A 57,671-nucleotide genomic window follows, 5' to 3' on the forward strand; every position below is an offset into this window, starting at 1 on the left:
GAGCCTAATTTGATAAAAGAAATGACAAAAGGCATCGAGAGACGAGCTCTCGATGCCTTTTGTCGACAACCTGAAACTAATTTAAATAGTTGTTTTGATATCATACTTATTTCGGAGGAAGTAGGTTTTAGTAAACCCGACAAACGTATATTTGAATTAGTATTAAATAAGCTTAATGTGCAACCTGAGGAAACATTATTCGTTGGAGATGACCTTACAAAGGATATTAACGGTTGTCAAAATGTAAACATAAAAGGTATATGGTTCAATCCACATATGACAAAAAATGATACAACAATTATTCCGTTTGCTGAGATTCATTCTTTTGATGGATTATTAGATTTTTTACCTAATCGGAGTAATTAGTAATACACAAAATTAGATTAAAAAAAACGCTCTACAAGGATATTTCGAAATTGAAAGGAGGATATGATGAACAAGCTAGGAGTTCTTTCTTTACTAATGGTTATTGCGAGTATTATTTCATTTTTAATTATACGAGGCCCTAACGCGAATTTGCTGATGGCTATTATCGTACTTGGGACACTTTCGCTATTCGGTATTATATTTGCAGTCCTATCAAAGAAGTGGTTGTCAGGAATATTGGGTGTTTTATTAAACGGAGGAGTCTTGATTTTTGTATATTTAATTGTGCTAGCTAGAGGAATCGCTGGTTAGATTTATCTAAAGATATATAAAATAATATGAGTGGGGGAATGAAGTGTATATTGTGCCAATGGGTTTTTTTATACTTTTTCTTATTTCAACGACCACAGGACTGCTTTTTATGTTTAAGCTAGAAAAGGAAAATAAATATAATGTTATCAGCGGAACGATTGCGTTGGGAACAGGAACCTTTTCTTTCATTGCCTGCATCTTCTTCTTATTTGAATCGTAATAAAGATATTTTCAAATAGACTTGAATATATTAAGTTAAATTAACTTTTAGGAGGAAATATTATTATAAAGTCTTTGAAATGGCAGTTTATCATATCTCTACTTGTTGCTATTGGCTTTGTTTATATAAATTTTTCTAGTATTGAGTTTATAGAAGATAAGAGGGATCCAGCCGTTCGGGTAATCTTTTTCTTAATCATGATTTTTTCGGTGTTTAATGCGGGATTATTGTCGGAAAAATACATTCAATCAAAAAAGAAATAACTTCATACCAAAAAACAGGCGCTTTCCTAGAAAAAAGGAAAGGCCTTTTCAAATTTCACCTAGTTATTTTAAGATTCTTTAATAAAACTATTTAATTGAAGTGGTGTGATTGTACCTTGGTGGAAATAAAGTTGCCATTTCCCATCAATAAATTTCCATATGGAACTACGAAGTGTATTTCTTTCCCTTGTAGTATCTACAAGAAAATATGTAGCTAAGACGACGTCGTGAGCAAGCGGATAGATTTCATAATTATGTAGCTTCATTTCTGTCAATACAACACCTGTTTCAAGACATTCTTTCTTATCATACATAAAACCAGAGCTGCCAATTTCAAAAAAATCATCAGCTAATATTTCATCGAGCCTTTCTCTACTCATCCTTACTTCCAAACCGGTATGACTTTCCTCTAATTGTTGTAAATGTTCTTTTAGATTCTCAACCATAATTATAACCACCTAACTTTATTTACTTACATCTTAACTAATTTCTATATTACTTAAATATAATCCTCTAAATCAGAGGGGAAATAATATACCACTTAGAGGAATCACTTTTATATGAACTATTATACTGTATAATAAATAAAGGGAATTTTGGTATTTAAAACCGTTGAAAGTAGGTGGACTATATGAGTAGTAAAAAGAATATGAGTAAAACCAAGATAGCTAGTCTTGTTTTTTCTTCATTAGCGCTAATTTTATTAATACTAAATTATTTTTTATTTGTTTCAAATAAGAATACAATTTCTGTCGCTGCATTAACAGATAGAGAAAATGCAATTCTGTCAAGTATTACAGATCGATCGTTTGTATACGATTTCAATACAGATAAGGAATACAAAGAAGTAACTGTATGGATAGAAAGATACGAATCAGGAAATTTAGCTGAGGATAAAATAGCTGAATTAACGACGGAGGTAGAGGGGGAGGGTTCAATTATATTCTCAACGTCCAAAACAAATTCTGGCTCAAAGCAAATGCCATTCAGTATTACAATTAGCAATAATGAAGGTGTTAGTTCAATTTATGCCTCTGATACAAACACAAAAAATTTAGATAACATGTCAAGTGTGTGGGGGAATTTCCGTGGGGATAATATATCTATAGCAGACGAAGTGGTATTAGGCAGTATTTGTTACTCAAATGATGGAAGAATGAATTCCCTTACCGCTGAATTTTATCAGGATGTTAATGGTCATATTAATGAAATAGAAAAATATGAGGTTGTTTATTTACTTAAAGCCAATTTTAATAAATGACATTTGATAATTTTATTCAAAACTCAACAATATGTTCAATTTTGTTCGTTGCTATCATTATTGATTCGACTTAAACTATAAATAGAAATCAACAATATGTTGAATTTTGAGGAGGACACAATGATGAGTAAAAAAGCAAAAGTGATGATGTCTATTGCTGCTGCAATTATTATAGCAATGATGAGTAAAGCGTTTATTTTTGATGAAGCGGTGAAAGGTTATTTAGTTATCTTCTTTTTCATTGGGGCTGGGTTAGCGGCATTACGTTTATTTATTAATGGGATGATTCGTAAAATGAAAGGAAAGCATATTGGTGTCAAAGTGGTATTCTTTGCTGCTCTTTTAAGTGTCGGTATACCATTCCAAAGCTGGTTCCGTACGGATGTCTTATTTGCGATGAGTAAAGCATTTATATTTCCGAGTATTACAGTGATGGTGGCAAGTGTGGTATTAATGACAATTGTATACGGTATCATTTATCAACGTGTGAATGTGTCATATTTACAGGAAGAACATGCAGGATAATATCTTAATCCCTGAAAATTAGTATGGATGGATACTAGTTTTCAGGTTTTTTTGATGCAACTTCGTGTTTAGAGTTTATTCCAGTAACAAAGTTGTCATCTCAATTAATAGATTTAAATGAAAGGGAACTGAATTTCCTTTTTTCATACAGCTCTTTGATCGCAGCTGTAATTTGTTGAATGCCAATATGGATTTTCTGCTCATTTACTTGTGAAATGCTTAGTCGAATTGCTTTCTGGCTGTTTTTGGTTAAGTACATTCTCGAAGCATTATCTATATAGATCTGTTTTTCATGGAGTAGGTCAATTAATTTATCGACATTCATATCGGAAGGCAAGAAGAGGGTTAAATAAAAACCACTTTTAGGCCTTGTATATTGAACATAGTCAGGTAAATTCTTTGAACAAGCTTCTAATAATATGTTCATTTTCTTTTTATACAATTTTTTTACGCTTTCTAAATGATATTGAAACATCCCATTTTTTAAATAGATTTCTAATGCACCTTGTGAAAGGGGCGATGTAATGAAATCAACGCTAAATTTTTTGTGGACAAACCCAGTAATCATCTTTTCAGGGAGAACAACTGTAGCAATTCGTAGTCCAGGTAAAAATACTTTCGAAAAGCTTTTTACATAAATGACTCTCCCGTTTGGTTCATATGCAAACAACGGATCAGCTTTTGAATCTGTATCTAATTCAGCTAAGTAATCATCCTCTACTATGTACACATCGTATTTTTCTGCGAGAGCTACAATTTTTTTCTTTTCCTCATTGGAATAGTGATGTCCTAATGGGTTGTGACATCTTGGAATGATGTAAAAGAATTTAATATCATTCGATTGAAACAAATTCTCAAGTTTTTGAAAATCAATCCCTTTCATTGTTAATTCAATACCCAACGTTGGAATCTGATTTAACTGTAACGCATCGATCATACCAAAGTAGGTAGGCTGCTCAATTAATATATTCTTTTTTCCGTTTGGAAACGGCAAGGTGGAAAGTATATGAAGTGCTTGTTGAGAACCGGAAGTAACGACAAGGCGTTCGGGTATTGTGAATACTTGTAGCTGCTGTAAATATTTCGTGAGCTCTTTTCGTAAAGATAAAAGGCCCTGTTGGTCGCTATAGGTAAATAATTGTTCCTTATAATGATCAATTGCCTGGTTGATGCAATGCTGAAAATCTTCATACGGCATGATTCTTTTATCTGGACCAGCGGATAAAAAATCAATAGCAATGGCATCGAGATTAGATGTTTGATAATCATCCACAACGTAATAGCCGCTTTTCGGTTTCGCATAGACAATATGCTGTTTTTCTAATTCAAGTAAAGCTTTAACCACGGTATTTTTACTGCAATGAAATAGTTCAGCGAGCAGCCGAATCGAAGGTAATTTATCGCCTGTTTTCAATTTCCCTTCTTCAATTTGCAGTTTCACCCATTCTAAAATGCCCATATACTTAGTCTTCACTCAATCCTCTCCTTCGCTATCTGTCCCATGACAGATGGGGATTTCTCTTGTTTTATAAAGAGCAGAATTTCATTACAATCTTTTTAATTAGCTTAGTTCTTTTAATTATGATTATGGGGGATTTCTTTATGACTGAGAAGGGGGATTTACATGACGAATAGTATAAAAAGAGGAATGATATTAGGTTTTATCGGAATCGTATGTTTCAGTCTTACATTACCTGCAACAAGTATTGCCGTACCTTATTTTGGTGAAGTGATTGTTGGATTGGGGAGAACGGTTATTGCAGCTATTATCGTAGGGGCTATATTTATGATGAAAAAGCAAGCATTACCAAACAAAGGACAATTTAAAAGTTTGTTGATAGTCACGATAGGAGCAGTACTTGCCTTCCCATTATTAACGACATTTGCTATGAAATCATTGCCGGTATCACACGGAGCAATTGAATTAGCTTTATTGCCGCTTGCGACAGCGGGTTTTGCTATGTGGCGTGGTGGTGAGCAACCTTCGAAACGATATTGGATTGCAAGCATTATTGGTGCAATAACTGTTATTATATATGCCATCTATGTAGGATTTGGGCAATTGCAAAAAGGAGATCTAGCATTAATTGCAGCTGTTATTGTACTTGGATTAAGTTATGCAGAGGGTGGGAAATTATCAAAAGAGCTTGGTAGTTGGCAAGTAATTGCTTGGGCAATATTAATAGGCGCTCCATTTTTTATTATTCCTGTGGGACTAAGCATATCGGGCAGTATGCTACAGGCACCTGTAGAAGCTTGGATAAGTCTCTTATATTTAGGGATTGTCAGTCAGTTTTTAGCTTATGTAGCCTGGTACGGCGGAATGGCTGTTGGAGGTATTGCGAGAGTAGGGCAAATCCAATATTTACAGCCTTTTTTAATGATTGGATTTTCTGTATTATTTTTAGGAGAATCGATTAGTTGGTTAACAATTAGTTTAGCAATAATCGTTGTGGGCAGTGTAATAGTAGGGAAAAATGCACCCGTGATGAAGAAGGAAGTTCATTTAGAATAGACATTCACTCAATCTTAAGTTATAAAATGCCTCGATATTGAATTATCGAGGCATTATTTATTTTGAATATAATTACGGGCTAAATATCTAAAAAAGTGGAGATGGTTTTGTACTACATATCAATTGGTTTTGTATGGAATAAACGAACTCCAAATAAAGGGCAGCTTGAAACAATAGTGCCAATACAGCAATGAATGGATGACTAGTTCAAATAACAAAGTTTCGTCGAATGGAGGTTCATACAGTGAATGTTAAAATAAGAGCTCTTGTAGAACGCGATATACCCTTCTTATGGGATATGTTGTATGAATCTGTGTTTGTACCAGAAGGAGAGAAGCCTTTTCCTCGAACAATACTAAACGAACCGTCTTTATCTAAATATGTAGAAGATTGGGGGAAACAGGGCGGTGATATTGGCTTGATTGCGGAAAATGAACAACAGGCGATTGGGGCCATTTGGTTGCGACTGTTTGATGAAACACAAAAAGGCTGTGGTGATACTGAAACACCCGAAATTGGAATTGCCATCCTGAAAGAATTTCGTAGTAAAGGAATTGGACACAGGCATTAATGCGTGCGCTTGAAGCGAAAGCAATAAATTTTGGGTATCATATGCAGATGGGAAGCCTCCAAAATAAAGGAACAAAATCCGCTTATTATAAAAATTAAGTGAAATATAATCAAAATAAAAGGAGAAATTACCCTTATTGATAAATAAAACGTAAAATTTTATGATTTTCTCGTAAATAAGCGGAAATACTACCCTTATATTCACTGAAATGAGCACAATTTTAAAAATAAGCGGAAATCCTCCGCTTATTTTTCTTTATCCATTAAAATACATTAATTCCTTTATGAATGTCAATTCTAAATCAACAAAATAAAAGAGGTGAAAGCAATGGAAAGAGAGGCTCATTATTTTTGGGCAGTGCGTATTCCAGACGATGTGAAACAAATTATTCACGATGAACTGATACGAATTAAACCAATCTTCCAATTTAAACGTTGGGTGAATTTTCATGATTATCATATAACCCTGGCTTTTCTTGGTTCCGTAAATCCGCAGCAACTTCAATCCGTTATTCATTCAGTTGGGGAAGCTATTAAAAATCAAAGAGCGTTCATGTTAGAAATTGAAGGACTGAATGTGTTTGGTCCTCAAAATGCTCCTCGAATATTTTGGGGAGCGGTGAACGAAGTGGAACGGTTATTTCAAATTCAGGCAATTGTTTATAAAACTTGTGTTGCTGAGGGCTTTACTCTTGAAACACGTCCTTATCATCCCCACATTACTTTGGCGCGGAAGTGGGGAAAAAATGAAGATTTTAAAATGGAGGATTTAGTCACGCATAATCCTTTTAAAGAAAAAGCATTATCTTTTCAGGTAAATGAAATTGTATTATATAAATCCAATTTAGAAAATACACCTAAATATGAAGCAATCGCGTCGTTTACATTGATGAAATGATTAACATAATCTGCATCGTATACTTTACTTTTATGTGCTTAAGCTAGTAAAAAAGGAGTGATTCGATGGCAAAGAGAAATAGAAATAAATTACTTGTACCCGAATCTAGACAACAGCTTGATCAATTAAAAGCGAAAGTATCCGGGACTAGCAAACCAGAAGATGCAGCATTAGAGGTAGCTAAAGAATTAGGTATTCCCCTTAAGGAAGGATACAACGGGAAACTTACTTCTGAAGAAGCCGGTAAAGTAGGCGGGAGAATTGGCGGAAGTATGGTCAAAGAGCTCGTGAAAATGGCACAAGAAAGTATGAAGGAAAAATAAGCATTTGTAAATAATCAAATTCTCCATAAACAATAATTTAACTATAGTCACTTCATTTTATGAAGTGGCTTTTGTTTTTTTTATTAGTTAAAAATATTCCAAAATATGCTAAAATAAAACAAATGTTCGTAGCAGGAGGATGATGAAAATAGTAAATCAAATAAATTGGGACTTGGATAGGATTTTTCATGGTGGCAGCAAATCACATCAATTTTTAAAACACCTGACAGAATTAGATGTTCTCATACAAAATTTAGAGAAATCTGTTGCATCCTTTAGAGCGACAATCACTACAGATGAATTGGCAAGCTTGAATCAATTAGTCGAAAATATTGAGGAGATTCGCGTTAACTTGACCGAGGCTAATTCTTTTATTACTTGTCTAATTTCACAAAACACTAATGATCAGGATGCCGTAGTTTTACGTGGAAAGGTAGCTCAATTAGAGTCTCATTTTGAAAAGGAATTATCCAAGGTGAAATTAATGTTAGCAAACACAAATCAGGAGGTTTGGGACCAATTAATTGAAACTAAAGAAATAGAGGCTTTCAGATTTGTTCTAAACGAATGGCGTAATCATACAAATAAGCATGTTTCTGAAGAAGAGCGGAATTTAATTACTGAACTAACCGCTGATGGCTATCATGCATGGGGGCATTTTTATAGGGCGCTAGTAGGTAGTATTAAATTGAATGTTCAAGTTGACGGAGAAGTTAAAAGTTTATCAGTAGGACAAGCGATAAATTTACGGTCCCATCCTAAGGAGGACGTGCGAAAGGAAGCTCATTATTCTTTGGAATCTATATGGGAAGAAAAAGAGGAGCTATTTGCCAAAATATTAAACCATATTGCTGGTTTTCGTATACAGGTATATAAAAAATCTGGAGTGAAAAGTGTATTAGAAGCCCCTTTAAAAGAGAACCGAATGAAGGAAGACACATTGAATACAATGTGGAAAGTAATCTGTAAACATAAAAAACCCTTTTCTAATTATTTGGATCGAAAAGCTGAACTGATGGGTGATAAAGGGATGAAAGCATATAACTTTTGGGCGCCCGTAAATACTAGTAATCAAAAGATACAATACGACGAAGCGGCTTTACTGATTACGGAACATTTTAGTGAGTTTGGCACAGAATTAGAAGGTTTTGTTAAGGAAGCTTTTCAGGATGGCTGGGTAGAAGCCGAAGACCGTGCGAATAAATCGGCTGTTCCATTTTGTGCTGCATTCCCGCTCACTGGTGAATCAAGAGTTTTTATGACTTTCGGGGGGACATTTTTAAATGTTTTAACGCTTGTTCATGAACTGGGCCATGCTTTTCATAATTATGCTATGAAGTCAGTAAATGGGGTGAACAAACGTTATCCTATGAGCGTTGCAGAAACGGCTTCAACCTTTGCGGAAATGATTATTTTTGATGCAGCAATGAAAAAAGCAAGCTCTAAAGAAGAAAAATTGATGATCTTAGACCAAAAGTTAAAACGTAGTGTAATGAACTTTATGAATATCCATTCTAGATTTTTGTTTGAGCAGAGATTTTATGAAGAGCGTAAAAAGGGGATAGTTTCCTCAAAGCGTATAAATCAGTTAATGGAAGATGCCATACATGAAGCATATGAGGGATCCCTCGAACAGCCTTCCACTTATTCGTGGGTATGGACTCCACATTATTACATTACGCAATCGCCTTTTTATAATTTCCCTTATACATTTGGGTATTTATTTGCTTTAGGAATTTTTGCAAAGGCAAAGGAGAAAGGGAAAGAGTTTGAAAAGGATTACTTGAACTTACTTCGTGATTCAGGATGTATGACTGTCGAAGATTTAGTTGCGAAACATTTAGGGGCAGATATTACTTCAGAGGAATTCTGGGAAAAAGGAATGGAATTATGTGTGAAAGATGCGGAAGAGTTTTTGGAATTAACTTCTATGGATGAATAGCTCGCACAAATGTATACATAAAAGGGGAAGATGAAATGAGAATTTTTGATGCACATTTTCATATAATTGATTACGATTTTCCAATTACCGAAAACCAAGGATATTTGCCACCAAGTTATGTGGTGAAAAATTATCAAGATGAAACTTGTGATTTAAATGTTATAGGAGGAGCAATTGTATCCGGATCATTCCAAGGGTTTGACCAAGCCTATTTATTAAAAGCACTTACACAAATGGGACCAACATTTTGCGGGGTAACACAATTACCTTTTACAGTAACAGATGAAGAAATCATACAGTTAAACAAAAACGGGGTAAAGGCATTACGATTTAATATTAAAAGAGGCGGTTCAGAAGATTTATCAAAGCTGGATTACTTTGCAAGAAGAATTCATGACTTAGTAGGGTGGCATAGCGAGCTTTATATTGATGCAAAACAGTTACCGGGAATTGCGCCAACGATTGAAAAATTACCAGCAATATCAATTGATCATCTCGGGCTATCTGAAGAAGGACTACCTCATTTATTAAAGTTAGTGGATAAAGGCGTACACGTAAAAGCGACAGGATTTGGCCGTGTAGAGCTGAATATTGAGCATGCATTAAAGTCGATATACGATGTTAATCCAGATGCGCTTATGTTTGGGACAGATTTACCCTCTACAAGAGCTAAACGGCATTTTGAGTATGGAGATATTGAATTGATTCAACAGTTATTTGATGAAAAAGCTACCGATAAAATTTTGTACGAAAATGCTTTTAAATGGTATTACAAATAAAAAAATAAAGGGGGGAATGCATGAGACCTGTGCTAAAAGAAAATTTGAATGTACAAGATTTTCTAGATTTTTATTGGTTAAAAGAGGAGTTGCAATCTTTTTGTAGAGAGAATGGCATGAGTACAACCGGTTCTAAAATGGAAATTACAGATAGGATTGCAACGTTTCTTCAAACAGGAAAAATTCAAAAACCATTGAAGAAAACAAAGGCGCCTTTAAAAGAAACAATGCCAACAGATTTAAGTTTAGATACGGTTATAATAGAAAATCACCGTTGTAGCCAGACTGTGAGAGCCTTCTTCAAATTAGAAATCCCTAAATTTCATTTCTCTACTTTTATTCAAAATTATTTTAGGGAAAACGCAGGAAAAACATATCGTGATGTTGTAAATGCATGGTATGAAGAAGAGGAACGAAAAAAAGACCCATCATATAAGAAACAAATAGGACAACAATTTGAATATAATCAATTTATTAGAGATTTTTTCGCAAACCCAATAAACAAAGGGAAAAGTCGAGAAGATGCCATTATAGCTTGGAATGAAATAAAAAAATTACCGGGGAGCAATAAATATAAATGAGTTGGTCTTCGAGGTTGGATATACCGTATTATAAACTGGAATTAGGAAATTTAATCCAATCAAAACAGGTCAATACAGAGCTTTTTACAGCGCATGCTTGTCTAAAATATACCTTTTGGAAAACAGTTGAATATTTAACGATGTGGCACAATTCTGTAATAGGAATTGTGTTTTTTCATGCAAAAGCTAGAGTCTCCTCCGCCTCTAGACCTATACAAAATCAAGCTAAGGTACCTACCCTAAATTTACCAATAAATGTATTGTGAAAATATACATGTTAGCTAGATCGTTAAGTTATCCGGAAAACTTAAACTTTTATGGGGGTTAATTCTTATGAAACAACTTGATGTTATATTCAAATTTAGTTTAATCCTTTTATGTTGTACGCTTTTTATCCCTACCAAGCAAGTCTTAGCAAACCAAGGGATTGATAAAGACATGGAAAAGCAGCTAGATTCTTATATTGAATCGTATTTAGAGGATTATCAAGTTCCCGGGGCATCAATGGCGATTATTCAAAACAATGAAGTTGTTTATAAGAAATCATGGGGGATATCAGGTGAATCAGAAGAAAAAATTACTGCAAAATCTCCTTTTACAATAGGTTCAATCAGCAAATCATTAACAGGTTTAGCTATTATGAAGCTAGTTGATGAGAAAATTGTTAATCTAAATGACCCAGTTCAAAAGTACATACCTTGGTTTACATTAGCCGATGAGCAAGCAGCAGCTCAAATCACGATCAAACATTTACTTACTCAAACAAGTGGATTTAGTATGTATAATGGGTTATTAATTTCAGACAAAGAGTCTTTAGGTAATGATTCAATAAAGAACAATGTGAAGAGTTTATCAGACGTTAATCTTACTTCTTTACCTGGAGAAAGACATCAGTATAGTAATGCCAATTTTATAATTTTGGGAGCACTTATTGAAGAGGTGACACATCAAACTTACGCAGAGTACATGGAACAAAATGTGTTTAACCCGTTAGGCATGAAGAACGCGGCGGCAGACTATAAGACAGCGTATGAAAAGGGATATTTAAGTGGGTATCAGTCCTGGTTCGGATTTCCTTGGAAAACTTCTGTAACATATGATAATGGAGGGGCACCTTACGGATATATAGCGGCAAGTGTAGAGGATCTAGTCCAATTTATCAAATTTCTAAGTGGGAAAAGTTTCGATGATTTTTTAAGTAATTATTCCATGAATCACTATTTAACGCCACATATACAAACAGGAGAAAATCGTTATTATGGATTAGGAATAAGAATAGCCAATCCAGAATCTAATGACAAAATGATATGGCATTCCGGATCAACGCCTGATTCTCATTCAGAAATGTTTTATATTCCGAAAACAGACTGGGGTGGGGTAATTCTCACAAATAAAAATAATCAGTTAGAAGAGGAAGGGTTATACTACCTAAAATTGGGCATTATTAATATCTTAAATGGTGATCTACCAGTTGACGTTCCTAACAATACGCCAATCATTCAATTTATTATTCTTGGATTGATTTGTATATTGTTTGTGATATGTATTTATTTACTGGTAAACATACGTAAATTAAGGAAAAAGGGTTTGTGGGCAATCCTTGGGTTTGTATGTTTACTATTATTAATAATTATTGTGCCATTACTTTTAAATTTTGTGCAGTCACCATGGCGCTCAATTTGGATGTTTGCGCCTGATGTAGCATTACTGACAGTCTTAACAGTTATATTATTAGCATTTAACGGATTGCTGGCGTTAAGAATATCATTCAAGAAATAAAAGGACAGCTAAGCTGGAATCTGTATGTTTTATAAGGATTGATTTAACTGATTGGATATTTATGTTAAAGTTGGATTATAAATATTTTATTTGCGAAGTGGCACATATCAGGAGGGTTAACTTGTTATATATAACATTATTTATAAGTTTGATTTTAATTGTAATCACAACTCAGCTTGTAGAAAAGCTTAAATTATCTAGCGTTTGGTCATTAGTTGGTCAAATTACTGCATCATTAGTCATTATATTGGTTGGCAGTCTTGAGGTTAGTTATATTACTCAAATTGAATTAGGATATTTATCGATCCCATTTTCTTTATTATTTCTTGTAAGTTTTACAAATGTGATGAATACAGAAAAAGAGCAAAAACCTTACATTTTGCTATTACCTTGTATTTCTTTAGTTTGTTTGTCTATATCGGCTTTAATAATGGGATATTCATTTGTTTCAATTGTAGGATTATGTGCGGCTTTAACCATTTTGTTGGTGCTACTTTCAACTAAAGGAAATATAGGAAGAACATTTAGTACTTCCATCGGTTTTGTTATAGCTGTACTATCACTATCCATGCTTAACCACACTTTTGTCATGATTTATATTCCGATTTTTACTTTAACATTACCATTAGCATTGTATCTTTTATTACAAAATAAAATAACGAGTGGACAATCCATTATCATTAGCTCTTTAGTAGCTCTTTTCTTTAGCTTAATCATGTTTATAATGCCTTTTAATACATTATGGTATTTAGTTGTTGGAGGAACGGTTATTTTAGCTCTCTCACAATTTTTCAATAAATATCGGTTTATTTAATAACATTTGGATAGGGAGTTTTTTTCGAATAAAATAGAGGGAAAAATTCCGCTTATCGACCAAAAAAAACTGAAATTTAAGGTTTTTAATGTATATAACGGAAAATTCTCCCCTTATTTTGCCGGAAATACGCAAAAATCTGCAAATAAAAGGAAATCCTCCGCTTATTTTACTCTTAGTAAGTTACATTAAAGAAAAAGGGCTCGATTCCATTAATTTGGAATCGGGCCTATATCAATTCTATAGCTGTTGCTTGGGTTGGTGTTAGTTTGATTTGTTTAATTCTTTATAAATAACATATTTTAATGCAGAAATTTCATCTTCAGACAGGATACTTTCAATTTCGGATAATATTTCATCCTTATTGATTGCACCATTTTGCGCTTGTGCCTGAATATCTAGTAAACGATTAACGCCCACTTTTTTAATTAACACACGTGTTGCTTCTTCCTTCGTTTGGAAGGGAAGAGTATCGGGATTTGTAGTTGCTGCCTCGCTAACCATTTCCTGAAGCTTCGGATCGTTTTCGATATAGGTATTTACTTCTTTAAGACTTTCATCATCTAAATTAGTTTCCACTTTTTCGATAATTTTCTCGGATGCGATATTTGTTCCAAAATGCCACACAGCATAACCAGCTGCTCCAAGTAAAACAAGAATTATTGCTGTAAATGTTAAAAACTTTTTCATCAACTCACTCCTGACATAATGAATATAGCACAACTTTTCATAAACCACGAAGGAAAGTTATTTACTCGAATGGATGTAATTACAAATATTTGTGAATGTAGGGGAGTAAATGGATATTTATCCCATATGTTGATACAATATTCTTACAATTAGATATTTAAAAACTTAAGGGGTGGGTTAATTGAAAAGAATGTTATTTATAGTGGTTTTACTGGGGATTACCATTTTAGCAGGATGTGTTTCAAATGAAGAAACCATGGAAGGTTTGACTGAAGAACAAAAAGAAGAATATTACAATCAATACGTAAAGATTTTAGCGGACCTTAAGCTTAAGTATCCATCGGTGGAAATGGAACTCACACCTTTAGATGAATTTCTTGATGAAAATTGGATAGAACCAGAGGGACTTAAAGAAAAATTAGTTGATTTTTTGAAGAATGGTGAAGTTGTATATAAGTAGGGAGGGTAAAAGAATCGATATTAAAACGGAGGGGATGTTTTTGAGATTAAAATACAACTTTATCTGTATAGTCACTGCAATTGTTTTTATATCAGGTTGCTCCAATTCCAATCCACTTGACAATTCATCAGCAGATTGGGCTTATAACTTTGTTGTTTGGGATGGGTATATTTATCAATTAACCGACGAATATGTAGAAAGTGTAGATGAAGAAATCGGCGAAGTGACAAAGTACTCCGACATGGAAGGGACTTATTCTGGAAACTTCTCGAATAAGTATGAAAAAGGAACAAAGTATTACGCTATACAAGGGATCAACACGGATGAAGCAATTGCCATAGAAGATGAAGGTAAATATAAAAAAGCAATTCGGGATGGTAAGTACGGGGAGAAGTAATGATAGTATCGACCTGTACTATTAAATAATTTTGGGAGTGATGGAGATGATTTTTTTTAGGAAAGCAATGATACTTCTTACTTTCATTTTTATTATAGGTTCATTTCCCTCAATAACAAGTGCCTGTTCCTGTGCTGAATTATCAAGCGTTGAAGAAGAATTTGAACGTTCAACAGCAGTATTTAGCGGAAAAGTGATAGATATAAAAAAGAAAAAGAGTCTAAAAGGATATTCATATAAATCAGTTCTTTTTGAGGTGACGAATACTTGGAAGGGTGTTGAACAAACACAAATTTTTATTACCACTGGTGAAGGTGATGGAGATTGTGGCTTTAATTTTATTGAGGGAAATGAATATTTGGTTTATGCCAACGAATCAACGATGTATGGGGCAAAATCGCTTGTATCAATCTTGTGTAGTCGTACGAATGTGTTAAGTTCTTCTCAAAACGATTTGGAAGTACTGGGAGAAGGTGAGATCCCGATTGAAGAAGTTAATTTAAGTGGGAAACAAACTAGAAATCAAATTTTTATTTGGATATCACTGGGATTAGCCGGTTTTATTGTCATATTAACCATTATAAATAGAAGGAAACGACGTAAAAACTAGGAGATTAACTATGGGAGAAAATCAATTCTTTGTTTATCATATTGTTACGAGGAATAAAATGAGTCTTGGACAGATCATTTATTTTGATGAAAATGAATATAACACCTTATATCGTTTCTTCTTTGAAGCGGAACAATTAAATGCTAAAGGCGAAGATTTTATTCAAATTATGCAGAGTCATTATACAAAGGAAGGTTTGAATTTAGATAAGGATAATGCCGATGTAGCAATGAAATATATAGGGCAAACAACTAGAGCTGTCAGAGAAGTGATAGTAGAAATGGTTCGCTTAAAAGAATATCCACAATATCCTTCAAGATTATCCTGCTTATATGCTGCCAAAACATATGAAGATGCACTGAAGTGGAAGCAATTATTTGATTCTTTCAATCGTAATGTATTGCAGATTGTTAAATTAAAGGTTAATGGCAACTATTTTGAAGGGGATGGCGACCTTTTACCAAAAGAAGACGGAATTTCTTTTTATAAAAAAATTGAACAAGCAAGAAAATATTGGAACGGTAATATAAATAACGAACTTCCCGAACTTTTAATTAATGGGAAGATAGAAGTCATAGAAATTATTGAAGATTTCACTGAGTAAATAATTCAGAGCTTTTATAATACATACATGTTGAAAAGTAGTTTAACATAAGAATTCATTCCTTATTTTGTAACTTTTCAGTGACTTATCCGTAAAAACAATAACAACATTTTATTTAAAGGGGATAGTAAAATGAAACCTATTAATTATAATAATCCCGTCATTGGAGGTTATTTTTTCGCTGGTGTTATTTTCACGATTATCGGGTTATCTAAAGAATTCGTATTTTTATTTTTAGGAGTACTTTTTATTCTGTATGGTATTAAAGAAAATAATAAACTTTCTTAATTTGAATCAAACCATCATTTGTCCAAAGGGATGAATGGTGGTTTCTTTTTGTTTAAAAATAGAGGATAAACTAGGAAATACACCCATGAATTGATAGTGATAAAATGAGATATTTACCGTTAATTATAATAAAAAACTGCTATGATGAAAGAGTTTGAGTCTGTAAATTTTGTAAAAGGAGTTGTAGAATTGGTAAACTCAGCAAGAACGTTGATAGCGTTAATTTTGATACTTTTTAATATTAATCCGTTGGTATCAAGTGCAAATAGCGCTAATCTTTTACCGTTTGAAGATGAAACGTTAGGGAGAAATAGTAGTGCTTATTTATCGACATACGAAGTTCCATCGATACAGATGAAAGAGGACTTTATTAAAGAAATTTCTACATATGCAATGAAAGCAAATGAAAATTGGGGGATCCCTGCAAGCGCTATTATTGGAATGGCTATTATTGAAAGTGGTTATGGAACAACAAGAATAGCGATTAATGCCAATAATCTTTTCGGAATAAAAGTATGGGGATATAATCCGGAGAATGCTTGGCAGCTACAAGGGCAGCCTGATGAAGATTATGAACGGATACCTGTTCTAGCTGATTACGGAGAAGACCGCAAAATTTACGATGAAAGTAAAAGAAGAGATAACTGGTATCGTGCATTTAGTGCTTATAAAGAAGCGGTAAACTATTTAGCAGGCAACTTACTAGTAAATCAGAGATATCTTTTCGCAAAAACAAATTATGATGAAAGAATTAAAAAGGGATGGAGTTTTGAGCGAGCATCCAAAGAATATCTCTACGATATTGCGAATGCCGGATATAACCATTTGGGTGGTGAATATTATCGGAAGCAATTAGGTGAGTTAATGGATGAATGGGATTTATATCAGTATGACAATAAGAAATTCAAAGACATAAGCGAACATTGGGCAGAGGAACAGATTATGTTCTTAGCTGAAAAGGGCTGGATCTCCGGCTATCCTGATGGTACATATAAACCGAATATTACGATAACAAGAGCACAAGCTGCTGCTATTCTAAGTGAGTTTTTAGCGTTGCCCCCACTAAATAAAACAATTTCATTTATTGATGTGGAGAAGAGTTTTTGGGCATTAGAATCGATTCAGTTAGTAGCACAACATAAAATAATCAATGGCATTGGCGAAGGTCGTTTTTCCCCTCATACTATTTTAACAAGAGCGCAAATGGCTCAGGTATTTTATAATGCAGGGTTCTATAGCCAATCTGCGAATAATGGTGAGAATTCATTTGATGATGTAAACAAATACTATTGGGCATATATTGCGATTGAAACGATGAAACAAGAAGGAATTATGGCTGGCTATACTATTAGCCGTTTTGGTCCGAACAATCCAGTAACAAGAGCACAAATGGCAGCTATGATTTATCGTATTCATGAAAAAGGCTTAAACAAATAAACCAACTACCAGCGCTATTCTGTATTAAGGATAAGCGTTCTTTTTCAATTAGAGCGTCACAAGATTGTGCTATAAATTGAAACCTTTTCCAAAATATACCGTCTGAATTTCAAATAGAGGGTTATTGTGGAATTTGCTCTTTACTTTTGAACTTAAGGGGAGGGTTATATAATGGGTTGGCTTACTATTGGTAGTCTTGTGCTAGGGGTTATTGCTTGGATACTTCCTGTTGTTAATATTTTTCGAAGCCATAACAATAATAATTGGGCAGTTCTTTCTATGCTAAGTATTAGTGCCTGTGTTATTTCGTTATACTTTCAACTACTATATAATAACTATTTAGTGAAAATTGAAGATTGGTCTGCTCTTATGGATACAAGTAGGGGAGTGGTAGTTGCAGGATCAGTACTTCTTGTTATTACACTCTTGTTAAACATCATGACATTCGTTGTATATCGTAATAGAACGCCAAGAGTAGGTAGTAAAAAAATTTAGATTAATGCAACTAACTAAAAAGTAGATGCTTCAGCATATGACATGTGAAGCATCTACTTTATTTGTTTAGTTAATGGTTTTTATCCTTTAGTTTCCGGTTGCATGATTTGTGGTGGATATAGCCTTTGTCCAAGGAGCACTTGTAAGATAAGACATAGTCCGCCGACTGACCAATACAACGGTAGAGCTGCTGGGGCATTAATAGAAAAAATCACAATCATTATCGGTGACAGTAATCCTATAAATCTTGTTTGCTTTTGCTGTTCGATTGGCATTGCAGATTGTGAAACTTTAAATTGAACAAAATATAATAATCCTGCTATTGCCGTGACAAATAAATCTGGCTGCCCAAGACTAAACCATAAAAATGAATGGGTAGCAATTTCTTCTGAACTCGTAATGGCGTAGTATAAGCCCATTAGGAAAGGCATTTGAATAAGAAGTGGCAAACATCCGATATTTAAAGGATTGATTTCATGCTTTTGATACACTTTCATCATATCCGCTTGTATCTTCTGTTTTTCTTCAAGATTTGTTGCTTCTTTAAGTTTTCGTTGAATTTCTTCTATTTCCGGCTTTGCCAACGCCATCTTCACTTTCATTTCCTGCTGCTTCTTCTGTTGCTTTAACATAAAAGGCATAATGATTAGTCGAATAATAATCGTCACAATAATAATAGCGAAGCCGTAGTTATCACCCAATATTCCAGCAAGTCCATCTAAACTGCTTATAAACGGATTAACAAAGACTTTTTGAAAGGTGCCATCGCCATTACTTTGTTGGCAACCAGATAAGAATAATGCACTTAATGCAATTCCCATATATAAAAATAAATTTTTTGATTTGAACACTCTATTTCCTCCTAGTAACGATCTTTAAATGATTGTAGGAAGTATAGAGATGTCGCCCTCCTCATCGGAGTACTCGTATCTTTTCGTTGATCTTTGTAGCCAAACGATAACAGGGGAAGTAATAAACAAATTTTCATTAATTACGATTTGTGTTAATGTATTGAGCTGATCATAGATCGGGTAACTTATTTCAAAATATGTAAAATATCCCTTTGAAAATAGAATATAAACTAAAGCAAAATTTAGTAAAATACTTGAGTATACCGTAAGCGTGACGGGTAGATTCATAAATTCGAGCAATATATCTAACAATGAAAACACCTCAATATAAATTCGTATAATCTTATTACGTTTAACGCTAAGAAAAGTTTCAACATTTAATACAGTTTATGGAAATGATGTTTATAAAATAAGGGTTGTTTAAATAATATTGAAAAGATTGAGGAGCATTCAAAAACCTCCAATTAAATTAACTGGAGGCATGCTGCATTTAGAACTTAATTGGACTTTGCCATTAACGAAAGTACAATACTTAAAATTGCATAAATCACTTGTATAATGAAAACAATGATTATGAGTACTCGACCTTTAGATACTTTCTTATTCCCGAATATCCATGGATATAATAGCATCATTGAAACGATCGGGATGATACATAGTAAAAGTAAAATGATTGCTAGATTATATTCTAATCCTATGAATACAAAGAATAGTATATAGTAGGCAACCTGTAATGCAAAGAAGAGTATACTGAAAGGGAATTGTCCCTTGAGAAAGAATTTCTTATAAGCAAAGATCCAAACAACTAATAAAATAATAGCAATTGATTCTACTATTAAAAGTAAAGGTGAGTTGATAGCGAAAAACCCTAGTACTAATAAAATGACAATACCAAATAGTTGAGCTTTAGCAGTATTTTTCATATTCGCAGACGTCCAGATCAATACTAAAATTATGCTTAAGAGCGGTGAAAATAACAATAAATAAATTAGACTTGCATCTAAAAACGATAGACCATCCATAAAAACACTCCTTCCTTCCAACCTATGCCCACTACTTATATGTAGAACGACTTAAAAACGTTATTAGAATAGTTAAATACATATGTAAATAATCGGAACTTATCCATTAATAAGACATATAAGGTGATAGAGTATGGATATAATAGTGTTAATAAAAGCTTATATTAAATTCTTCTCGAGTACAATAGAACAAATAATTTAAAGGAGCTAAGGTAATGCCTGTGTATAATAAATTAGTAAGAGATAAGATTTTAGAGTTTATCGAATCAGATGGGCTGGCTTATAATGCTCGAATACTAGAGCCGAGTGAGATTTTAAGTGAAGTTAAGGAGAAAATGATTGAAGAAGCTAAAGAGTTTCGTGCAACAGAAACTGTTCATGAAAGCGTTGAAGAATTAGCAGATATATTAGAGTTATTACATACAGCACTTAGTGTATTAGGTGTGACTTATGAAGAGTTAGATGAAGTACGGCAGCAAAAAAAGGAAAATCGTGGAGGGTTTGAAAAAGCAATTTATTTGGTTAATGTAGAAGACAAGTAATCTGCGTTAAAGTGATGGGCTCTATAGAGGAATAGTGTTGGTAGTAGATAGCCTTTTAATAAAGGTTTACTAATTCAGATGTTTTTTTTCTTGTATTTTTGAAATTTGGATATGTAATTTAAATTATTTTATAGGGATATGGGGTAATTATCTTGAGCATTAGAGAAATAAATGAAGAAAATAGAGAAAAGGTTGTTTCATTTTTTAGAGAGCATTGGGGTAGTTCTGAAATGGTCATTTCATCAGGTATTTATCAGTGCGAAAAATTAAACGGTTTTATTTTTGAAGAAAATAACGAGATTATTGGTTTGGTTACATACGTTATTAAAGGTTATGAAAATGAAATAGAAATTATTTCACTGGATAGCCATACAGAAGGAAAAGGTATTGGCTCTGCCTTAATCGGGAAAATAGAAAACATAGCAAAACAAAAACAAATACAGATTGTAAGTTTAATCACTACAAATGATAATTTGAACGCTTTAAAATTTTATCAAAAAAGAGGTTACAGAATTATTTCTGTTAACTCTGATGCTGTAAACAAGGCACGAAAATTAAAACCTTCGATCCCTTTAATCGGTAATGACGGAATTCCATTAAAGGACGAATTAATACTTAAGAAAATAATAGCAGATAATTAAGAAGAAGAAATAATTGAACCAAAGAAATTTATGAGCGCGATTCTCTAACAAGAATCAGTGCTCATTTTTTATTTAAGGCTACCTAACAATGATTATAAATGTTATACTTTTCCATATTTGAGAGGGGGTACTAGTCCAATGGTAAACAATTAATCTGAGAAAATCTTAATTTATTTTATTTAATATAAGATAAACATGAAGATTTTCTCTTTTATCTTACTAATATTTAGAAAAGAGGAAATAACATGTTAAATAAATTCAGCGAAACTATTTTTTATATGCCCAATCAAGATGAAAATGACCGACCGACATTAGGACTGGTTTGTGGTGACCAGTACAGTCTAATAATAGACTGTGGTAACTCAACTCAGCATGCAAAGGAATTTATACTAGAAATTGAGAAGCTAAATGTTCCTCCAGTGAAATATGCGGTAATTACCCATGCACATTGGGACCATTTCCTAGGCATGAATGAATTTGATGCAACTATTATTGTTAATAGTCAAACAAACGAATTACTAAAAACATGGCAAAGTTACACATTTGACGACAGTTCACTACAAACATATGCGCGGACAAAATTGATGAGCGCTAAGTGTATTGAGATTATTCAAGAAGAAATTCCAAATAGAGATAGCTTTAAATTAAATTCTCCACAAATAATTTTTGAAAAAACGTTAACGCTTGATCTAGGTAATAAAATTTGTGTGCTTGAAAAAATTAATAGTACTCATTCAGACGATGCGACCATCATTTATATCCCAGATGAAAAAGTCCTTTTTTTAGGGGATTGTGTATATGGTACAACGACCAATTCTCTGTTCCAATATAAGCAACCTTTATTATTACCCATGATTGAAGACATTCAAAAATATAATGCTGAAGCATTTCTGCTAGGTCATGAATCAATTTGCGATTTGGAGGAAATGACGACGTTTTGGAGAGAGTTAAAAGCAGCAAGTGAAGCGGTTGAATCATCTTCAATAGAAGATGCAATAGAGTCCTTCAAGCTCGAAAATAACAGAACTCCAAATGATGATGAGTTGTTCTTTATAAAAGCATTTGTAAATAACCAGATTATCCGATCACAATAAATTTAGTACATTATCTACTTATTGGGTGGCGACGATTGGCCATGAGGGGGAACTTAAATTTCGTCACATATTTGAAAGGGGTAATTATTTGAATCAAATATTATTAATTATTGATGCACAACAAGAATTAATTGATGGTAATCAAAAAGTTAAGCCGGTTTTCAATAAAGAGCTACTTGTTAGGAATATTAATAAAGTGATTGAAAAAGCAAGAGATACAGATGTTCCAGTTGTTTTTATAAGGGATCTTGATGTTGCTGAGGGAAAAGGTGATGGATTTCAAATTCACAATGAAATTAATGTTCCCACTGAAGCAAAGTTTTTCGATAAAGCTGCAACAAACTCCTTTTATGGAACGGGTCTTTTAGAGTATTTAAAATCACAACATGTTAAACACCTTGTGATTATGGGCTGTGAAACACAGCATTGTATTGATAGCGCGGTGAGGACAGCAACTATAAGTGGGTTTGATGTAACATTAGTTGGTGATGGCCATTCAACAGTAGGCAATGATGTATTAAGTGCAGAACAAATTATAAAACATCATAATGCTACACTTCACGGTCATTATAACGTTGATCATTTTTCAATTGTCAGAAATTCAGAAGAAGACTTGTTTAGTCCAACTCACGATTCATATAGGTAATTATTTTAAATTTTTAGACGTGCGCGATTCTGCAAACAAGGATCAGCGCTCGTTTTCATTAATGGACATAGTACTAATAGAACATTAAGCTACATACAAAGGAGAAAGTTATGATTGTTTATACCGTACAAAAACTATCAGCCTATAAATTAATGCGAGAACAGGGTTACTTAACAGGAGATATTAAATACTCAATGTTTCCAGAGGCATATCAGTGGATGATGGAGCAAATGGAAAAGCGGCTTCCTAATTATAAAAGCGAGGTACCGCCAATATGGGTATGGGAACGTCGAGTTAATCGCAATGAAAAGGCACTTTTTAAAAAGGGAACAAAAGGCGTCATTTTAAAGTTAGATATCCCCCAAGAAAGCATTCTTTGGTCGCCATTTGAAGAATGGCATACTATCTTAAACGAAAGTCCAATCACATTTGATGAAATGGAATGGGAAGAATTTGAAAAAAGTGATTTTCCTATACAAGATGTAAAAGATACATGGGAGAGGTTATTTGATATGGATTGGCTTGCAAGTCGCCCTAAAGAATGGGCTGGTGATTTCAATGATGAATGGATGCAAGGTGTTACTCCCAAAATTACAATGGATCAAATTGTCAAAGTAGAACGATTTATTGCGAAATAGGATTTTTATAATTTGGATGGATATGTGAATCGGAACTAAATATTCTTTTTGTGATAAGATAATGGGAATAAGTCTATGTTTTAGGAGGACCATATGAGCTTGATAGCGCAACATCCTTATATAAAAGTAGAAAGAAAAGTAACAGGTATTGAACAGGTTGAAATTGAGCATGAACGAATTATTTACTTATACATGGATAAGGTCATTACGCAGCATAGGGAGTTTCCGATTAAGGTGGTAACGGATTTTTCTTTTCGGGGAATTGGAAATCAAGGTGGTATTCTCTATTTACACACGTTACTAGGTGTATATACGTATAATGTGAAATCTTCACCAGAAGCTTTTATCACAGCATATAGAGAATATTTCAAGTAAATAGTTTTCTACTACAAGCGGACTTTATAGAAGTTCGTTTTTTTGTATGCAGGTTGTTTTGCAATAATTAAGACCCACACGTACAGCTAGTTATTATCATTGAATAAAATAGATAAAAAAGTTACAATTTATGGTAATGAATTTAGTGAGGGGTGGGTTCTTTTCGTATGTGAAGGCGATGGAAGATAATGTGAGGTAATGGAGCTTATCCTTAATGCAATATAAGATTTGGAATGGGGCATCCGCTATTGTCATTAAAGATAATAGTGTACTAATGGTAAGGGCGAAGAATTCAAATAGTTGGAGTGTTCCTTCAGGTGAAGTAGAGGTTGACGAAACAGCAAAGGAAACGTGTATACGTGAAATTTCAGAAGAAACGGGTTATGAAGCTAAGGTAGTGAAAGCATTACATACGAAAAACACCATTATCAAAGATTATAAAGTCACAACACAATATTTCTTATGTGAAGTTACAGGTGGGGCAATTCAATATCAAGATCCTGATGATGAAATTGAAGAAATCTCCTGGATAAATAGCAGTGAAATTTCAAATATTATACATGCTTATCCTGAGGATCAAGAAATTATTGAGAAATTATTATTAAGTATAAATTCTTGAACAAGAAACTTTTTAGCTTCTAAAGTGGAGTAATAAAGAATAATGATTTTCAATATTTGAAGTAATCGAGTTAATGAACATTTTACTGTAGAAAGGATTTTCGTAAATGAGACAAATTATTGCTCTTGGTGGTGGGGGATTTTCAATGGAACCAGATAATCCAATGTTAGATCTTTATATATTAAAACAAGCAAAGAAAGCTAACCCACAAATTTGCTTTGTCCCTACTGCAAGTGGAGATTCTGACAATTATATATCAAGGTATTATAACTTTTTTAATCAACTAGATTGTGAGCCATCCCATTTATCTTTATTTGCACCCCCAACAAGGGACCTTGAGAGCTTTATATTAGAAAAAGACATTATTTATGTTGGTGGGGGAAACACTAAAAATCTTTTAGCTCTATGGAAAGAATGGGGTTTAGATAATATTTTAAGAAAAGCATGGGATCAAGGTGTTATTTTAGCAGGGGTAAGTGCAGGTTCCATTTGTTGGTTTGAAGAAGGAGTTACAGATTCGTTTGGGGATGGACTTGAACCAATTAATTGTTTGGGCTTGATCCAGGGGAGTAACTGCCCGCATTACGATGGCGAGGTAGAAAGAAGATCTGCTTTTCACAAACTTGTTGAATCTAAAAAAATACAATCAGGTATTGCTGCAGATGATGGGGTTGCTATTCATTACACGGAGCAAGGGATTATTAAAATAGTGAGCTCAAGGCCTAATGCCAAGGCTTATAGCGTTTCTTTCGACAATAAGGTTATAGAAACAGAACTTCCTACCGAATTTTTAGGTGCTTATTGAATCAACGGGGAAAATTAGTGTTAGTACATATATTATCTACGTTTTTCCTATCTATGTGAAACTCTTTTATTCAGAAATAAAGAGACTAAAATGGCAATGATCAAGACGGGTATTGCGTATATTTGTCCAACTAGCAACTTCCAACCTATCGTATTATATCCATCAGAAGCTGGTAACATAACAGCGACTATACAAACAATTGAATAAACTAATAATGGAATAGTTATTTTTATCATAGGTTCATTCATCCCCCTTTCTATACATTTGTTATTTACTTAGTTGCCAATTACAACCTAATAAGATAAAAAATTCTACTATCAAAATTTGGTTGGTTATTTTGCATATTGTGATTTTCTGACTGAGGCATTTATTTTTATGATATCGCAGGTTGCTGATGTAAGTGTGAGTTTGTTTCAGGTAAATTATGTTAAAATCTGAATAGATTGTGAAATTAGATAGTTAACTAGTCAGCAAGAGGGGGATTGTTATGAGGAAATGGAAAACAATTAAATCAGATTATATACATAAAAGTCCATTTGGCAATATTAGAAAAGATCAATGTGAGCTTCCGAATGGGATTGTGATCGATGATTATTATGTAAATGAAGTTAGATGATACTGAGGAGGTAACTGTTAAATTAATAGATTTTAATGATATGGGAAAGTTAATTCAAGAGAAAAAGATTAACACACAACTGTTTACAGCACATGCTTATTTGATGGCTAAAATGTACCTTATGGAAAGGTAATTGAAAATTCACTAGTTCTTCGTGAGCGGATGAGATTAAAGATAGGAGCCAAAAAATGATCGAATTACGAAAAATAGACGGGGATAACATAGATGAAGTAATAGCGCTTGATGTTGGAGAAAACCAGAAAGAATTTGTATTAGGAACTACTAACCTTAGATGTTTCGCAGACGCTCATATGTTAAACACTGATGGTATACCAGCGACTCCATTAGCTATTTATGCTGATGATAATATGGTGGGCTTTTTGATGTATATTTATGACACGACAGATCATGAATCATTTCAAAATGAAGATTTTTATGGGGAGAAGACCTATTTCATATGGCATTTTATGATTGATAAGCGGTATCAGGGGAAAGGATATGGCAAACATGCCTTTGAAAAAATGTTGGCGGATATTGAGGAGATCCCAAATGGGGAAGCACAGCAGATAGACCTTTTTTATCATAAAGATAATGTTGTAGCTAAAGAATTATACGCTTCATTAGGTTTTGTAGAAACTGGCATTATTCAGGATAATTCGGTGCATGCGATAAGAAAACTGGATAGGGTTTAACTATATAAAGCTGAGGAGATCAGAATAAGCGACAAAGATAGACGGAGAAAATCCGCTTATTTGAAAAATATAGAAAAAAACAACCAAAATAGACGGAGAAAATCCGCTTATTTGAAAAATATAGAAAAAAACAACCAAAATAGACGGAGGGATTCCGTCTATTTATTAAAAACACATAAAATTTCATAGTTTTGTTGTAGATAAGCGGAAATTCTCCCCTTATTTTCCCCGAAATACTTAGAATCCACCAAATAACCGGAAATCCACCGCTTATTTTTTGCTCCGCTAATTGCTTGAAAGAAAATTAGATAACTTAGATTACAAGTAACCAATTAACGAGTGTGATTCTATTAATAGGTCAACAAAGGTAGTAAAGTTTAACTCGGAGGATTACATAATGAGAATAAAGCCGTCAAAAAAAGTCTTACTTTCATGGATAGATAAATATGTACCGGAAAAAGATCTGTTTTTTCTATCGAACGAAATTCTAAATAAAATGGATATTAAAGACGTGTTATTAATGCCAATAGATGAGTTTTTTAATCACAATACATATGGGCAATTAAATTATGGGAACAGTTATGAATATTGGAATATAAAAAATGCCCAATACGTAATTATAGCCGAAAACGAATGGATTGGAAGGTTACCTGAAGAGCAAAGACAATTAATTCTAAATTCCCAAGTACTTTGTGAAAGAGGGCTTGTACTTCCTGTCTCCTTTATACATGAGATAGAAAAAATACCTTCAAGTTTTGTGATAAAGGGAAACGTTGTCATTCAGCGCTCCATGTGGGAAAAGCTAGATAAGTCTATGAAAGAGCAGATATTAACAACAATGGTTTTTGAATGGTGGGATAAAGGTGAATGTGAGGAGCCACCAAAGACAGTACCTCATTTTCTATTACCGTTTGCCAATACTTTTGGTCATCACCAAGGCGCCAATTGTTTAGCGGCAGTTTTGTTTGCTATTTCAAAAGGGAAACAAGAGTGGTTTATATATGAATGGATTCACTAGAAGACGTTTCTTGAAATGCTAACCCAATATCATTACGAGGAGTTATTAGATGAAGAACTGCAACAAGGGGACGTTATCATTTGGAAGGATGATAATGACATCATTCAACATGCTGCTTATTATATCGGAGAAGGGCTCTATTTTAATAAACATGGGCAAACGATGTTCAATCCTTGGAAGATACTTTCAGAAGCAGACTTATATAATGAGTGGGAACATTTAAGTAGAATGAATTATCGTCAAGTATTGGAAAAGTAACTTTTTACATCAAAAATAAATAAAGTACACAAACGCTCTCTTGAATAACAGGGGAGCGTTATTTTTATGATTTATCACGCGCTAAATACTTACATTAAGGAAGGTATTAGTGTAAGTATACAACGCATTAAAAGTATAGCGATATAATGAATAAACTGGAAATCCTTCTGTAGTTGCTATTTTAGAATCATCATATTAAATGTTAAAAGTTTATATAAAGTTTATATTGGCGAGCTATACTTCTGTAAGAGAAGTAGATAACGCAAATTTTTTTATCCAAACTCGATAAAGCTATTTTCGGTTTTTAAGAGAGTTTTATTATACAAAGATAGTTTTTAAGGTAGGGATAACTTATTTCCGTATAATCTATTTCTATTCGACATATTAATAGGGGGAACTAAGAATGTTTTTAGCAATAAAAGAAATGAAACATTCAAAAACACGTTTTGCAATGATTGGCGCTATTATCATGCTAATCGCATGGCTTGTTTTTATTTTGTCGGGCCTAGGTAATGGATTATCAACATTAGCAGCGGCAACGATGAAAAATATTGATGGGGATCTTTTCATTTATGAAGAGGGTTCTGAAGGAACGATGATGAAAACGAAAGTGTCTGGAGCAATTGCAGATGATATCGAAGGTAAATACGGTGTCAAAGAAGCAGCGAAATTTGGACAATCTACAATTATCATACACAACCCTAAGATTACAGACTCTAAAGTAAATGAAGACGTAGCCTTTTTAGGGATTGAACCAGGGAAATTCATCGAGCCAAAAGTAATTGAAGGTAAACAGCTTTCAAAAGACAATTTATTCGGTGTCGTTATCGACGAATCTTTAGCAGATAAAGGCTATTCAATTGGTGATAAATTCGAAGTAACATCTTCTGACATTACGTTAGAGGTTGTTGGTATTACAAAAGGTGAAACTTTTAACCATTTACCAACAGTCTTTGCAAACGTTGAAACTTGGCAAAGCTATGCATTCGCAGCACCTGGCTCAGACAATGGCTTAAAAAGCCCAGTAGCCATGATTGCGCTACAAGGTGAAAATGTAGATGCAGATGCGATTGCAAGCAACTATGATGCAATTGAAACGGTAACAAAATCAGACGCTATTATGGGTATGCCTGGTTATAAAGAAGAAAGTGCAACAATTTATATGATGCTGGCGTTCTTATTTGCCATCTCAGCAGTAATTATCGCTGTATTCTTCTACGTATTCATTTTACAAAAAACACAACAATTCGGCGTTATGAAAGCAATTGGTGCTTCAGACCGTTTTATCAAAAATTCAATTATCTCACAAGTATTTGTCTTATCATTTGGAAGCATTATCGCTGGTATCGGATTGACATATTTAACGGCTTTAGTCTTCCCAGAAGGAATGCCATTTAACTTAGACTTTAAAATGGTACTAATTTATGCCGTTGTCTTATTAATTGTTTCTGTTTTAGGTTCCGTGATTTCAGCTCGTCAAGTAACGAAAATCGATCCATTAACAGCGATTGGGAGAGTGGAATAAATGACTGGTTTAGTATTAAAAAATGTTACAAAATCATTTAAAGAAGGCGACTCAACAGTTGATGCATTAAAAAATGTTTCACTATCTGTAACTCCTGGTGAATTCATCGCTATTATTGGTCCATCCGGATCAGGTAAAAGTACATTGTTATCGATTGCTGGTGCACTATTGCAACCTTCTAAAGGTGAAGTATTAGTAAATGATACAAATATTGGGCAAATGAAAGAAAAAGAACTTTCTTCATTCCGTTTAACAGACATCGGCTTCATCTTACAAACGTCAAACTTAATTCCGTATTTAAATGTATTGGATCAATTGCTGCTTGTATGTAAGATGAAAGGCAAAGTAACTACTAAAGAAGTGAAATTTGCGAAAGCGTTACTAAAAGACTTAGGTTTAGGTCAAAAATTATCGAAATTCCCGAATGAATTATCAGGGGGAGAACGTCAACGTGTTGCGATTGCTCGTGCATTTGTTAACAACTCTAACGTAATTTTGGCAGATGAACCGACAGCAAGTTTAGACTCTAACCGTGCATTTGAAGTAGTGAAACAAATTCGATATGAAGTTAAAGAACGTAATAAAGCAGCCGTTATGGTAACCCATGATGAGCGTATGCTAGAGTTTTGTGATAAAGTGTACCGCATGGAAGACGGCGTATTAACGCTACAAAATTAATAAGAGAAAATAGCTTATGAAATCATTTTGATTTTCATAAGCTATTTTTTTTCTCTTAATATTAATATTTTAAGCATGTACAATGTTTTAAATTAATTCTTTCAATAAAATTTATAAATAGATAAAAATATAGTAATATTTTCAACTTTTCAATCATATAACTAAATATCCTGGAGAATACTGGTCGGTCAGTATTAGAAGAATTGGGTGAAAGAAGAGAGTACCTTGGAACTTAAGTAACGTAAATAGAGAGAAAGGGTTTGTTGTTAAGTTGAAAGAAAAAATAACAAAACAAAGCATTAAGCTTTTTCAGGAAAAAGGATTTAGCGAAACATCTATACAAGACATTGTAGATGCACTAGGCGTTACGAAAGGTACTTTTTATTATTATTTTACGAGTAAAGAAATTCTGCTGATGGAGATTCACCTAAGGTATATTGATGACTTATTAACTCGACAAAAAGTAATCATTGACAGCACGAAAAATTGTCGCGAAAAGATTATTGGCATTGTATCACTTGTTATTTTAGATATTAAAAATCAAAGGGCGAATGGTCGCGTTTATTTCCGAGAAATGCGGAATTTAACACCAGAGAATGCCAAAAAAGTTAAGAAAAAAAGAGAAGAGTTTCGCCTGAATATTGTAGATGTATTAAGTGAAGGAATTAAATCGGGTGAGTTTCGAGAAAGTATCGATCCTAAAATGATTGCCTTGGCCATTTTAGGAGTTACGAATTGGAGTTATAACTGGTTTAATCCCGAGGGAGAAGTGTCGGTTGAAGAGTTAGCTGAGAAATATGTGGACTTTGTGTTGTACGGAATAAGTTTACAAAAGTAATAAAGTATTTAAATCGGAGGTATTATATGTCAACAGTTCATGCCAAAACAATGAAAGCGATTCAATTCACTGAATATGGAGGGCCTGATGTTTTAAATTTCATAGATATTGAAAGGCCTGTAATTGGTGATCAAGAGGTTTTAGTAGAAGTAAAAGCTATTGGAGTAAATTATGCAGATACTGCTAGAAGAGAAGGAAAGTATGTTGTTCCGACAAAACTGCCGTTTATACCGGGTGCAGAGGTAGCAGGTGAAGTAGTTGCGGTTGGGAAACATGTAAAAAGATTAAAGCCTGGTATGCGTGTTGTGTCACTTATAGAGTCAGGGGCTTATGCACAATTTGTTAGCGTTCCTGAAATGGTCCTTACAGAAATACCAAATGGTGTTGAATACTCGGATGCTGTAGCCCTACCTTTACAAGGTCAAACAGCGTACCACATTTTAAAGACAATGGGGCGTCTGGAAAAAGGTGAAACTGTTCTTGTCCATGCAGCTGCAGGCGGTGTAGGCGCACTTGCGGTACAGTTAGCAAAATTATTTGGCGCGGGCAAAGTTATTGCAACAGCTAGTACTGAGGAAAAACTTTTACATGCAAAAAATTTGGGTGCAGATTACCTTGTCAATTATACGGAATCAGGATGGGAAGAAAAGGTACGTGAATTTACTGGAGGAAAAGGTGTCGATATCGCACTTGAAATGGTAGGCGGAGATATTTTTGAAAAGACATTTAAATGCCTAGCACCATTCGGACGTTTAGTGATATTTGGAAGAGCGAGTGGTGAAATGTCAACACTTGATGCAGCCCAGCTTATGCGTCGTAACCATTCTGTTATTGGTTTCTTCCTCCCACAAATCATGAGTCAACCAGAGTTATACCAACGTAGCTTTACAGAATTACTGAATTTCGTTGATAGCGGAGATCTTAAATTAACAATCGGCGGTATTTATAGATTAGAAGAGGCTTCATTAGTTCACCAATTAATTCAAGGAAGAAAAACAGTTGGAAAGTTAATTCTTACACCCTAAAAAAATTGTTTTTATTTACGCACGACATACTAACCGATTAGTATTTATTGATTTTTATGAGATGGGAGCGAATATATGGATCAATCTTTGTTTGACTTAAGTGGACGTACAGCTCTTATTACAGGTGGAGGAAGAGGATTAGGGAGGGATATCGCAGAAGCATTTGCAGAGCATGGTGCCAATATTGCGATTTGTTCTCGTAAATTAAGCAATTGCCAAGAAACCGTAGACTATATCCAAAATAAGTATTCGGTGCAAGCAAGAGCTTATGTATGTGATGTTGGTAACGAAGAAAACGTCATTAGTACTGTAAATGAAGTTTTATCGGATTTTGGTCAAATTGATATTTTAGTAAACAATAGCGGAGCTACTTGGGGAGAAAAGGCTGAGAAGATGCCCCTTGAAGCATGGCAAAAAGTGTTAAACGTCAATGTTACCGGCACCTTCCTTATGTCGAAAGCAGTAGGCAATCACATGATTGAAAAAGGATACGGGAAAATCATTAATATTGGCTCTGTCGCAGGTTTAAAAGCGGAGCCTGCTGAAGTGTTAAACGCCATTGGTTACAGCACGAGTAAAGCTGCAATACATCACTTTACAAAGGATTTAGCACGTAAATGGGCGGAGTATGGTGTGACTGTCAATGCCATTGCGCCTGGATTTTTCGAAACGACGATGACCAAACATATTCTTGAACGAAGCGGCGATCGTATTAAGGAAAAAAACCCAATGAATAAACTGGGAGATACGAATTCGTTAAAGGCTACAGCAATATTGTTCGCGGGAAGAGCAAGTGATTATATTACAGGGCAAGTAATAGCTATTGATGGGGGTGGATCATTATGACGCAAAGCAAAACAAATGTGGAGAGACCTTGGTTAGAGCATGTTGTACCCGGAAATCCGAAAGAAATTGAAATACCGATTATTTCGCTTCCGCAGCTGTTAGATGAATCGGTAGCAACCTATTCAAACCATACGGCTATAACGTTTTATGGAAAAACTTTCTCGTATCAGGAACTGAGCGATAACATTAAAAAGGCTGCGAAAGGTCTATCAAAAAGTGGTGTTGGCAAAGGGGATCGGGTTGCAATTATGCTTCCGAATTGTCCTCAATACCCTGTAAGTTTTTACAGCATACTAGCATGTGGTGGAATTGTAGTTCAAGTAAATCCAATGTATCAAGCTTCAGAATTAATCCATATTTTAAATGATTCTGGGGCAAAGGCAATCATTGTAATGGATCAATTACTACCTTTAATAGAGGCAATTAGAGCGCAAACACCGATTCAAGAAGTTTACCCGGTTTCTGTAGAAAGCGCTTACTTGCCAGATGAATTATTAATAGAAGATGAGGGCGAATTACAAACGGTAGAAATTAATCCAGTTGAAGATGTTGCAGTTTTGCAATATACGGGAGGAACTACCGGAACACCAAAAGGGGCAATGCTAACCCACTTTAATATCGTTGCTAACACACTTCAAAGTGAAGCGACTTCTACTGTTAAGGTGAAAAAAGGGGAAGAGCGTGTTTTAACTATATCGCCATTGTTTCATGTATATGGAATGACGAGTGCTATGTCTGTCACGTTCTATCTCGGCAGCAATTTGATTTTGGTGCCTAAATTTGATGTGGAGCAAGTCATTGACATTATTGAAAAAACGAAGCCAACCTCATTTCCGGGCGTTCCAACGATGTACATTGCACTCGTAAATTATTACAATGTCAGAAAATTTGATCTGAGCTGTTTTAATATATGTTCGAGTGGATCGGCACCTTTACCAATAGAGATTATTAATCAATTCAACGAGATAAGCGGTACTTCAGTTGCTGAAGGTTATGGGCTATCTGAAGCTTCACCTGTTACGCACCGGAATCCTGTTGATGGATTGCAAAAAAAGGGGAGTATTGGCATTCCGATACCAAACACGGATGCGAGAATAGTAGATATTGCAACTGGAGAACAAACCCTTGCCGTTGGAGAGGTGGGAGAATTAGTAATTAGGGGTCCTCAGGTGATGAAAGGTTACTGGAACAGACCTGAAGAAACAAATATCGCGGTACGGAATGGTTGGCTATATACAGGGGATTTAGCAAAAATGGATGAGGACGGCTTCTTCTTTATTGTTGGACGTAAAAAAGAAATGATTATCGCGAGCGGGTATAACGTTTATCCGATCGAGGTTGAAAATATTCTTTATAAGCATCCAGCCGTACTTGAAGTCGCGGTTATAGGTATTCCACATGAATATCGCGGCGAGACAATTAAAGCAATTGTAGTACTGAAGGAAGGCCAGGATGTAACGTCTGACCAACTCATTGATTTCTGTCGTACTCAATTGTCTGCATATAAGGTTCCTAGAGAAATTCAATTCGTTAAAGAGTTACCGAAAACGGCTGTTGGCAAAATACTGAAAAGAAATTTAATAACGCAATTCAATGCTCAAAGTGATCATGTTTAATATAAATCTAATGGAAACGGAAGTGTGATTATATGTATTTACGATTAACTGATGAACAAAAAATGGTGCAGGAAACTATCCGCAAATTTGTGAAAGAGGAATTAATCCCTCTTGAAAATGAAGTGCTGAAAAACGAGCGTGAAGGGAAACCGGGTCTTTCAAATGAAAAATTAAAAGAGCTACGCTTAAAGGCGAAAGAATTTGGATTTTGGGGTATTAATACGCCAGAAGAATATGGTGGTGCTGACCTTGGCCAAATGATGATGGCGCTCGTTTTAATGGAAATCTCGAAAACATTTGTCCCTTTTAGTTTTGGCGGTTCAGCAGACAATATTCTTTATTATGGAAACGACTACCAAAAGGAAAAGTACTTAATTCCTACGATAAATGGTGACAAAAAATCGTGCTTTGCTATCACAGAGCCAGATGCAGGGTCCGACACAAGAAACATTAAAATGACAGCCGTGAAAGATGGCAATGAGTGGGTCTTAAATGGTGAAAAAACGTTTATTACAGGTGGTAATGAAGCAGATTTCGTAATGGTTATTGCGATAACTGATAAAGAGCTCCATAAAAAAACTGGTCGAGATGGTGTAACTTGCTTCATCGTAGACCGTGATATGGGCTGGAAATCAGAGTATATCGACACGATGGGTGAATGGGGACCGGCTGGTTTAGTCTTTGATAATGTTCGTGTTCCAGAAGAAAATATTTTAGGTGAGGTTAACGGTGGTTATAAATTAGGTTTAGAATGGATTGGCTTTGCACGATGGGTTGTAGGTGCTCGAGCAGTTGGAATGGCAGAACGCCTACTACAAATGGCGATCGATTACTCGAAGGAACGTAAAACATTTGGAAAACCAATTGCAGACAATCAAGCGATTCAATGGCCGATTGCCGACTCAGCGGTTGAAATTGAAGCAGCGAGATGGCTTGTGCTTAATGCAGCCTTTACCCTCGATCATGGAGAGGATAACCGCCACTTGGCATCAATGGCAAAATTGTATGGTGCCAATATGGGCAATAGAGTAGTAGACCGAGTACTGCAAATTCATGGTGGAATGGGCTATACGAGAGAGTTACCGATTGAACGCTGGTACCGTGAAGCAAGACTTTGGAGAATTTATGATGGTACGGACGAAATACAACGTATGATCATTTCAAGAAATCTCTTAAAAGGAAACGTTAAGGTTGGCCAATATGTTTAACTCTATTAATGAGCGATGAAATCAAAAAAACTTTTATAGAGAAAGAAGGAATAGTCGTGGGACAAAGATTTGAAGGAAAAACAGCATTTGTAACAGGTGGCAGCAGAGGAATCGGAAGAGCGATTGTTGAGCAATTCGCACAAGAAGGGGCTAATGTCGCAATTATTGATGTGAATGAAGAAGCGTTAGAAGGTGCAGCTAGTGAATTAAGAGAAGCGGGCTATTCAGTTTATACAAAAGTCGGAAGTGTTGCCAATCGTGAAGATGTTGAGTTGGCGATGAAAGAAGTCTATGAAATGTTCGGCTCGATTGATATATTAGTAAACAATGCGGGCGTTATTCGAGATAACTTAGTATTTAAAATGACGGATGAAGATTGGTTAACGGTTATGAATGTTCATTTAACAGGTGCATTCTACGCCTCTCGAGCTGCTCAAGCTTATATGACGAAGCAAAATTACGGCCGAATTATTAACTTGTCATCCACTTCTGCTTTAGGTAATCGCGGACAGGCGAATTATTCGACGGCAAAAGCTGGCTTACAAGGATTAACTAAGACGTTAGCAATAGAGCTAGGTCGATATGGTGTAACCGTAAATGCTGTTGCACCAGGCTTTATTGAAACAGATATGACAAAAGCAACTGCTGAAAGAATGGGCGTTCCTTTTGATCAGTTTGTTGAATTTACTACTAAGGCAATTCCGGTTGGACGAAGCGGAAAACCAGAAGATATTGCAAATGCAGTCCTATTTTTTGCTGATGAAAAATCATCTTTTGTAAGTGGGCAAATTATTTATGTTGCTGGAGGACCAAGAACTTAAAGAAAAGAGGGATTAAGTGTTTAAAGAAGCAATTGGAACACGCTCAACTGTGATTAAAAACACAGTTGAGCGAGGTGCTGTTAAAAAATTTGCAGAGGCCATTAATGATCTTGCTCCGATTTATTATGACGAGGAAGCAGGGAAAAATTCAAGATATAAACGAAATATTGCGCCACCTACCTTTCCAGTTACACTTGATTTTGGTACGATTCCAAATTTAAAACTACCGGCAAAGGGACTCATTCATGGAGAGCAAATCTTTCATTATGAACGGCCTATTTTTGTTGGAGAAGAACTATATTGCTCTACAGAAGTGAAAGATTACTATGAGAAAACTGGGAGTAATGGAAGAATGGGCTTTTTAGTAATTCGTCGTGAGGGCTTAGATATAGATCAAAACCTAATTTTCAGCGAAGATCGTATTCTCATCATTAATGAAGCAGTGAGAAAGGGGATGGGTGCTTGATATATATTACGAACTTAAAGCCAGGCGATTCATTACCTTCTATTGAAATTCAACCGGTGAATAGACTTGACTTGATTAAATATGCAGGCGCATCTGGTGACTTCAATCCTATTCATACAATTGATGATGAGGCGAAGAAAGCAGGTTTACCAGGCATTATAGCGCATGGAATGTGGACGATGGGTAATTTAGCAAAGTTATTTACACCTTACGTTGAGGAAGGTTTTATTCAAGATTTCGCCATCCGCTTTAAAGGCATGGTATTTATAGATGACCGCATTACACTAAAGGCAACTTTACAGGACCATCATTCAAGTGAAATGGTGTTTGAAGTTGCAGCAATCAATCAACACCAAAAGGAAGTTATGAATGGATCTGTAAAATTTTTATGTCATAATATTTCTGAATTTTCAGATGAATTAAAAGGGAGGATGAATGTGTGAGAGAGGCTGTAATTGTTTCCGCAGTAAGAACAGCAATCGGCAGGCAAGGTGGCGCACTTGCATCTATTCCTGCTCATGTTTTTGGAGCAGAAGTGATGAAAGAGGCGCTAAAGCGTGCAAATGTTACGGCTGATATGGTTGATGACGTTATTTTAGGCAATGTACTAAGTGGTGGTGGGAATATTGCTAGATTAACAGCTTTGCAAACAGGTTTATTTACTGGAATGCCCGGGTTAACTGTAGACCGTCAATGTGGGTCTGGCATTAATGCGATTAATCTAGCTGCGCAGGCAATTTGGGCAGGCGATGGAGATATTTTTGTAGCAGGTGGAGTGGAGAGTATGAGCCGTGCTCCTTATTTAATGGACCGTCCAGAAAAAGCTTATAGCCCTACACTTCCTCGCTTCCGAAAGTCTCAATTAGCTCCAAAAGAAATTGGTGACCCACCTATGGGGATTACAGCGGAAAACTTAGTTGAGAAATATAACATTAGTAGGGAAGAACAAGATGCATTTTCTCTACAAAGCCAACAAAAGATGGCTAGAGCGATGGAAGAAGGCCGATTTGAAGAGCAAATTGTACCGATTTATATACCTACTCGAAAAGGTGAACCAATTGAATTTAAAGTGGATGAACATCCTCGTCCAGAAACGACCAAAGAAGGATTAGAAAAATTACCGGCCGTATTTTTGAATGGTGGTACTGTTACTGCAGGTAGTAGTTCAGGTTTAAATGATGCTGCCTCAGTCGTTGTTATAATGTCTCGAGAAAAAGCAAATCAGTTAGGAATAACTCCTTTAGCAGTCGTTCGAGCACAGGCAGTTGCCGGGGTTGATCCAAATATTATGGGAATCGGACCAGTACCTGCAACAAAAAAAGTATTAGAGAAGGCTGGCTTAACTTTAGAGGATATGGATTTGATAGAAATAAACGAAGCGTTTGCTTCACAAGTTCTTGCTTGTGATAAGGAACTAAACATGGACGCGCAAAAAGTAAATGTCAACGGTGGGGCAATTGCACATGGACATCCTCTAGGTGCCACGGGTGCTATTTTAATGACAAAAGCAATTTACGAATTAAAGCGGTCAGGCGGAAGATATGCACTCATTACTGCATGTATCGGTGGCGGGCAAGGAATTGCGACGATCATTGAACGAGAGGGGTAGTCAATTCTTTCACATAATAAAAATCGTAAATGAAGGAGAAGAAAATATATGAAAACTATCCCGGATGTTGATATTTATGTACGGTATTGTGAGACGGATGCTGGAGGTCATGTGAGTAATACGAGTTATTTTCTTTATTATGAAGAAGCACGTACCAAATTTTTTGAAGCGATTAAATTTAGCGGGAAAGATCGAAAGAATTTTAATTTTATCGTAGCACGTCTTGAAAGTAACTTCATTAAACAATCATATGCAAGCCAAATACTGAGAGTATCAACAGGCGTATCAAATATCGGAACAAAAAGCTATACACTTGAACATGAAATTAAAGATGCACATACGGGTGCTCTTATAGCTAATGGAAGTTCAGTTATTGTTTGTTATAACTTTCAAGATCAGCATTCAATTGAAATACCAATGGAATTAAGGAAGGCCCTTGAAGAATATTTAATTACCACACGTTAGAGTAAGCCAAATTTCATCTTACAATACGAAGGGGGATAAATATGGAATTATTACTGCAGCAATTGTTTAATGGACTCACCCTTGGAAGCGTTTACATTCTTGTTGCGATTGGACTTACTCTCGTATTTGGTATTTTACATGTTCCAAATTTTGCCCATGGAGCGCTGTACTTAATTGGTGGGTATCTCACTTTAATGGCAATGAAAGGGCTAGGTGTCCATTATTTTGTAGCTATCATCATCTCTATGATTAGCGTTGCATTAATAGCGATTTTAATGGAACGATTGGTTTTTAATCCGTTAAGGAATGCTCCTGCTATTCATGACAAAATAGCAGCCATTGGTATGGTATTGTTTTTCGATGCACTTGTTAGCCTTATATGGGGCAACGACTACCAACGAATGATTACTCCATATGGTGACTCTGTTACAATTTTTGGAATAGCCACATCGTATCAAAGAATTTTGGTTATTGTAGTGGCGGTCGTTGTGGTGATTTTATTGCAGCTTTTTTTAAAGAAAACAATGATTGGAGCGTCAATTATTGCGATGGCGCAAAATCGTGAAGGAGCCTTTTTAGTAGGGATCAATGCGAATGCAGTAGCGATGATGACATTTGCTATCTCAGGAGCATTAGCTGCAATTGCGGCATCTATTTCTTCTCCGATTAATCTTGTATTCCCGGCCATGGGACATATTGTTATTTTGAAAGCATTTGTCGTCGTCATTATAGGGGGGATGGGTAGCGTTCCAGGCGCTATCATTGGCGGATTAATTCTTGGTATTACAGAGAGCTTGGGAGCTACGTATATTTCGAATGATTATAAGGATATGATCGCCTTTTTACTACTAATTATTATTATGACGGTGCGCCCTAAAGGTCTGTTTGCGAAGGGGGTTTATTAATGAGTAAAGTACTGAATAAACGTAATGGAATTATCGCAGTACTCATTTTATCCCTTCTTTTCCCTCTGGCCTTTTCAGATAATAAATATGTTTTATATATTATGACACTCGCCTTTATTTATATTATCGCCATTTATGGAATGAACATTTTAGCTGGTTATACAGGGCAGCTCTCCTTGGCACACGCAGGTTTTTTTGCCATTGGAGCCTATTCCGTAGGGGTGTTAACTACTAAAGCGGGTCTTAATTTTTGGTTGGCATTATTGTTAGCTGTTCTTATTACAATGGGAATTGGTTTTGCTTTAGGCATCATTGCACTACGAACGAAAGAGCACTTTTTTGCCATTTATACGTTAATAGCAGGTTATTTAATCTATTTATTAATTTATAAATGGGAAGGTTTAACGGGTGGCGTAAGGGGATTAATTGGCATCCCAATACCAAATGCAATTGGTCCCATTGAATTTTCTTCATCGATCGCCATGTATTATTTAGTGTTATTTTTTCTCCTCCTTTCTATTTTTGTCACTGTAAGAATTGTTCATTCTTTAACAGGAAGAACGTATAATGCGATTCGTAATAGTGAGGAGCTAGCACAAACTCTAGGAATTAATACAAAATTAAATAAACTAGTATCTTTTGTCATTTCGGTATCTTTTGCAGGACTGGCAGGCGGATTATACGCTTCACTTGTTCGATTTATTGGACCTGAAATTGCAGGGACTACAATGGTATTTACATTTTTAATGTATTTAATCGTTGGTGGGATTGGAACGCTTACGGGACCGATTATAGGGACGATGCTTTTTGTATGGCTGGAGCAATATTTACAAAGCTTCCAAGAACATCGGATGTTGATTTTTGGACCAATATTAACATTAATCGTTATTTTCTACCCTAGAGGGATCGTAGGAGCTATTCAGTCCTTAAGGGGATATTTTCGGACTAGAAAAAAAGAGAGTAGCAAGTCATATACAACGAATAGTGAATCAACGGATATGAAAAGTAGGGAGGTTTAATGATGACATTTATTAAACTAGAAGGCCTCACGAAAAGATTTGGTGGTTTAACTGCAGTGGACGAAGTTGATTTTGAGATTGAACAAGGAAAAATTACCGCAATTATCGGACCAAATGGAGCCGGTAAATCGACTTTTTTTAATTTGATTAGTGGCTTCCATCAACCAACATCCGGGTCAATTACGTTTGAAGGTAAGGATATTACTAAAACACCGCCTCATATTGTAGCGAGACTAGGTATTGCCCGTACATTCCAAACTACTCATCTATTTGATACGTCGTCAGTCATTGACAATATTATAGTAGGCTATCGCTTACGTACCAAATCGAAGCTTTTTGATGCTATTCTTCGAACGAAAAGAGAAAAGCGTGAGGAAAAGGAAGCATTTGAAAGAGCAATTGAAGTACTGGATTTCGTAGGCTTAGCAAATTTGGCTGACAGTCCTGTATCGACGATTTCACAGGAGTCAAAAAAACGAGTGGCCATTGCGCTTGCACTTGCTACAGGCCCAAAAGTTATTTTCCTTGATGAGCCTGCAGCAGGAATCAATCCTGGTGAAACAGAAGGCTTGGCAGAATTAATGAAGAAAATCGTTGATAGCGGCATTACTGTATGTACGATTGAACATAAGATGCAGATGATTATGGGACTTGCAGATAATATTATGGTGCTAAACCATGGTGCGAAAATAGCACAAGGTACACCAGAGGAAATTCAAAATAACCCAACTGTAATCGAAGCGTATTTAGGGGGTGAATCATCTGCTGAAGTTATCTGATGTGACAATAAAGTTTGGTGGTTTTGAAGCATTAAAAAACATTAATTTAGAAGTGCATGAAGGCGAGTTAGTTGTATTACTTGGCGCGAATGGGGCAGGGAAAAGCACGCTATTTAAAACAATTAGCGGCTTGAACAAAATGACTTCAGGTGACATTCAGTTTAATGGAAACAGTATAAGCGGAGCTGCCCCAGATCGGATCGTAAAGACCGGTATTGTTCAATGTGCCGAAGGAAAAAAGCTGTTTTCTGAGATGTCTGTTCAGGAAAATTTGATGATGGGTGGCTTTGTCCATCGACGGAAAAAAGCACAATTAAAACAGTCTTTGGAAGAAACTTATGATTTATTCCCAATTTTAAAAGAGAAAAAAGATGATGCAGCTGGTTCCTTAAGTGGAGGACAGCAGCAAATGTTGGCGATTGGTAGAGCTTTAATGGCAAAGCCAAAACTAATTATGCTCGATGAACCTTCCATAGGGCTTGCTCCGTTAATAGTCGAGCAAATGTTTTGTGTTATACAGTCGATTAATAGAAATGGAACGACCGTGTTACTTGCTGAACAAAATGCCAATGCTGCACTGAAAATTGCTAGCCGTGGCTACGTAATAGAGAACGGCATATTAGTTCTACAAGGGAATAGTAAAGAACTATTTAATAATGATGATATTCGCAAAGCTTATATTGGGGCATAGCCGTGGGAATGTAGTATAGGTGAGGAAATGGAACAAATTAAGTATTGTCGCACTAAAAATATAAAAAACAAAGGAGATAAACATGAACACATTCAAGAGGGGATTATTTCTTAGTTTGCTTTTTATTTTGGCTATAGTACTAGTTGCTTGTTCTGAAGATGGGGAAGAAACAAAAAAAGATGAAGGAAAAGCACCAGTCAGTACAGAAGGCAGTAAAGTAGAAGAGCTTACAATCGGCTATACCGGTCCTTTAAGTGGTCCAGCAGCATTTTATGGCGAAGAAACATTAAAAGGATTAAGAATGGCTGCGGAAGAAATTAACGATAGTGGTGGATTTGAAGTGGATGGTCAGAAGTATACGATTAACTTAGCGACTTTAGATGACAAATATTTACCGAATGAAGCCGCAGCGAATGCGAAAAGATTAGTACAGGAACAAGATACTAAGTTCATTTATACACCACATAGTGGCGGTGTATATGCAATGCAAGTGTTTAATGAAATGGAAGATTTTATTGTTATGGCCTATACGAGTGAGCCAGGTGTTACCGAAACAGGAAATAAAATGACTGTTCGTATTCCACCTCGCTATGACAGATATATTGAGCCATTTACAAAATACGAAATGGAGCGTTTCGGAAAGAAAATAGCATTCTTACCAACAGCAACTCAGTACGGTAAGGATTGGGCAGATTCATTACGCCCGGTATGGGAAGCAAATGGTGGGGAAGTTGTCTTTGATGAGTCAATCGACTTTAGTAAGGATACGGACTTCCAAACAATTATGACCAATGCATTAGCAAAAAACCCGGATGTCTTATTCATCGGTGGACCTTCACAACCGACTGCCCTTGTATTAAAGCAAGCACGTGATTTAGGTTTCGAAGGTGGATTCATTATTATGGACCAAGCAAAGCTGGATGAGATCGCAGCAGTATTAGGCGGAAGTTATGATTTACTTGAAGGCGTAATTTCGACACCACCACTAGTTACATCCCGATATGGTGGTACAGAAGCCTTCATTGAAAAATACCGTAGCCAAAACGATAAAGATCCAGGCTCTGAATCAGGATTCCATTATATTTCATTGTATATTCTAGTTGAGGCAATGAAAGCAGCTGGAACTGTGGATGATACTGAGAAAATTATGGCAGCAATGGATCAAGGAGCAAAAAACCTGCCAGAAAACAAAGAAGTTTATTACATTAAAGGTGTAGACGATGATGGTGGATTCCTTCCATTATTACGCATGGCTTATATTGAAAATGGAGAAATTGTTCAGATGGGTGAAGAAAAGTAATAATAGTGAAGGTTTTTACAGATAGAAAAATCATATTTTATGAATTATATCCCGTACTTGTGCCGGGGAAAACATTTCAAAAGAGTAAACAGTTGATCTGTATTACTCTTTTTTTGTTCTATTCAAACTGAGCTCCGGTGAATTTCTCATAAAAAGATTTTAAGTCGAATAAATTGGATACTAGTGTGAAAAAAGGAGATGTATATTGCGTGGGAAATTATTTGGAAAGTGCTGTTTTTGAACATCAATTTTGGCTTCAAGTACTTGGGGATCATTCAAGATTTATTAACGATTCGCTATATCCATCTCAAATAGAGGATATAACTAAAGCTGCTTCCTTTATCCATCACTTCGATCAACTTCTTTCTCAAGTAAGTTCACTTAACGAATCCAATATAATTCTTTTCACTAATAATGTTGAAGAATCAGTAAAACAATTAAGGGCCTTCAAACTATCCATTATTGAACGCCACTTAACAGGTGAAATGAAAATCCATTTAACACCTACTTTTATAAATCATATGGTAAATGAATTAGAAGAATATTTACGTATATTAAACTATCTTAAACAGGGTGAAGTGCCACCAATATTTCACGAATTACATCACCATCTAATCTGGTTGGTAGATGCATCGGGTCATGCGGGGGCCATTAATGACCAATTGGATGGTGTAGAAAAAAGATTGAAGGAAAAAAGCGGTACTTTTGCAAAACACTTTGATCAGTTTTATTTAAAAGCGGTAGAATTAACGGGCTATTTACGTACGAATGTTCATAAATTCCCGGCATTAAACAGATTTAACAATGAGGTTGAAGTGGAAATGGGCTTATTTAAGACGTTTTTAAATGAACTGGAAGAAATGGAGCTAAGTGCGGAAGTGTTAGGAACCTTTACTGCGTCTATGGCAGACCACATGGCGAGGGAGGAACAGTACTATTTAATGAAATTAGCAGAGTCTTCTAACATTTAAGTGAAAACCGCAGGAAATATAACCACTTCTATTATTTTCGTGGTTATATTTCAGCTGCGGTTTTTTATTTAGGAATGAAGTATATTAACCGATTAAAAATAGACGGAGAAATTCCGTTTATTAAAGAAATTAAGTGAAAAGTAATCAAAATAAACGGAGAAATTCCCTTTATTTATTAAATAAACATAAAATTTAAAGGTTTTCATGTGAATAAACGGAATTCCTTCCCTTATTTTCCGTGAAATGAAGCTAATTCTGCAAATAAGGGGAAATCCTCCGCTTATTTTACTCAATTATTCTTTAGAAGTACTATCTTTAGATAAAAACCAACCAGCTATTGCAATTGCAATTAATACGCTATAGAAAATTAGTTTCCATTCCAGGGAGTGGGCAAAGGGCATTATCCGCCGCAAGCAATCCTTCTAAGCCAATTAATAATAATAGTACCCAACCATACTCTAATAATAATGAAATATCCAACTATATTCCTCCTAGCTACATTCAAGATTAATGGTAAGTAAGAATAATGTTCCCATTTCCGTAAACTATAATCATATAGCGAGGCATCACTAAAAATGCTTATAAAAAAATACATTTAATTTTCATAAAGAACATATATTTATCAGTATTTAAAAAAGTTGATATTAAGAGGTGGCCTCCGTGTATGTTCTTAAAAAAAGTTTGGCGCTAATTTTAGGCAGTATTATTCTATCTTTAGGTATAAATCTGTTTTTAGTACCGCATAAAATTTTAGATGGAGGAACAGTTGGCATTGGATTAATAGCAAATTACTTATGGGGGTTTAATACAGGAATTATAATAATTATATTAAGTATTCCCATCTTTATATACGCATGGTTTCATTATAGAAACTATTTCTATAATAGTTTACATGGCTTGATTCTATCTGCTTTTTTTATTGATTATCTTTCACCTCTTAGTAAGTTAATAAAAGTTGAAGCGGTATACAGTTCTATTCTAGGTGGCATCTTGGTAGGCATAGGAATTGGGATGATGTTATGCTTTCAGACAAGTACAGGAGGCACGGATTTTATTGCCCAGTTTTTATGTGATAAAACAGGAATTAATGTTGGGGTTTTTATTTTGGTGATTGATTCAATTATTATAATTATTGGGGGGTTATTATTATCTCCAGAAACGTTTTATCTCTCCATTTTAACAATAATATTTGTTGGTATAACAACTAGCCTTATTACAAGTATGAGAGGACAAATAGTAGCTTATTAAGGAATTTTCCGTTAAACGATGTTTTTTACTCTTGTCACAATTGTAATGTTTGTTATACAAATGCAAAAGAGGCGCCATTCATTCCCTAATGATTTTAGGGTTACTTTCTAGTAAGCTTGTAACAGACAACTAGAAAGGAATGATTCAATAATGTTGAAAAAAAGTATCGTGTTGTTGTTTAGTATGATGATTTTTGCTTTGCCGGCATCTGCATCTGCAGCTACATATACAGTAAAAAGTGGGGACACGCTTTGGAAGATTGCTTCTAAAAATCAAATCGGACTAAGCGAATTGATTTCTTTAAACCCTACATTAAAAAATCCGGACATGATTTATGTTGGAGATAAAATTATTATTTCTGAAAATGAACAACAAGCAGTAGAAGAGCAAGTAGCTAGTTTAGTGAATAAAGAACGTGCGAAAGCAGGGTTAGCCCCACTTACAATCGATTGGGAGCTAGCGCGTGTTGCAAAATACAAATCACAAGATATGCACGACAAAAAGTATTTCAGCCATACAAGCCCAACTTATGGGTCACCATTTGATATGATGAAAAACTTTGGTATTAGCTATAAATCAGCAGGTGAAAATATTGCAAAAGGCCAAAAATCAGCTACGCAAGTAATGGATGCGTGGATGAATAGTTCAGGTCACCGAGCAAACATTATGGATGCGAAATTTACACACATTGGTGTAGGCTACGTTGAAGATGGTAACTACTGGACGCAAATGTTTATTAAAAAATAAAATCTCAAAATTTAAAGCAGTTCAAATTTTTGTAAGTAAGAAAATTTGAACTGCTTTTTTTATGTCTCAATTCACGATTTTTATAAATAAAGCTCCCAGCCGAAAATTAAGATGATAATTAGTAATCCAGAGACACAAGAAAGTGTATAGCGAATTTTTTGACCCCGTGTTAGCGATATTTTCCGCCATCCTAAAAATAGTGCAGCGATACAAACCGCTACGATAATTATATACGCATAATTTATCCAAACATGAATTTTTAGTGCGGCATAAGGTGTGTAGTTAAGTGCTCTATAAAATAAAGTAATTATATTTATAACAGTGATGAGATTCGTTAAAAGTAGTATTGTTTCCCATTTTTTTAAAATGATCGGTGGAACTTTGTTTTTTCTGGATTGAATTAAGGTGATTAGTAGAGTAATAACTGAATATAGAATACTAAAAGTTATGGCTAAAATACTGAACAGCTTAAAGATTTTTGAACTTTCGGAGACCGGCAACAAATCACTTGTTAGCGTTGAGATCTTTTCTACTTGACCATTGTTCAAAGTCACATGCAGAAAATCATTCGAATCATCTGTAGATTTATAAAGTAATGGAGCAATTTGTTTATACGTTACTCCAAAAGCATTAATTCTGTTTGACTCTGTCACTTCAATATTTATAGTACTTAGCGCCCCATATAGCTTGGCGAAACCTTTATAGGACTGCCTTGCCCAATAGTAATTTCCTTCATGATTCTGTACATTGGGCAAAGTATGATTGATGTTTGATGGTGTATATTCTCCGAACAGGAGTGTTGGTAAGCCATAACTAAGCGCAACTTCATTCTGCTGATTTGTCATAATAATTAAACCCAATTTGTTATCTTTGGAAAAGATGAAATTGCTTGAAAAACTATCCGTATTCCCTGCATGGCCCAATACCTCTACTGCATAAAGACCTTCCCAAAAACCATGGGCATTTCGCGGGAAGCCATTGTCATAGAAATCGCTCGTCGTTAGCATTTCATCTAATGTACGATTGTTCTGGAATAAGGGGCTAGTCTCACCATCCGCTGGCATAAGCGCCATCATAAACTTTGCTAAATCCCCTATAGTACCCATTGCACTTCCAGCTGGATACAGACCGATAAAAATACGCCCATTTTTAGAAATACTTAATTCACCTTCACTACCATAATACCCAAAAACTGCATCTCTTTTTGTTGCAATACTTAGGTTATCTTGCTGTGTAGGGTGTATCGATGTGTCTTTCATATTCAAAATAGAAAAGATATGTTCATTTACATATTCAAAAAATGATTGTTCGGTGAGCTGTTCTACAATGAAAGCGGCCAGTGCTACACCATAGTTTGAATAGGCAACGATACTTCCTGGTTCAGTCACTTGAGAAGGCTTAGTAATGTGAAGCATTTCTTCTAAAGGTTTTATTTCATGAGCTGACTTATAGAATAAATCTATATATTTATCCTCCCAGCCCGCATTATGGTGCATAAGATTTAACATCGTGATAGGGGCATTGTATTTCAGGTTAGTTAAAAATCCGTCTGGTAAATACGTGTGAATCTCTTCATTTAAGTCTAGCTTTCCCTGCTCTACAAGTTGCATGACGCTGGTCCACACAAGAAGCTTCGTAACAGAACCCCACTCTAAAATAGTATCTGGTGTAACTTTAATCTTATTTTCAATATTTGCGTAGCCATAGGACGAACTTAAGAAAATTTCGCCGTCCTTCATAATTAATACATTCGCACCAGCTGTAGATGTCCCAATATATTGAGCAACATATTCATCCACACGATCCTCTAGTTCAGTATAAGGAATTCCTGAAGGTGTCAGTTTATCCTCATTTGCAGAAACAGTTGATACAGAACAAAACACTAGTGCGAATACAATTAAAATTATTTTTTGCATTAACGCGCTCCTTTTACATTTATTTGTTTCATCCCTAAAAGTTGAGGATTTTCTAATGATGAAGCAAGTGTTTTTGAAGCTCAAGTCCGTTGAACTAGGTCCCGGGGCAGGCTTTTCGGTAATAAGATAAATAGCGGAAGGAATTACCGCTATTTTTAAAATAACGTGAAAAATAGAGGAAATAAGGGAAGAAATTTCCGTTATTGACCTAAAAAACATGAAATTTCACGGTTTTATTTAAAATAACGGTAAAACGTTCCCTTATTTAACCTGAAAATGGGCTACAACATTCAAATAACGGTAAAATCTTCCCTTATCTTTGGGGCGAATTAGTTATTTAAATAAAAATATTGGTGGACCTCACAAAAGGCAGTAAAGGAAGTGATAAAGAGACGTATTACATGGTTTTAGCTCTGTCTTGCCGTAGCCCGCCAATCCATTAAGAGAGATTTTATTAGAAAAGAAATCCCATATTATGATGATGATAAATTTACCTGTTACAAATGTTTAAATATTCCATTTGATTATATTGTAATTAAGAATAGGTGAAATAACTAGGAATATATTAATTCATTTAATAGGTAGGAGAGGGGTGGCGGAATAAGTGGGCAAAATAGAGGGACAAATTCCGCTTATTTAAAAAATAAAGTGAAAAATAACTAAAATAAGCGGAGATATTCCGTCTATTGATTAAAAAAACAAAAAATTTAATAATTTTAATGTAAATAAGCGGAAATTCTCCTCTTATTTTTGCTGAAATGAACATAATTCTACAGATAAAAGGAAATCCTCCGCTTATTTTAATCTCGGCTAATATGTAATGCTGGTGGTTAGAAGATTAGAAGCTTTGAATTTAGGTTTAGTGGGAACGGTCTTCAAAAAGTTGCCGTGGAAACGAATGGAAAGTCTACTCAAACAAGAAGTCCGTTTTTTACAACTTTGAATAATATACATTTAATATTAAATGTAAATGAGGTAGTAACTTTGAAAGTGCATGGGAGAGTCAGTTTATTTGTTGGATGGATTACATTGTTTTTAATCGGCATTGACTTATTTGTAGTATCTCCTTTAATGCCATTTATTTCGGAAGCGTATGTTACAAGTCCAGCGATGACTGGCTGGATGATCACTGTTTTTGCAATTACCTATGCTATTTTCGCTCCTTTTTTCGGGTGGCTGTCAGATAAACATGGACGGGGTGCATACATCACATTGGGATTAGTGTTGTTCGTCGTTTCTAACATACTAACCGCTTTCGCACCTACATTTTTTTGGTTAATTGTTAGTCGTATTTTAGTCGGTTTATCAGTTGCTTCAATTGCTCCTTTGCTTTATGCAATTATTGGCGATGTAGCACCTACAAATCGGACAGGGACATGGCTTTCGATTCTTGCCTCAGGTCACTTAACAGCACTTTGGGCAGGAGCTCCAATCGGTATTTTGTTAGAGCATTTTCTTGGTTGGCGTTCAGTATTTGTAGCACTGGCTCTTATGGGCGCTATATTAGCAGTAGTAAATCATAAAACATGGAAAAATAATTCGAAAAGCCTTTCAACGAGGAATCTACTCGGGGGAAATTTATTACGAATATTTGGTTCAGTAAGTGTGACTACTAGTTGGGCGATTTCAATGTATGCTTTATATGTTTACTTAGGCGCGGCCCTTTATTCCGAGAATAGTTTCTCATCACTAGAAATCGCTGCAGCTATAACGTTTTATGGGGTTGGTGCTGTTATAGGTAGCCTTACGGGTGGACAGTTAACAGATCGATTTGGAGAAAAGAAAATTTCAAAACTAATGCTCATTTCCTTAGCGCTAATACTCGTTTGTTTAGGTATCTTCTTTACATCAAGTATTTGGATCTATTTCTACTTATTCTTATGGGCTTTAATTGGATATGCAGGATTTACTTCTTACACTGCTAGGTTAGCAGGGGAATATCCAAATGAACGAGGAACTGTTATGGCATGGAATATGACAGCTTTGTATGTCGGTATTACGTTAGGATCAATGCTTGGCGGTTACGTCATTTCTAATTGGGGCTACACTTTACTTCCATATGTTTGTAGCATTGCAGCAATTTTAAGCTTTGCCCTTAGTTGCCAACAAGTTAAAGAAACAAATACTAAAACTGCTAAAGAGGGGAATTAGAGACACAATTCTCAGAGGATTTGTGTCTCCTTTTTTATTACGTAAATCCTAATTGGCTAACTATGTTATTTACAGCAGTGATACCGTTTGACGAAGCAACGCTTATTAAGGAATTTGAAATTTATGTTAAAATTCAGGTGAGTTTTTATAGAACGCTGAAAGGGTGAAAAGATATGAAAAGAGAGGGAATAGTTAAGTGGTATAAAGTTGAAAAGGGGTACGGTCGTATAATGCTTGATGGTGAAGATACTAATCATGTTTTCGTTCACTTTAGTTCGATCTTACCTGATAACAAGAGATTTCCAGATGGATTTAGTTTTCTTAAAGAAGGTCAAAAAGTATCGTTCGATTTAATTGAAAGTCCAAATTCTACAGATCAGAAACAAGTAGCTGAAAATGTAATGGTTATTTCTGATTAAAGAGGACTTATTTAGTAATCAGGTGCATTTCTTTTATAAGAAATGTGCCTTTTTTAAATGAAATACCTTTTACAAAACAAATGGGTATTTATGTTAGAATAGTTTTTATATTACATTTAAAAGGGGGAGAATACGTGTCGATTTACCATAAAGTAATTGGAGAAGGATATCCTATCGTTATGTTGCATGGTTGGACACTTGACCATCAAGTAATGTTCCATGCAATGGAACCGTTATTTGAGCAACGGAGCGGATGGAAAAGAATATACATAGATTTGCCGGGAATGGGACAATCCGAGCCTCACCCATCTATTCATAATTCTGATGATATGTTAGAAGCAATATTACAACTTTTAGACCAACTTATCCCTGGGGAAGAGTTTATTATTTGTGGTAATTCGTATGGCGGGTACATTGCAAGAGGGATAGCCAGTTTACGACAGAATACCGTTCGCGGGTTATTACTGATTGCGCCATTGACAGTACCGGAATTTAATGACAGGGTGGTACCACAGCAGACGATCATAAAGAAAGATAGTAACTTCATATCTCTTTTGTCCCCAGAGGATGCTGAGGAATTTTGTTCCATGGGGGTAGTTCAAGGTCAAACTGAATGGGAAAGGTTTAGAAATGAAATATTACTTCCTTCTAAACAAACAAATGAAGAATTCCTGAACTACATTCGTCAAAACGGATATGGCTTTACTTTCGATATTACGTCTAAAATGGAATATCCCACGCTAATAATAACAGGTCGCCAAGATCATATAGTTGGATATCATGATGGCTGGCGACTTATAGAGGATTATCCAAGGGCAACTTTTTCAGTTCTTGATATGGCTGGTCACAACCTACAAATCGAACAAACCGACGTATTTAATGCATTAGTTCATAACTGGTTAAACAGACTTGAATCAGAAAATTTTCGACTTGTGTAGCTGGTATAAAGCACTTATGACCTTACTGGAACCGAGTTTAAAATAATTGAAAGGGTGATAAAAATGGAAATCGATTTTTTAAAAAAACATCCTGATAAAATAAATGAAGTTTCGAAAATGATTTTCAAGGAATTTGTTGAAAAGACGGGTAGCAGTAAGAAGTTTGAAGATGTAGTGAATTATATTTCAAATGAAATGGATACTACTTTTCCAATAACCCTCGTTGCTTTTGAGAACGGAGAATGTATTGGTACAGTTTCAATTTTTGAAAACGATCTAAAGATAAGGGAAAAGTACAAGCCTTGGCTGGCATCTTTATATACGAAACCTGAATATCGGGGGAGAAGTGTTGGGAAGGCGTTAATAGACAAAACAATTGAGGTAGTTAAGGATTTAGGATTCAATGAACTATATTTAAGAACAGAGGATGCATCTGACTATTATAGAAAACGAGGGTGGATCTATGTTGAAACTGTTTCTGATGAAAAATACGAAAAGATTGATGTATTTAAGAAAGTGATTTATTGAAACGGCAAGATTTTGATAGATAAAGTCTAAATTTTAGGGGGTTATTTTATGTTTGTAGTAAATGTAGAAGGAGCAATTCATCGCAATGACAAATGGCTATTAATCCATAGAAGTGATAAGGAGGAGCATGCTGGTGGAGGCCTCTCCTTAGTAGGTGGAAAGTGTGAAATTGAAGGTAATTCATCTGATATTCTGGAAAGAACGTTAAAACGAGAAGTGTTTGAAGAAGTAGGTTGCGAAATTACAAGTATTAAATATGTTAATAGCTCCTCCTTCGTGACAGATTCAGGGATAAATGTAATTGATATTGTTTTTCTATGTCAGCATAAATCTGAGGAACCTTACGCTAAAAGTACGGATGAAGTGGATGGTGTTGTTTGGATGACTACTTCGGAGATTATTACTCATACAGAATTACCTATATTTTTAAAAGAAAACATTAAACTTGCAGAGAAAGTACTACAGGACAATTTACATGTATAATATTAGTTTTAAGGCGCGATTCTATAATAAGAATTAGCGCTTCTTTTTTTCTGTATTTAAATCCCAATGAATTTGGGCTCGAGATTTTATTGTTTGTTTACATAAAAAAATAGAAAGTCAAAAAATTTTCCCGAAGTGAACAAAACCATTAACAGCAACAGGTATTGAAGTATCACCTGTTATTTATTGTAAATAATATGTTGACAATAATTAGGTGGTGCGTTAGATTAGTTACTAATTTCAATTTAAAATGCAATGAAGAGGATATGAATCGTTTTAGTGAAGGTCAAAAGAGAGGGAAATCACCGGCTGAAAGTTTCCTGATTGGACAAATCGATTTACTCCCTTGGAGCTGTGCTAGGAAACTAGTGACGTTTACAGGCGTTATCTGTATCAATGAGCTACTGGAGTTACATACAGTAGGAATTTGGGTGGAACCACGGGTATTCAAGCATATATTCGTCCCTTTGCGGATGAGTATATGCTTTTTTTATTTACTAAAAAAAGAAAAAGGAGAGGTAGTATGTCAAATCAACAAGTTACAATTCAATTTCCAAATGGCGAACAAAAACGTTTTGCCAAAGGTGTTACGCTAACCGAAATTGCTAAATCGATTAGTCCGAGCTTAGCTAAAAAATCAATTGCGGGAAGTGTAAATACGACGACAACCGATTTGACACGACCAATTCTAGAGGACGCTGAAATTTCACTGTATGAAGCTTCGTCAAAGGAAGGCTTAAAGGTACTTCGTCATTCAACAGCACATTTATTAGCACAAGCAGTAAAGCGACTGTATCCTGATGCAAAATTTGGTGTTGGTCCTGTCATAGAAAACGGCTTTTATTATGATATTGAAATGAGCCATGTCCTCGTTCCGGAGGATTTGCAAACACTTGAACGTGAAATGAAAAAGATCGCGAATGAAAATTATGCTGTTGTTCGTAAGGAAGTATCACGAGAAGAAGCTGGTAACATTTTTGCACATGATCACTTAAAATTAGAGCTACTTGAAGCTATCCCGACAGAAGAACTAGTAACAGTGTATGAGCAAGGTGGGTTTGTTGATTTATGTAGAGGTCCACATGTACCATCGACTAATAAATTGCAGCATTTTAAACTCATGAATATTTCAGGGGCGTATTGGCGCGGCGATAAGAATAATCAGATGCTGCAACGTATTTATGGGGTAGCCTTTGCAACGAAAGAAGATTTGCAAGATTATTTCGTATACCTTGAAGAAGCTGAAAAGCGTAATCATCGAAAGCTAGGGAAGGAACTGCAACTATTTATGTTCTCTGAAGAGGCGCCAGGTATGCCATTTTATTTAGCAAATGGGCAAATCATTCGTAATGAACTTGAGATCTTTTTACGCAATCTGCAGGCAATTTATGATTACAAAGAAGTACGTACACCACTAATGATGAATCAACGTCTTTGGGAGCAATCAGGACACTGGCAGCACTATAAAGAAAATATGTACTTCACACAAGTTGATGAGCAAAAATTTGCCTTAAAACCGATGAACTGTCCAGGACATATGCTCATTTATAAAAATGATTTGCATTCGTATCGAGATTTACCGATTCGTATGGCAGAGTTTGGCCAAGTACACCGTCATGAATTTAGTGGTGCGCTAAACGGGCTACTTCGCGTCCGGACATTCTGTCAGGACGATGCACATATTTTCGTGACTCCCGCACAAATTGAAGACGAAATTGCATTAGCATTACAAATTATTGATCACGTATATAAAGTATTTGGATTTGAATATGAAGTTGAGTTATCGACACGTCCAGAAGATTATATGGGGGAGCTTGACTTATGGAATCAAGCGGAAGAAGCACTTGAAAATGTATTAAACCGACTCGGCATTGCTTATAAAATTAATGCTGCAGACGGGGCATTTTATGGTCCGAAGATTGATATTCATATTCGAGATGCTATTAACCGTAGTCATCAATGTGCAACGATCCAGCTAGATTTTCAGCTACCAGAGAAGTTTGATTTAACATATGTTAATGAAGAAAATGAGAAGGTACGCCCAGTTGTGATCCACCGAGCTGTATTTGGTTCAATCGATCGCTTCCTAGGTATTTTAATCGAACATTTTGGAGGCGCATTCCCACTATGGTTAGCGCCAAGACAAGTACAGGTTATTGGCGTTTCCGAGGCACATACAGACTATATTGAAAAGGTTAAAGCCCAGTTACGCCAGGCCAATATTAGAGTAGATATAGATAAACGTAACGAAAAGCTTGGTCGAAAAATTCGAGATGCGCAAATGCAAAAAACACCTTATATCCTTGTAATAGGTGATCAAGAGCAGCAAAATGAAACTGTAACTGTACGAGCGTTTAAACAAGATGGACTAAATACATTATCTATTGAGGCGTTTATTAAACAGATTCAATTAGAAATTCTAAATAAGCAATTGCCTTCCTAAATTGATAACAATTAAAAATATCGTAATGGATGAATAGATTTCAATAAATTTCACTATACGCTAAACTGCATCCCATTTGTTTGATTCGAACAAATAGGTGCAGTTTTTCTATGGGTAAAATTAGCTGGGTAGGTAAATTAGTAGCATCATTAGTTATTTGTCTCCAGTGAGGGGAGTAGGGTGGAATCTTGTTTAATTTCATTTCACTTTACGAATAAGCTGATTCCAATAAAAAATATCTCTGAATATTATCGCAATATATTTATACTATTATCGAAAGGTTAACAATGTTAAACTATGTTAGCATTCTTTTTGAGTGAACAATATGTAACGATTATAGGAGAGTCCTAAAAAATGAAGAATAAAATGAACGTGTTAATTTTACTTTTAACAGCCATCTTTATGGTTGGTTGTACGGATGTAGAAGAAGTTTCTATTCCGGATGAAAAAATAGAGACAGAAGATGTAACAATTGTTGATACAACTGAAAATAGTGAAAGTGAAAAAACTGCTACTACGGTTGTTGATGAATCTATAGTAGAAGAAACTCCAGCTCAATCAAATAAAGACCAGTTTTCAGGATATAAACTTATTGAGGTAGATGGCGGTAATTTATCTGGTCATCGTGAACCTAATGTGGTAGTTAACATTGGTTTCGGGGACCGTGATTATTGGGCATTTACGAATGAATACGGGCAATTAGTACGTGTCATTGCGGACAAAATTATATTACAAGATGATGATAACGAACCGGTATTATCGTCTGGTAGATACTACTCTGATGAAGCAAAGGTTCCAGGTGTAGAGAGTTCCGTTTTAGATGAAGGACATGTCATTGCTGATTCACTCGGAGGGGTATCGAACGCTTACAATATTACCCCACAAAATAGTACGCTCAACCGTCATGGTGATCAAGCTTATATGGAAGACGCAATCCGTAAAGCTAATGGAGCAACTATGTTTGAAGCGATTATCACATATACAAATACTAAAACGCAGATTCCTTCAAGTTATCAGTATACCTATACTTTAAAGGGGAAAAAGATCGTTGATTCATTTGACAACGTGAACCCTGATGAAGTTAACGAATCACTCGGTTTAACAGGTGAGCCTTCCAAGCCAGCTCAATCAAACACTAGTGGTGGCGATATTTCGAGTGTTGATACAAACGGGAATGGACAGGTAACAATTAAAGAAGCAAAAGCAGCAGGTTTCAGTATGCCAATAACAAGTGATCATTGGTTATACCCCTACATGCATGATGCTGATAAGGACGGTTTAGTAGGCGAGTAAGTGTATATTGGGAGAGCCTAGGATAGCGACCGAAATAGAGGGAGAAATTCCGCTTAATATAAAAATTTCATGAAAAGTACCCAAAATAAGCGGAGAAATTCCCTCTATTGATCAAAAAAATCATAAAATTCATTGGTTTTCATAGAGATAAGCGGATAATCTCCTCTTATTTTCCTCATTATGACGACAATTCTAAAAATAAGCGGAAATCCTCTGCTTATTTTTTCTGCCCTAATCTAGCTGCCTCATTTTAATATTCCGTTATCGAGCGCGATTCTGTAAATAGGATCAGCGCTCATTTTTCTAAGGAGTTATCTTAGCTTGCTTAAAAACTTGCAAGACAAACTATCAACTCACAGCTGATATACGTTACGTGTAAATGGAAGTTATAAATCAGGTTTAAAAGAATATATTATTTTATAGAAGTTTATTTTCTATGAATATAATAGCTTTTCGTTTTTGTCTAGCTGTTCCTTGTTCTTTGTTGTTTTGCAATGAGATTTTTAGATCTGCCAGTTTGTCCATTAATTTTGATGTAGGAGGATAAGCAATATGGATTTATTAAAACCGATTTTATCTCACGCAAGTAGAATGCCAAATCAGAAAGCACTAGTTTTTGGGGATTATACGTATACGTACAAAGAGTTAAACGATGAAATTAATCGATATAGTAATGGTTTAATTAAACAAGGTTTAAAAAAGGGCGATAAAGTTAGTTTGTTTTTAAAAAATTCGCATTGGTTTGTGATTTGCGCTTATGCCGTGATGAAGGCAGGAGGTGTCATCGTTCCTATTAA

At 35.2% G+C, this 57,671-nt stretch carries 68 protein-coding genes and 1 pseudogene (1 of these 69 running past the window's edge); 61 read left to right on the forward strand and 8 right to left on the reverse strand.

Annotated features, from left to right (window positions below):
• Nucleotides 1–366 (forward strand): HAD family hydrolase (locus tag H9635_RS16885; RefSeq protein ID WP_191701480.1); only part of this gene is annotated, 366 nt, incomplete at its 5' end.
• A 66-nt stretch (nucleotides 367–432) separates the two neighbouring features.
• Complete coding sequence (locus tag H9635_RS16890; RefSeq protein WP_191701481.1) at nucleotides 433–678, forward strand: hypothetical protein; 246 nt, start codon at nucleotides 433–435, stop codon at nucleotides 676–678.
• A 551-nt stretch (nucleotides 679–1,229) separates the two neighbouring features.
• Here the strand turns inward: H9635_RS16890 and H9635_RS16895 are convergent.
• A complete protein-coding gene (locus tag H9635_RS16895) occupies nucleotides 1,230–1,607 on the reverse strand; it encodes a nuclear transport factor 2 family protein (protein ID WP_191701482.1) in 378 nt (125 codons plus the stop codon).
• A gap of 185 nt (nucleotides 1,608–1,792) precedes the next feature.
• Between H9635_RS16895 and H9635_RS16900 the strand changes: the two genes are divergently transcribed.
• Together H9635_RS16900 and H9635_RS16905 are read left to right on the forward strand one after the other, a co-directional pair.
• Nucleotides 1,793–2,422 carry a hypothetical protein gene (locus H9635_RS16900; RefSeq protein WP_191701483.1) on the forward strand — a complete coding sequence of 210 codons (630 nt, stop codon included), beginning with the start codon at nucleotides 1,793–1,795 and terminating at the stop codon, nucleotides 2,420–2,422.
• A gap of 123 nt (nucleotides 2,423–2,545) precedes the next feature.
• Nucleotides 2,546–2,947: an MFS transporter permease gene (locus H9635_RS16905; protein ID WP_191701484.1), complete on the forward strand. Its 402-nt coding sequence runs from the start codon at nucleotides 2,546–2,548 to the stop codon at nucleotides 2,945–2,947.
• A gap of 100 nt (nucleotides 2,948–3,047) precedes the next feature.
• Here the strand turns inward: H9635_RS16905 and H9635_RS16910 are convergent, their stop codons facing one another.
• Nucleotides 3,048–4,421 carry an aminotransferase-like domain-containing protein gene (locus tag H9635_RS16910; protein ID WP_191701485.1) on the reverse strand — a complete coding sequence of 458 codons (1,374 nt, stop codon included), beginning with the start codon at nucleotides 4,419–4,421 and terminating at the stop codon, nucleotides 3,048–3,050.
• Between the two features lie 150 nt (nucleotides 4,422–4,571).
• Here H9635_RS16910 and H9635_RS16915 point away from each other — a divergent pair, with 150 nt between their 5' ends.
• The 9 genes from H9635_RS16915 (at nucleotide 4,572) to H9635_RS16955 (ending at nucleotide 13,148) form a co-directional block, all read left to right on the forward strand.
• Nucleotides 4,572–5,462: a DMT family transporter gene (locus H9635_RS16915; RefSeq protein ID WP_191701486.1), complete on the forward strand. Its 891-nt coding sequence runs from the start codon at nucleotides 4,572–4,574 to the stop codon at nucleotides 5,460–5,462.
• 229 nt (nucleotides 5,463–5,691) lie between these two features.
• On the forward strand, nucleotides 5,692–6,033 hold the full coding sequence (locus tag H9635_RS16920; RefSeq protein WP_191701487.1) for a GNAT family N-acetyltransferase: 342 nt from the start codon (nucleotides 5,692–5,694) through the stop codon (nucleotides 6,031–6,033).
• 327 nt (nucleotides 6,034–6,360) lie between these two features.
• Complete coding sequence (thpR, locus tag H9635_RS16925; RefSeq protein ID WP_191701488.1) at nucleotides 6,361–6,930, forward strand: RNA 2',3'-cyclic phosphodiesterase; 570 nt, start codon at nucleotides 6,361–6,363, stop codon at nucleotides 6,928–6,930.
• 65 nt (nucleotides 6,931–6,995) lie between these two features.
• Complete coding sequence (locus H9635_RS16930; RefSeq protein WP_191701489.1) at nucleotides 6,996–7,253, forward strand: alpha/beta-type small acid-soluble spore protein; 258 nt, start codon at nucleotides 6,996–6,998, stop codon at nucleotides 7,251–7,253.
• Between the two features lie 139 nt (nucleotides 7,254–7,392).
• Nucleotides 7,393–9,195, forward strand: coding sequence for a M3 family oligoendopeptidase (locus H9635_RS16935; protein WP_225231370.1), 1,803 nt, complete (start codon nucleotides 7,393–7,395; stop codon nucleotides 9,193–9,195).
• Nucleotides 9,196–9,230: 35 nt separating this feature from the next.
• Complete coding sequence (locus H9635_RS16940; RefSeq protein ID WP_191701490.1) at nucleotides 9,231–9,974, forward strand: amidohydrolase family protein; 744 nt, start codon at nucleotides 9,231–9,233, stop codon at nucleotides 9,972–9,974.
• Nucleotides 9,975–9,994: 20 nt separating this feature from the next.
• Nucleotides 9,995–10,555 (forward strand): DUF6434 domain-containing protein, encoded by a 561-nt coding sequence (locus H9635_RS16945; RefSeq protein WP_191701491.1) that lies wholly within the window; start codon nucleotides 9,995–9,997, stop codon nucleotides 10,553–10,555.
• A gap of 333 nt (nucleotides 10,556–10,888) precedes the next feature.
• Nucleotides 10,889–12,334: a serine hydrolase domain-containing protein gene (locus tag H9635_RS16950; RefSeq protein WP_191701492.1), complete on the forward strand. Its 1,446-nt coding sequence runs from the start codon at nucleotides 10,889–10,891 to the stop codon at nucleotides 12,332–12,334.
• A 121-nt stretch (nucleotides 12,335–12,455) separates the two neighbouring features.
• A complete protein-coding gene (locus H9635_RS16955; RefSeq protein WP_191701493.1) occupies nucleotides 12,456–13,148 on the forward strand; it encodes an MraY family glycosyltransferase in 693 nt (230 codons plus the stop codon).
• Between the two features lie 264 nt (nucleotides 13,149–13,412).
• Here H9635_RS16955 and H9635_RS16960 read toward each other — a convergent pair whose 3' ends face one another.
• Nucleotides 13,413–13,838 carry a hypothetical protein gene (locus H9635_RS16960; RefSeq protein ID WP_191701494.1) on the reverse strand — a complete coding sequence of 142 codons (426 nt, stop codon included), beginning with the start codon at nucleotides 13,836–13,838 and terminating at the stop codon, nucleotides 13,413–13,415.
• A gap of 181 nt (nucleotides 13,839–14,019) precedes the next feature.
• Here H9635_RS16960 and H9635_RS16965 point away from each other — a divergent pair, with 181 nt between their 5' ends.
• The 7 genes from H9635_RS16965 to H9635_RS16995 all read left to right on the forward strand — a co-directional run bounded on the left by H9635_RS16965 (nucleotide 14,020) and on the right by H9635_RS16995 (nucleotide 18,129).
• A complete protein-coding gene (locus H9635_RS16965; protein WP_191701495.1) occupies nucleotides 14,020–14,298 on the forward strand; it encodes a hypothetical protein in 279 nt (92 codons plus the stop codon).
• A gap of 40 nt (nucleotides 14,299–14,338) precedes the next feature.
• Entirely contained in the window at nucleotides 14,339–14,695 is a 357-nt protein-coding gene (locus tag H9635_RS16970) for a hypothetical protein (protein ID WP_225231371.1), read from the forward strand.
• Nucleotides 14,696–14,741: 46 nt separating this feature from the next.
• Complete coding sequence (locus H9635_RS16975) at nucleotides 14,742–15,305, forward strand: hypothetical protein (protein WP_191701497.1); 564 nt, start codon at nucleotides 14,742–14,744, stop codon at nucleotides 15,303–15,305.
• Between the two features lie 10 nt (nucleotides 15,306–15,315).
• Nucleotides 15,316–15,909: a DUF2441 domain-containing protein gene (locus H9635_RS16980; protein WP_191701498.1), complete on the forward strand. Its 594-nt coding sequence runs from the start codon at nucleotides 15,316–15,318 to the stop codon at nucleotides 15,907–15,909.
• Nucleotides 15,910–16,041: 132 nt separating this feature from the next.
• The gene (locus tag H9635_RS16985; protein WP_191701499.1) at nucleotides 16,042–16,197 is read left to right on the forward strand and encodes a hypothetical protein; all 156 of its coding nucleotides are present in this window, start codon (nucleotides 16,042–16,044) and stop codon (nucleotides 16,195–16,197) included.
• Between the two features lie 210 nt (nucleotides 16,198–16,407).
• Nucleotides 16,408–17,634 carry an S-layer homology domain-containing protein gene (locus tag H9635_RS16990; RefSeq protein WP_225231372.1) on the forward strand — a complete coding sequence of 409 codons (1,227 nt, stop codon included), beginning with the start codon at nucleotides 16,408–16,410 and terminating at the stop codon, nucleotides 17,632–17,634.
• A gap of 171 nt (nucleotides 17,635–17,805) precedes the next feature.
• A complete protein-coding gene (locus tag H9635_RS16995) occupies nucleotides 17,806–18,129 on the forward strand; it encodes a hypothetical protein (RefSeq protein ID WP_225231373.1) in 324 nt (107 codons plus the stop codon).
• 80 nt (nucleotides 18,130–18,209) lie between these two features.
• Here the strand turns inward: H9635_RS16995 and yidC are convergent, their stop codons facing one another.
• Complete coding sequence (gene yidC / locus H9635_RS17000) at nucleotides 18,210–18,980, reverse strand: membrane protein insertase YidC (RefSeq protein ID WP_318245227.1); 771 nt, start codon at nucleotides 18,978–18,980, stop codon at nucleotides 18,210–18,212.
• A 497-nt stretch (nucleotides 18,981–19,477) separates the two neighbouring features.
• Nucleotides 19,478–20,002: a hypothetical protein gene (locus tag H9635_RS17005; RefSeq protein WP_191701500.1), complete on the reverse strand. Its 525-nt coding sequence runs from the start codon at nucleotides 20,000–20,002 to the stop codon at nucleotides 19,478–19,480.
• Nucleotides 20,003–20,217: 215 nt separating this feature from the next.
• Between H9635_RS17005 and H9635_RS17010 the strand changes: the two genes are divergently transcribed.
• From H9635_RS17010 to H9635_RS17045, 8 genes are all read left to right on the forward strand, one after another.
• Entirely contained in the window at nucleotides 20,218–20,544 is a 327-nt protein-coding gene (locus H9635_RS17010; protein ID WP_191701501.1) for a nucleoside triphosphate pyrophosphohydrolase, read from the forward strand.
• 152 nt (nucleotides 20,545–20,696) lie between these two features.
• The gene (locus H9635_RS17015; RefSeq protein WP_191701502.1) at nucleotides 20,697–21,185 is read left to right on the forward strand and encodes a GNAT family N-acetyltransferase; all 489 of its coding nucleotides are present in this window, start codon (nucleotides 20,697–20,699) and stop codon (nucleotides 21,183–21,185) included.
• Between the two features lie 245 nt (nucleotides 21,186–21,430).
• A complete protein-coding gene (locus tag H9635_RS17020) occupies nucleotides 21,431–22,279 on the forward strand; it encodes an MBL fold metallo-hydrolase (RefSeq protein ID WP_191701503.1) in 849 nt (282 codons plus the stop codon).
• Between the two features lie 88 nt (nucleotides 22,280–22,367).
• Complete coding sequence (locus H9635_RS17025) at nucleotides 22,368–22,925, forward strand: cysteine hydrolase family protein (protein WP_191701504.1); 558 nt, start codon at nucleotides 22,368–22,370, stop codon at nucleotides 22,923–22,925.
• Between the two features lie 110 nt (nucleotides 22,926–23,035).
• Nucleotides 23,036–23,563: a DUF3841 domain-containing protein gene (locus H9635_RS17030; RefSeq protein ID WP_191701505.1), complete on the forward strand. Its 528-nt coding sequence runs from the start codon at nucleotides 23,036–23,038 to the stop codon at nucleotides 23,561–23,563.
• A 93-nt stretch (nucleotides 23,564–23,656) separates the two neighbouring features.
• A complete protein-coding gene (locus H9635_RS17035) occupies nucleotides 23,657–23,938 on the forward strand; it encodes a hypothetical protein (RefSeq protein ID WP_191701506.1) in 282 nt (93 codons plus the stop codon).
• A 214-nt stretch (nucleotides 23,939–24,152) separates the two neighbouring features.
• Entirely contained in the window at nucleotides 24,153–24,557 is a 405-nt protein-coding gene (locus tag H9635_RS17040; protein WP_191701507.1) for an NUDIX hydrolase, read from the forward strand.
• Nucleotides 24,558–24,663: 106 nt separating this feature from the next.
• On the forward strand, nucleotides 24,664–25,362 hold the full coding sequence (locus H9635_RS17045; protein WP_191701508.1) for a Type 1 glutamine amidotransferase-like domain-containing protein: 699 nt from the start codon (nucleotides 24,664–24,666) through the stop codon (nucleotides 25,360–25,362).
• 47 nt (nucleotides 25,363–25,409) lie between these two features.
• On the opposite strand, the gene H9635_RS17050 is transcribed toward H9635_RS17045, so the two are convergent.
• The gene (locus H9635_RS17050; RefSeq protein WP_191701598.1) at nucleotides 25,410–25,598 is read right to left on the reverse strand and encodes a DUF4017 family protein; all 189 of its coding nucleotides are present in this window, start codon (nucleotides 25,596–25,598) and stop codon (nucleotides 25,410–25,412) included.
• A gap of 251 nt (nucleotides 25,599–25,849) precedes the next feature.
• On the opposite strand from H9635_RS17050, the gene H9635_RS19420 reads away from it, so the two are divergent.
• From H9635_RS19420 to H9635_RS17160, 23 genes are all read left to right on the forward strand, one after another.
• Nucleotides 25,850–25,978 carry a hypothetical protein gene (locus H9635_RS19420; protein ID WP_263617300.1) on the forward strand — a complete coding sequence of 43 codons (129 nt, stop codon included), beginning with the start codon at nucleotides 25,850–25,852 and terminating at the stop codon, nucleotides 25,976–25,978.
• Entirely contained in the window at nucleotides 25,965–26,111 is a 147-nt protein-coding gene (locus H9635_RS19330; protein ID WP_225231374.1) for a hypothetical protein, read from the forward strand. The genes H9635_RS19420 and H9635_RS19330 overlap by 14 nt, the downstream gene beginning before the upstream one ends.
• A gap of 55 nt (nucleotides 26,112–26,166) precedes the next feature.
• On the forward strand, nucleotides 26,167–26,670 hold the full coding sequence (locus H9635_RS17060; protein WP_191701509.1) for a GNAT family N-acetyltransferase: 504 nt from the start codon (nucleotides 26,167–26,169) through the stop codon (nucleotides 26,668–26,670).
• Between the two features lie 397 nt (nucleotides 26,671–27,067).
• Nucleotides 27,068–27,688 (forward strand): hypothetical protein, encoded by a 621-nt coding sequence (locus H9635_RS17065; RefSeq protein WP_191701510.1) that lies wholly within the window; start codon nucleotides 27,068–27,070, stop codon nucleotides 27,686–27,688.
• 15 nt (nucleotides 27,689–27,703) lie between these two features.
• Nucleotides 27,704–27,946: an NlpC/P60 family protein gene (locus H9635_RS17070; RefSeq protein WP_191701511.1), complete on the forward strand. Its 243-nt coding sequence runs from the start codon at nucleotides 27,704–27,706 to the stop codon at nucleotides 27,944–27,946.
• 403 nt (nucleotides 27,947–28,349) lie between these two features.
• The gene (locus H9635_RS17075; protein ID WP_191701512.1) at nucleotides 28,350–29,471 is read left to right on the forward strand and encodes an ABC transporter permease; all 1,122 of its coding nucleotides are present in this window, start codon (nucleotides 28,350–28,352) and stop codon (nucleotides 29,469–29,471) included.
• Nucleotides 29,472–30,149 (forward strand): ABC transporter ATP-binding protein, encoded by a 678-nt coding sequence (locus H9635_RS17080; RefSeq protein ID WP_191701513.1) that lies wholly within the window; start codon nucleotides 29,472–29,474, stop codon nucleotides 30,147–30,149.
• A gap of 271 nt (nucleotides 30,150–30,420) precedes the next feature.
• The gene (locus H9635_RS17085) at nucleotides 30,421–30,987 is read left to right on the forward strand and encodes a TetR/AcrR family transcriptional regulator (RefSeq protein ID WP_191701514.1); all 567 of its coding nucleotides are present in this window, start codon (nucleotides 30,421–30,423) and stop codon (nucleotides 30,985–30,987) included.
• Nucleotides 30,988–31,037: 50 nt separating this feature from the next.
• Nucleotides 31,038–32,012, forward strand: a complete 975-nt coding sequence (locus tag H9635_RS17090) for a quinone oxidoreductase family protein (protein WP_191701599.1) — start codon at nucleotides 31,038–31,040, stop codon at nucleotides 32,010–32,012.
• Nucleotides 32,013–32,087: 75 nt separating this feature from the next.
• Nucleotides 32,088–32,858 carry an SDR family oxidoreductase gene (locus tag H9635_RS17095; protein WP_191701515.1) on the forward strand — a complete coding sequence of 257 codons (771 nt, stop codon included), beginning with the start codon at nucleotides 32,088–32,090 and terminating at the stop codon, nucleotides 32,856–32,858.
• Nucleotides 32,855–34,474, forward strand: coding sequence for a long-chain-fatty-acid--CoA ligase (locus H9635_RS17100; RefSeq protein WP_191701516.1), 1,620 nt, complete (start codon nucleotides 32,855–32,857; stop codon nucleotides 34,472–34,474). Before H9635_RS17095 ends, H9635_RS17100 begins: the two co-directional genes overlap by 4 nt.
• Before the next feature lie 32 nt (nucleotides 34,475–34,506).
• Nucleotides 34,507–35,682, forward strand: a complete 1,176-nt coding sequence (locus H9635_RS17105) for an acyl-CoA dehydrogenase family protein (RefSeq protein ID WP_191701517.1) — start codon at nucleotides 34,507–34,509, stop codon at nucleotides 35,680–35,682.
• Nucleotides 35,683–35,738: 56 nt separating this feature from the next.
• Nucleotides 35,739–36,503: an SDR family NAD(P)-dependent oxidoreductase gene (locus H9635_RS17110; protein WP_191701518.1), complete on the forward strand. Its 765-nt coding sequence runs from the start codon at nucleotides 35,739–35,741 to the stop codon at nucleotides 36,501–36,503.
• 16 nt (nucleotides 36,504–36,519) lie between these two features.
• The gene (locus H9635_RS17115) at nucleotides 36,520–36,969 is read left to right on the forward strand and encodes a MaoC family dehydratase N-terminal domain-containing protein (RefSeq protein WP_191701519.1); all 450 of its coding nucleotides are present in this window, start codon (nucleotides 36,520–36,522) and stop codon (nucleotides 36,967–36,969) included.
• A complete protein-coding gene (locus H9635_RS17120; protein WP_191701520.1) occupies nucleotides 36,966–37,412 on the forward strand; it encodes a MaoC/PaaZ C-terminal domain-containing protein in 447 nt (148 codons plus the stop codon). The genes H9635_RS17115 and H9635_RS17120 overlap by 4 nt, the downstream gene beginning before the upstream one ends.
• On the forward strand, nucleotides 37,409–38,578 hold the full coding sequence (locus H9635_RS17125) for a thiolase family protein (protein WP_191701521.1): 1,170 nt from the start codon (nucleotides 37,409–37,411) through the stop codon (nucleotides 38,576–38,578). The genes H9635_RS17120 and H9635_RS17125 overlap by 4 nt, the downstream gene beginning before the upstream one ends.
• A gap of 48 nt (nucleotides 38,579–38,626) precedes the next feature.
• Nucleotides 38,627–39,043, forward strand: a complete 417-nt coding sequence (locus tag H9635_RS17130; RefSeq protein WP_191701522.1) for an acyl-CoA thioesterase — start codon at nucleotides 38,627–38,629, stop codon at nucleotides 39,041–39,043.
• A gap of 41 nt (nucleotides 39,044–39,084) precedes the next feature.
• Nucleotides 39,085–39,948 carry a branched-chain amino acid ABC transporter permease gene (locus H9635_RS17135; RefSeq protein ID WP_191701523.1) on the forward strand — a complete coding sequence of 288 codons (864 nt, stop codon included), beginning with the start codon at nucleotides 39,085–39,087 and terminating at the stop codon, nucleotides 39,946–39,948.
• Entirely contained in the window at nucleotides 39,948–40,967 is a 1,020-nt protein-coding gene (locus H9635_RS17140; RefSeq protein ID WP_191701524.1) for a branched-chain amino acid ABC transporter permease, read from the forward strand. The genes H9635_RS17135 and H9635_RS17140 overlap by 1 nt, the downstream gene beginning before the upstream one ends.
• A gap of 2 nt (nucleotides 40,968–40,969) precedes the next feature.
• Nucleotides 40,970–41,746, forward strand: coding sequence for an ABC transporter ATP-binding protein (locus tag H9635_RS17145; protein ID WP_191701525.1), 777 nt, complete (start codon nucleotides 40,970–40,972; stop codon nucleotides 41,744–41,746).
• Nucleotides 41,730–42,437: an ABC transporter ATP-binding protein gene (locus H9635_RS17150; protein ID WP_191701600.1), complete on the forward strand. Its 708-nt coding sequence runs from the start codon at nucleotides 41,730–41,732 to the stop codon at nucleotides 42,435–42,437. Before H9635_RS17145 ends, H9635_RS17150 begins: the two co-directional genes overlap by 17 nt.
• A gap of 82 nt (nucleotides 42,438–42,519) precedes the next feature.
• On the forward strand, nucleotides 42,520–43,737 hold the full coding sequence (locus H9635_RS17155) for an ABC transporter substrate-binding protein (RefSeq protein WP_191701526.1): 1,218 nt from the start codon (nucleotides 42,520–42,522) through the stop codon (nucleotides 43,735–43,737).
• A 209-nt stretch (nucleotides 43,738–43,946) separates the two neighbouring features.
• Complete coding sequence (locus tag H9635_RS17160) at nucleotides 43,947–44,708, forward strand: DUF2935 domain-containing protein (protein ID WP_191701527.1); 762 nt, start codon at nucleotides 43,947–43,949, stop codon at nucleotides 44,706–44,708.
• Nucleotides 44,709–45,101: 393 nt separating this feature from the next.
• Here H9635_RS17160 and H9635_RS19425 read toward each other — a convergent pair.
• A pseudogene (locus H9635_RS19425) lies at nucleotides 45,102–45,188 on the reverse strand (TerC family protein); the annotation flags it as partial.
• 180 nt (nucleotides 45,189–45,368) lie between these two features.
• On the opposite strand from H9635_RS19425, the gene H9635_RS17165 reads away from it, so the two are divergent.
• Together H9635_RS17165 and H9635_RS17170 are read left to right on the forward strand one after the other, a co-directional pair.
• The gene (locus H9635_RS17165) at nucleotides 45,369–45,956 is read left to right on the forward strand and encodes a YitT family protein (protein WP_191701528.1); all 588 of its coding nucleotides are present in this window, start codon (nucleotides 45,369–45,371) and stop codon (nucleotides 45,954–45,956) included.
• A gap of 150 nt (nucleotides 45,957–46,106) precedes the next feature.
• The gene (locus H9635_RS17170) at nucleotides 46,107–46,703 is read left to right on the forward strand and encodes a CAP domain-containing protein (RefSeq protein ID WP_191701529.1); all 597 of its coding nucleotides are present in this window, start codon (nucleotides 46,107–46,109) and stop codon (nucleotides 46,701–46,703) included.
• An 80-nt stretch (nucleotides 46,704–46,783) separates the two neighbouring features.
• On the opposite strand, the gene H9635_RS17175 is transcribed toward H9635_RS17170, so the two are convergent.
• Nucleotides 46,784–48,619 carry a serine hydrolase domain-containing protein gene (locus H9635_RS17175; protein WP_191701530.1) on the reverse strand — a complete coding sequence of 612 codons (1,836 nt, stop codon included), beginning with the start codon at nucleotides 48,617–48,619 and terminating at the stop codon, nucleotides 46,784–46,786.
• Between the two features lie 888 nt (nucleotides 48,620–49,507).
• Between H9635_RS17175 and H9635_RS17180 the strand changes: the two genes are divergently transcribed.
• From H9635_RS17180 to H9635_RS17215, 8 genes are all read left to right on the forward strand, one after another.
• Nucleotides 49,508–50,770 carry an MFS transporter gene (locus H9635_RS17180; protein ID WP_318245228.1) on the forward strand — a complete coding sequence of 421 codons (1,263 nt, stop codon included), beginning with the start codon at nucleotides 49,508–49,510 and terminating at the stop codon, nucleotides 50,768–50,770.
• A gap of 173 nt (nucleotides 50,771–50,943) precedes the next feature.
• Complete coding sequence (locus H9635_RS17185; protein WP_191701531.1) at nucleotides 50,944–51,189, forward strand: cold-shock protein; 246 nt, start codon at nucleotides 50,944–50,946, stop codon at nucleotides 51,187–51,189.
• 134 nt (nucleotides 51,190–51,323) lie between these two features.
• Nucleotides 51,324–52,127 carry an alpha/beta fold hydrolase gene (locus H9635_RS17190; protein WP_191701532.1) on the forward strand — a complete coding sequence of 268 codons (804 nt, stop codon included), beginning with the start codon at nucleotides 51,324–51,326 and terminating at the stop codon, nucleotides 52,125–52,127.
• A 63-nt stretch (nucleotides 52,128–52,190) separates the two neighbouring features.
• Nucleotides 52,191–52,655 carry a GNAT family N-acetyltransferase gene (locus H9635_RS17195; RefSeq protein ID WP_191701533.1) on the forward strand — a complete coding sequence of 155 codons (465 nt, stop codon included), beginning with the start codon at nucleotides 52,191–52,193 and terminating at the stop codon, nucleotides 52,653–52,655.
• Between the two features lie 48 nt (nucleotides 52,656–52,703).
• Nucleotides 52,704–53,138, forward strand: a complete 435-nt coding sequence (locus H9635_RS17200; protein ID WP_191701534.1) for an NUDIX hydrolase — start codon at nucleotides 52,704–52,706, stop codon at nucleotides 53,136–53,138.
• Between the two features lie 523 nt (nucleotides 53,139–53,661).
• Nucleotides 53,662–55,581, forward strand: a complete 1,920-nt coding sequence (gene thrS / locus H9635_RS17205; protein WP_191701535.1) for a threonine--tRNA ligase — start codon at nucleotides 53,662–53,664, stop codon at nucleotides 55,579–55,581.
• Nucleotides 55,582–55,935: 354 nt separating this feature from the next.
• Nucleotides 55,936–56,874, forward strand: coding sequence for a DNA/RNA non-specific endonuclease (locus H9635_RS17210; protein WP_191701536.1), 939 nt, complete (start codon nucleotides 55,936–55,938; stop codon nucleotides 56,872–56,874).
• 552 nt (nucleotides 56,875–57,426) lie between these two features.
• Nucleotides 57,427–57,671: the beginning of a class I adenylate-forming enzyme family protein gene (locus H9635_RS17215; protein WP_191701537.1), read on the forward strand. It continues 1,282 nt past the right edge of the window; only the first 245 of its 1,527 coding nucleotides appear in the window; its start codon is at nucleotides 57,427–57,429; the stop codon falls past the right edge of the window.

The sequence above is a fragment of the Solibacillus faecavium genome, from assembly GCF_014836905.1.
GTDB classification, from domain to species: Bacteria; Bacillota; Bacilli; order Bacillales_A; family Planococcaceae; genus Solibacillus; species Solibacillus faecavium.

Coding starts and splice junctions, on each gene's coding strand:
- H9635_RS16890 (WP_191701481.1), top strand. CDS start 433: ATGAACAAGCTAGGAGTTCTTTCTTTACTAATGGTTATTGCGAGTATT.
- H9635_RS16895 (WP_191701482.1), bottom strand. CDS start 1,607: ATGGTTGAGAATCTAAAAGAACATTTACAACAATTAGAGGAAAGTCAT.
- H9635_RS16900 (WP_191701483.1), top strand. CDS start 1,793: ATGAGTAGTAAAAAGAATATGAGTAAAACCAAGATAGCTAGTCTTGTT.
- H9635_RS16905 (WP_191701484.1), top strand. CDS start 2,546: ATGAGTAAAAAAGCAAAAGTGATGATGTCTATTGCTGCTGCAATTATT.
- H9635_RS16915 (WP_191701486.1), top strand. CDS start 4,572: ATGACGAATAGTATAAAAAGAGGAATGATATTAGGTTTTATCGGAATC.
- H9635_RS16920 (WP_191701487.1), top strand. CDS start 5,692: ATGGAGGTTCATACAGTGAATGTTAAAATAAGAGCTCTTGTAGAACGC.
- thpR (WP_191701488.1), top strand. CDS start 6,361: ATGGAAAGAGAGGCTCATTATTTTTGGGCAGTGCGTATTCCAGACGAT.
- H9635_RS16930 (WP_191701489.1), top strand. CDS start 6,996: ATGGCAAAGAGAAATAGAAATAAATTACTTGTACCCGAATCTAGACAA.
- H9635_RS16935 (WP_225231370.1), top strand. CDS start 7,393: ATGATGAAAATAGTAAATCAAATAAATTGGGACTTGGATAGGATTTTT.
- H9635_RS16940 (WP_191701490.1), top strand. CDS start 9,231: ATGAGAATTTTTGATGCACATTTTCATATAATTGATTACGATTTTCCA.
- H9635_RS16945 (WP_191701491.1), top strand. CDS start 9,995: ATGAGACCTGTGCTAAAAGAAAATTTGAATGTACAAGATTTTCTAGAT.
- H9635_RS16950 (WP_191701492.1), top strand. CDS start 10,889: ATGAAACAACTTGATGTTATATTCAAATTTAGTTTAATCCTTTTATGT.
- H9635_RS16960 (WP_191701494.1), bottom strand. CDS start 13,838: ATGAAAAAGTTTTTAACATTTACAGCAATAATTCTTGTTTTACTTGGA.
- H9635_RS16975 (WP_191701497.1), top strand. CDS start 14,742: ATGATTTTTTTTAGGAAAGCAATGATACTTCTTACTTTCATTTTTATT.
- H9635_RS16980 (WP_191701498.1), top strand. CDS start 15,316: ATGGGAGAAAATCAATTCTTTGTTTATCATATTGTTACGAGGAATAAA.
- H9635_RS16985 (WP_191701499.1), top strand. CDS start 16,042: ATGAAACCTATTAATTATAATAATCCCGTCATTGGAGGTTATTTTTTC.
- H9635_RS16995 (WP_225231373.1), top strand. CDS start 17,806: ATGGGTTGGCTTACTATTGGTAGTCTTGTGCTAGGGGTTATTGCTTGG.
- H9635_RS17005 (WP_191701500.1), bottom strand. CDS start 20,002: ATGGATGGTCTATCGTTTTTAGATGCAAGTCTAATTTATTTATTGTTA.
- H9635_RS17010 (WP_191701501.1), top strand. CDS start 20,218: ATGCCTGTGTATAATAAATTAGTAAGAGATAAGATTTTAGAGTTTATC.
- H9635_RS17020 (WP_191701503.1), top strand. CDS start 21,431: ATGTTAAATAAATTCAGCGAAACTATTTTTTATATGCCCAATCAAGAT.
- H9635_RS17030 (WP_191701505.1), top strand. CDS start 23,036: ATGATTGTTTATACCGTACAAAAACTATCAGCCTATAAATTAATGCGA.
- H9635_RS17035 (WP_191701506.1), top strand. CDS start 23,657: ATGAGCTTGATAGCGCAACATCCTTATATAAAAGTAGAAAGAAAAGTA.
- H9635_RS17040 (WP_191701507.1), top strand. CDS start 24,153: ATGCAATATAAGATTTGGAATGGGGCATCCGCTATTGTCATTAAAGAT.
- H9635_RS17045 (WP_191701508.1), top strand. CDS start 24,664: ATGAGACAAATTATTGCTCTTGGTGGTGGGGGATTTTCAATGGAACCA.
- H9635_RS17050 (WP_191701598.1), bottom strand. CDS start 25,598: ATGATAAAAATAACTATTCCATTATTAGTTTATTCAATTGTTTGTATA.
- H9635_RS19420 (WP_263617300.1), top strand. CDS start 25,850: ATGAGGAAATGGAAAACAATTAAATCAGATTATATACATAAAAGTCCA.
- H9635_RS19330 (WP_225231374.1), top strand. CDS start 25,965: ATGAAGTTAGATGATACTGAGGAGGTAACTGTTAAATTAATAGATTTT.
- H9635_RS17060 (WP_191701509.1), top strand. CDS start 26,167: ATGATCGAATTACGAAAAATAGACGGGGATAACATAGATGAAGTAATA.
- H9635_RS17065 (WP_191701510.1), top strand. CDS start 27,068: ATGAGAATAAAGCCGTCAAAAAAAGTCTTACTTTCATGGATAGATAAA.
- H9635_RS17070 (WP_191701511.1), top strand. CDS start 27,704: ATGCTAACCCAATATCATTACGAGGAGTTATTAGATGAAGAACTGCAA.
- H9635_RS17075 (WP_191701512.1), top strand. CDS start 28,350: ATGTTTTTAGCAATAAAAGAAATGAAACATTCAAAAACACGTTTTGCA.
- H9635_RS17080 (WP_191701513.1), top strand. CDS start 29,472: ATGACTGGTTTAGTATTAAAAAATGTTACAAAATCATTTAAAGAAGGC.
- H9635_RS17090 (WP_191701599.1), top strand. CDS start 31,038: ATGAAAGCGATTCAATTCACTGAATATGGAGGGCCTGATGTTTTAAAT.
- H9635_RS17095 (WP_191701515.1), top strand. CDS start 32,088: ATGGATCAATCTTTGTTTGACTTAAGTGGACGTACAGCTCTTATTACA.
- H9635_RS17100 (WP_191701516.1), top strand. CDS start 32,855: ATGACGCAAAGCAAAACAAATGTGGAGAGACCTTGGTTAGAGCATGTT.
- H9635_RS17105 (WP_191701517.1), top strand. CDS start 34,507: ATGTATTTACGATTAACTGATGAACAAAAAATGGTGCAGGAAACTATC.
- H9635_RS17130 (WP_191701522.1), top strand. CDS start 38,627: ATGAAAACTATCCCGGATGTTGATATTTATGTACGGTATTGTGAGACG.
- H9635_RS17135 (WP_191701523.1), top strand. CDS start 39,085: ATGGAATTATTACTGCAGCAATTGTTTAATGGACTCACCCTTGGAAGC.
- H9635_RS17140 (WP_191701524.1), top strand. CDS start 39,948: ATGAGTAAAGTACTGAATAAACGTAATGGAATTATCGCAGTACTCATT.
- H9635_RS17145 (WP_191701525.1), top strand. CDS start 40,970: ATGACATTTATTAAACTAGAAGGCCTCACGAAAAGATTTGGTGGTTTA.
- H9635_RS17155 (WP_191701526.1), top strand. CDS start 42,520: ATGAACACATTCAAGAGGGGATTATTTCTTAGTTTGCTTTTTATTTTG.
- H9635_RS17170 (WP_191701529.1), top strand. CDS start 46,107: ATGTTGAAAAAAAGTATCGTGTTGTTGTTTAGTATGATGATTTTTGCT.
- H9635_RS17175 (WP_191701530.1), bottom strand. CDS start 48,619: ATGCAAAAAATAATTTTAATTGTATTCGCACTAGTGTTTTGTTCTGTA.
- H9635_RS17185 (WP_191701531.1), top strand. CDS start 50,944: ATGAAAAGAGAGGGAATAGTTAAGTGGTATAAAGTTGAAAAGGGGTAC.
- H9635_RS17195 (WP_191701533.1), top strand. CDS start 52,191: ATGGAAATCGATTTTTTAAAAAAACATCCTGATAAAATAAATGAAGTT.
- H9635_RS17200 (WP_191701534.1), top strand. CDS start 52,704: ATGTTTGTAGTAAATGTAGAAGGAGCAATTCATCGCAATGACAAATGG.
- thrS (WP_191701535.1), top strand. CDS start 53,662: ATGTCAAATCAACAAGTTACAATTCAATTTCCAAATGGCGAACAAAAA.
- H9635_RS17210 (WP_191701536.1), top strand. CDS start 55,936: ATGAAGAATAAAATGAACGTGTTAATTTTACTTTTAACAGCCATCTTT.